The 56373-nt window shown below is 61.3% G+C and carries 48 protein-coding genes, 4 tRNA genes and 1 riboswitch (1 of these 53 only partly in view); of the genes, 25 read left to right on the forward strand and 27 right to left on the reverse strand.

Annotated elements, in window-relative coordinates:
* From AB5Y67_RS17300 to rsmC, 7 genes are all read right to left on the reverse strand, one after another.
* Positions 1–83, reverse strand: a tRNA-Leu gene (locus AB5Y67_RS17300).
* A gap of 46 nt (positions 84–129) precedes the next feature.
* A tRNA-Leu gene (locus AB5Y67_RS17305) sits at positions 130–215 on the reverse strand.
* A gap of 44 nt (positions 216–259) precedes the next feature.
* Positions 260–345 (reverse strand) — tRNA-Leu (locus AB5Y67_RS17310).
* A gap of 53 nt (positions 346–398) precedes the next feature.
* Positions 399–484, reverse strand: a tRNA-Leu gene (locus AB5Y67_RS17315).
* A gap of 128 nt (positions 485–612) precedes the next feature.
* Positions 613–2073: a glycogen synthase GlgA gene (gene glgA / locus AB5Y67_RS17320; protein WP_199428086.1), complete on the reverse strand. Its 1461-nt coding sequence runs from the start codon at positions 2071–2073 to the stop codon at positions 613–615.
* Positions 2063–3280, reverse strand: a complete 1218-nt coding sequence (glgC, locus tag AB5Y67_RS17325) for a glucose-1-phosphate adenylyltransferase (protein WP_219295510.1) — start codon at positions 3278–3280, stop codon at positions 2063–2065. Before glgC ends, glgA begins: the two co-directional genes overlap by 11 nt.
* A 151-nt stretch (positions 3281–3431) precedes the next feature.
* Positions 3432–4460 (reverse strand): 16S rRNA (guanine(1207)-N(2))-methyltransferase RsmC, encoded by a 1029-nt coding sequence (rsmC, locus tag AB5Y67_RS17330; RefSeq protein WP_199428087.1) that lies wholly within the window; start codon positions 4458–4460, stop codon positions 3432–3434.
* A gap of 280 nt (positions 4461–4740) precedes the next feature.
* On the opposite strand from rsmC, the gene dapA reads away from it, so the two are divergent.
* A complete protein-coding gene (gene dapA / locus AB5Y67_RS17335; protein ID WP_043820620.1) occupies positions 4741–5613 on the forward strand; it encodes a 4-hydroxy-tetrahydrodipicolinate synthase in 873 nt (290 codons plus the stop codon).
* Positions 5614–5691: 78 nt separating this feature from the next.
* Here the strand turns inward: dapA and AB5Y67_RS17340 are convergent, their stop codons facing one another.
* Positions 5692–6660 (reverse strand): inorganic triphosphatase, encoded by a 969-nt coding sequence (locus tag AB5Y67_RS17340; RefSeq protein WP_199428088.1) that lies wholly within the window; start codon positions 6658–6660, stop codon positions 5692–5694.
* Positions 6661–6829: 169 nt separating this feature from the next.
* Here AB5Y67_RS17340 and AB5Y67_RS17345 point away from each other — a divergent pair, with 169 nt between their 5' ends.
* Positions 6830–7510 carry a TIGR00153 family protein gene (locus AB5Y67_RS17345; protein WP_005340244.1) on the forward strand — a complete coding sequence of 227 codons (681 nt, stop codon included), beginning with the start codon at positions 6830–6832 and terminating at the stop codon, positions 7508–7510.
* A 25-nt stretch (positions 7511–7535) separates the two neighbouring features.
* Positions 7536–8801, forward strand: coding sequence for an inorganic phosphate transporter (locus AB5Y67_RS17350; protein WP_005343043.1), 1266 nt, complete (start codon positions 7536–7538; stop codon positions 8799–8801).
* 94 nt (positions 8802–8895) lie between these two features.
* Here AB5Y67_RS17350 and AB5Y67_RS17355 read toward each other — a convergent pair whose 3' ends face one another.
* Together AB5Y67_RS17355 and metB are read right to left on the reverse strand one after the other, a co-directional pair.
* Complete coding sequence (locus AB5Y67_RS17355) at positions 8896–11352, reverse strand: bifunctional aspartate kinase/homoserine dehydrogenase II (RefSeq protein ID WP_199428089.1); 2457 nt, start codon at positions 11350–11352, stop codon at positions 8896–8898.
* Entirely contained in the window at positions 11352–12524 is a 1173-nt protein-coding gene (gene metB / locus AB5Y67_RS17360; RefSeq protein ID WP_199428090.1) for a cystathionine gamma-synthase, read from the reverse strand. Before metB ends, AB5Y67_RS17355 begins: the two co-directional genes overlap by 1 nt.
* A gap of 205 nt (positions 12525–12729) precedes the next feature.
* Here metB and metJ point away from each other — a divergent pair, with 205 nt between their 5' ends.
* From metJ to AB5Y67_RS17375, 3 genes are all read left to right on the forward strand, one after another.
* Positions 12730–13053, forward strand: coding sequence for a met regulon transcriptional regulator MetJ (gene metJ, locus AB5Y67_RS17365; protein ID WP_005340251.1), 324 nt, complete (start codon positions 12730–12732; stop codon positions 13051–13053).
* Between the two features lie 41 nt (positions 13054–13094).
* Positions 13095–13829, forward strand: coding sequence for an AraC family transcriptional regulator (locus AB5Y67_RS17370; protein WP_199428091.1), 735 nt, complete (start codon positions 13095–13097; stop codon positions 13827–13829).
* 72 nt (positions 13830–13901) lie between these two features.
* Positions 13902–14240 carry a tRNA-binding protein gene (locus AB5Y67_RS17375; protein WP_199428092.1) on the forward strand — a complete coding sequence of 113 codons (339 nt, stop codon included), beginning with the start codon at positions 13902–13904 and terminating at the stop codon, positions 14238–14240.
* Positions 14241–14311: 71 nt separating this feature from the next.
* On the opposite strand, the gene AB5Y67_RS17380 is transcribed toward AB5Y67_RS17375, so the two are convergent.
* The 3 genes from AB5Y67_RS17380 to nudE all read right to left on the reverse strand — a co-directional run bounded on the left by AB5Y67_RS17380 (position 14312) and on the right by nudE (position 17480).
* Complete coding sequence (locus tag AB5Y67_RS17380; RefSeq protein ID WP_088870226.1) at positions 14312–15583, reverse strand: aromatic amino acid transport family protein; 1272 nt, start codon at positions 15581–15583, stop codon at positions 14312–14314.
* Between the two features lie 438 nt (positions 15584–16021).
* Positions 16022–16834 carry a 3'(2'),5'-bisphosphate nucleotidase CysQ gene (cysQ, locus tag AB5Y67_RS17385; protein WP_199428093.1) on the reverse strand — a complete coding sequence of 271 codons (813 nt, stop codon included), beginning with the start codon at positions 16832–16834 and terminating at the stop codon, positions 16022–16024.
* Between the two features lie 37 nt (positions 16835–16871).
* Complete coding sequence (gene nudE, locus AB5Y67_RS17390; RefSeq protein ID WP_005340262.1) at positions 16872–17480, reverse strand: ADP compounds hydrolase NudE; 609 nt, start codon at positions 17478–17480, stop codon at positions 16872–16874.
* A gap of 144 nt (positions 17481–17624) precedes the next feature.
* On the opposite strand from nudE, the gene yrfG reads away from it, so the two are divergent.
* The gene (gene yrfG / locus AB5Y67_RS17395; RefSeq protein WP_108541082.1) at positions 17625–18305 is read left to right on the forward strand and encodes a GMP/IMP nucleotidase; all 681 of its coding nucleotides are present in this window, start codon (positions 17625–17627) and stop codon (positions 18303–18305) included.
* A gap of 85 nt (positions 18306–18390) precedes the next feature.
* On the opposite strand, the gene AB5Y67_RS17400 is transcribed toward yrfG, so the two are convergent.
* The 4 genes from AB5Y67_RS17400 to AB5Y67_RS17415 all read right to left on the reverse strand — a co-directional run bounded on the left by AB5Y67_RS17400 (position 18391) and on the right by AB5Y67_RS17415 (position 20992).
* On the reverse strand, positions 18391–18603 hold the full coding sequence (locus AB5Y67_RS17400) for a hypothetical protein (RefSeq protein ID WP_005340264.1): 213 nt from the start codon (positions 18601–18603) through the stop codon (positions 18391–18393).
* A gap of 114 nt (positions 18604–18717) precedes the next feature.
* On the reverse strand, positions 18718–19056 hold the full coding sequence (locus AB5Y67_RS17405) for a DUF1294 domain-containing protein (protein WP_101530974.1): 339 nt from the start codon (positions 19054–19056) through the stop codon (positions 18718–18720).
* The gene (locus tag AB5Y67_RS17410) at positions 19053–19643 is read right to left on the reverse strand and encodes a sugar O-acetyltransferase (RefSeq protein ID WP_199428094.1); all 591 of its coding nucleotides are present in this window, start codon (positions 19641–19643) and stop codon (positions 19053–19055) included. The genes AB5Y67_RS17405 and AB5Y67_RS17410 overlap by 4 nt, the downstream gene beginning before the upstream one ends.
* Positions 19644–19729: 86 nt before the next feature.
* Complete coding sequence (locus AB5Y67_RS17415) at positions 19730–20992, reverse strand: DUF4010 domain-containing protein (protein WP_199428095.1); 1263 nt, start codon at positions 20990–20992, stop codon at positions 19730–19732.
* 217 nt (positions 20993–21209) lie between these two features.
* On the opposite strand from AB5Y67_RS17415, the gene AB5Y67_RS17420 reads away from it, so the two are divergent.
* From AB5Y67_RS17420 to cbl, 6 genes are all read left to right on the forward strand, one after another.
* The gene (locus AB5Y67_RS17420) at positions 21210–22211 is read left to right on the forward strand and encodes a sulfate ABC transporter substrate-binding protein (protein ID WP_236381235.1); all 1002 of its coding nucleotides are present in this window, start codon (positions 21210–21212) and stop codon (positions 22209–22211) included.
* Between the two features lie 56 nt (positions 22212–22267).
* Entirely contained in the window at positions 22268–22843 is a 576-nt protein-coding gene (locus AB5Y67_RS17425; protein WP_199428097.1) for an alpha/beta hydrolase, read from the forward strand.
* Positions 22844–23112: 269 nt separating this feature from the next.
* Positions 23113–23952: a sulfate ABC transporter permease subunit CysT gene (gene cysT / locus AB5Y67_RS17430; protein ID WP_199428098.1), complete on the forward strand. Its 840-nt coding sequence runs from the start codon at positions 23113–23115 to the stop codon at positions 23950–23952.
* Positions 23949–24839 carry a sulfate ABC transporter permease subunit CysW gene (cysW, locus tag AB5Y67_RS17435; protein WP_199428099.1) on the forward strand — a complete coding sequence of 297 codons (891 nt, stop codon included), beginning with the start codon at positions 23949–23951 and terminating at the stop codon, positions 24837–24839. The genes cysT and cysW overlap by 4 nt, the downstream gene beginning before the upstream one ends.
* Positions 24840–24861: 22 nt before the next feature.
* Positions 24862–25929, forward strand: a complete 1068-nt coding sequence (locus AB5Y67_RS17440) for a sulfate/molybdate ABC transporter ATP-binding protein (RefSeq protein ID WP_199428100.1) — start codon at positions 24862–24864, stop codon at positions 25927–25929.
* A 123-nt stretch (positions 25930–26052) separates the two neighbouring features.
* Positions 26053–27000: an HTH-type transcriptional regulator Cbl gene (gene cbl, locus AB5Y67_RS17445; RefSeq protein ID WP_040067353.1), complete on the forward strand. Its 948-nt coding sequence runs from the start codon at positions 26053–26055 to the stop codon at positions 26998–27000.
* 58 nt (positions 27001–27058) lie between these two features.
* Here cbl and gbpA read toward each other — a convergent pair whose 3' ends face one another.
* On the reverse strand, positions 27059–28480 hold the full coding sequence (gbpA, locus tag AB5Y67_RS17450; RefSeq protein WP_199428101.1) for an N-acetylglucosamine-binding protein GbpA: 1422 nt from the start codon (positions 28478–28480) through the stop codon (positions 27059–27061).
* A 64-nt stretch (positions 28481–28544) separates the two neighbouring features.
* Positions 28545–28630, reverse strand: a riboswitch (cyclic di-GMP riboswitch).
* 264 nt (positions 28631–28894) lie between these two features.
* Positions 28895–30577 (reverse strand): methyl-accepting chemotaxis protein, encoded by a 1683-nt coding sequence (locus AB5Y67_RS17455; protein WP_199428102.1) that lies wholly within the window; start codon positions 30575–30577, stop codon positions 28895–28897.
* A 276-nt stretch (positions 30578–30853) separates the two neighbouring features.
* On the opposite strand from AB5Y67_RS17455, the gene AB5Y67_RS17460 reads away from it, so the two are divergent.
* The gene (locus AB5Y67_RS17460; RefSeq protein WP_199428103.1) at positions 30854–32719 is read left to right on the forward strand and encodes a M3 family metallopeptidase; all 1866 of its coding nucleotides are present in this window, start codon (positions 30854–30856) and stop codon (positions 32717–32719) included.
* 79 nt (positions 32720–32798) lie between these two features.
* Here AB5Y67_RS17460 and AB5Y67_RS17465 read toward each other — a convergent pair whose 3' ends face one another.
* Positions 32799–33035, reverse strand: coding sequence for a hypothetical protein (locus AB5Y67_RS17465; protein WP_199428104.1), 237 nt, complete (start codon positions 33033–33035; stop codon positions 32799–32801).
* A 308-nt stretch (positions 33036–33343) separates the two neighbouring features.
* Here AB5Y67_RS17465 and AB5Y67_RS17470 point away from each other — a divergent pair, with 308 nt between their 5' ends.
* Positions 33344–34636 carry a ferric reductase-like transmembrane domain-containing protein gene (locus tag AB5Y67_RS17470; RefSeq protein WP_199428105.1) on the forward strand — a complete coding sequence of 431 codons (1293 nt, stop codon included), beginning with the start codon at positions 33344–33346 and terminating at the stop codon, positions 34634–34636.
* Positions 34637–34651: 15 nt separating this feature from the next.
* Here the strand turns inward: AB5Y67_RS17470 and AB5Y67_RS17475 are convergent, their stop codons facing one another.
* Entirely contained in the window at positions 34652–37819 is a 3168-nt protein-coding gene (locus AB5Y67_RS17475) for a S41 family peptidase (protein ID WP_199428106.1), read from the reverse strand.
* Positions 37820–38098: 279 nt separating this feature from the next.
* On the opposite strand from AB5Y67_RS17475, the gene AB5Y67_RS17480 reads away from it, so the two are divergent.
* The 6 genes from AB5Y67_RS17480 to AB5Y67_RS17505 all read left to right on the forward strand — a co-directional run bounded on the left by AB5Y67_RS17480 (position 38099) and on the right by AB5Y67_RS17505 (position 42754).
* On the forward strand, positions 38099–38578 hold the full coding sequence (locus AB5Y67_RS17480) for a murein L,D-transpeptidase family protein (RefSeq protein ID WP_042084254.1): 480 nt from the start codon (positions 38099–38101) through the stop codon (positions 38576–38578).
* Positions 38579–38698: 120 nt separating this feature from the next.
* Positions 38699–39406 carry an AzlC family ABC transporter permease gene (locus AB5Y67_RS17485; RefSeq protein WP_005348822.1) on the forward strand — a complete coding sequence of 236 codons (708 nt, stop codon included), beginning with the start codon at positions 38699–38701 and terminating at the stop codon, positions 39404–39406.
* Between the two features lies 1 nt (position 39407).
* Positions 39408–39743 carry an AzlD domain-containing protein gene (locus AB5Y67_RS17490; protein ID WP_005340292.1) on the forward strand — a complete coding sequence of 112 codons (336 nt, stop codon included), beginning with the start codon at positions 39408–39410 and terminating at the stop codon, positions 39741–39743.
* Positions 39744–39865: 122 nt separating this feature from the next.
* Positions 39866–41392 (forward strand): YjjI family glycine radical enzyme, encoded by a 1527-nt coding sequence (locus tag AB5Y67_RS17495; RefSeq protein WP_199428107.1) that lies wholly within the window; start codon positions 39866–39868, stop codon positions 41390–41392.
* A gap of 11 nt (positions 41393–41403) precedes the next feature.
* Positions 41404–42291 (forward strand): YjjW family glycine radical enzyme activase, encoded by an 888-nt coding sequence (locus AB5Y67_RS17500; protein WP_199428108.1) that lies wholly within the window; start codon positions 41404–41406, stop codon positions 42289–42291.
* 139 nt (positions 42292–42430) lie between these two features.
* On the forward strand, positions 42431–42754 hold the full coding sequence (locus AB5Y67_RS17505; RefSeq protein WP_005340296.1) for a DUF1820 family protein: 324 nt from the start codon (positions 42431–42433) through the stop codon (positions 42752–42754).
* A 63-nt stretch (positions 42755–42817) separates the two neighbouring features.
* Here the strand turns inward: AB5Y67_RS17505 and AB5Y67_RS17510 are convergent, their stop codons facing one another.
* The 3 genes from AB5Y67_RS17510 to AB5Y67_RS17520 all read right to left on the reverse strand — a co-directional run bounded on the left by AB5Y67_RS17510 (position 42818) and on the right by AB5Y67_RS17520 (position 45514).
* Entirely contained in the window at positions 42818–43750 is a 933-nt protein-coding gene (locus AB5Y67_RS17510) for a LysR family transcriptional regulator (protein ID WP_042053292.1), read from the reverse strand.
* Between the two features lie 163 nt (positions 43751–43913).
* Complete coding sequence (locus AB5Y67_RS17515) at positions 43914–45110, reverse strand: amino acid aminotransferase (protein WP_199428109.1); 1197 nt, start codon at positions 45108–45110, stop codon at positions 43914–43916.
* Between the two features lie 128 nt (positions 45111–45238).
* On the reverse strand, positions 45239–45514 hold the full coding sequence (locus AB5Y67_RS17520; protein WP_199428110.1) for a metal/formaldehyde-sensitive transcriptional repressor: 276 nt from the start codon (positions 45512–45514) through the stop codon (positions 45239–45241).
* A 71-nt stretch (positions 45515–45585) separates the two neighbouring features.
* Here AB5Y67_RS17520 and dmeF point away from each other — a divergent pair, with 71 nt between their 5' ends.
* The gene (gene dmeF / locus AB5Y67_RS17525) at positions 45586–46551 is read left to right on the forward strand and encodes a CDF family Co(II)/Ni(II) efflux transporter DmeF (protein ID WP_199428111.1); all 966 of its coding nucleotides are present in this window, start codon (positions 45586–45588) and stop codon (positions 46549–46551) included.
* Positions 46552–46597: 46 nt separating this feature from the next.
* On the opposite strand, the gene AB5Y67_RS17530 is transcribed toward dmeF, so the two are convergent.
* Entirely contained in the window at positions 46598–47011 is a 414-nt protein-coding gene (locus AB5Y67_RS17530) for a hypothetical protein (RefSeq protein WP_199428112.1), read from the reverse strand.
* A 262-nt stretch (positions 47012–47273) separates the two neighbouring features.
* On the opposite strand from AB5Y67_RS17530, the gene pulA reads away from it, so the two are divergent.
* Positions 47274–51338: a pullulanase-type alpha-1,6-glucosidase gene (gene pulA, locus AB5Y67_RS17535; RefSeq protein WP_199428113.1), complete on the forward strand. Its 4065-nt coding sequence runs from the start codon at positions 47274–47276 to the stop codon at positions 51336–51338.
* Positions 51339–51548: 210 nt separating this feature from the next.
* Here the strand turns inward: pulA and AB5Y67_RS17540 are convergent, their stop codons facing one another.
* Entirely contained in the window at positions 51549–53996 is a 2448-nt protein-coding gene (locus tag AB5Y67_RS17540) for a zinc/cadmium/mercury/lead-transporting ATPase (RefSeq protein WP_199428114.1), read from the reverse strand.
* Between the two features lie 184 nt (positions 53997–54180).
* On the opposite strand from AB5Y67_RS17540, the gene tpx reads away from it, so the two are divergent.
* Entirely contained in the window at positions 54181–54681 is a 501-nt protein-coding gene (gene tpx, locus AB5Y67_RS17545; RefSeq protein WP_194495277.1) for a thiol peroxidase, read from the forward strand.
* A 60-nt stretch (positions 54682–54741) separates the two neighbouring features.
* Here the strand turns inward: tpx and AB5Y67_RS17550 are convergent, their stop codons facing one another.
* Positions 54742–55569 (reverse strand): transporter substrate-binding domain-containing protein, encoded by an 828-nt coding sequence (locus AB5Y67_RS17550; RefSeq protein ID WP_325793995.1) that lies wholly within the window; start codon positions 55567–55569, stop codon positions 54742–54744.
* 144 nt (positions 55570–55713) lie between these two features.
* Here AB5Y67_RS17550 and AB5Y67_RS17555 point away from each other — a divergent pair, with 144 nt between their 5' ends.
* Positions 55714–56373, forward strand: the 5' portion of a protein-coding gene (locus AB5Y67_RS17555) for a DEAD/DEAH box helicase (RefSeq protein ID WP_325793996.1). The gene runs 561 nt beyond the window's last position; only the first 660 of its 1221 coding nucleotides appear in the window; it begins with the start codon at positions 55714–55716; its stop codon lies off the right edge, out of view.

Below are 56373 nucleotides of genomic sequence, written 5' to 3' on the forward strand. Positions count from 1 at the left end.
TGCGAAGAGAGGGACTCGAACCCTCACACCCGGGGGGCACTAACACCTGAAGCTAGCGCGTCTACCAATTCCGCCACCTTCGCACATTCGGGTTTCCAGTCTGGATTTACATGCTGTCTGGATAAAGCATGGTGCGAAGAGAGGGACTCGAACCCTCACATCCGTGGGACACTAACACCTGAAGCTAGCGCGTCTACCAATTCCGCCACCTTCGCACATTGTGTTACCAGTTTTGATTTACATGCTGTCTGGAGAAGCATGGTGCGAAGAGAGGGACTCGAACCCTCACACCCGGGGGGCACTAACACCTGAAGCTAGCGCGTCTACCAATTCCGCCACCTTCGCACATTCGGGTTTTCTAGTTGGATTTACATGCTGCTGAATCAGCATGGCAGTATTGGTGCGAAGAGAGGGACTCGAACCCTCACATCCGTGGGACACTAACACCTGAAGCTAGCGCGTCTACCAATTCCGCCACCTTCGCATCACTGCGGAGGGGGATTCTATAGAGTTTTGGGGGAGCGTCAACAGCCAAAGGGGACTTTTTTCGCTGTTGACGCTCAAAGTGAAGCCAAGGGTACAAAACTTCAGCAATTAGCTGACGTTTGGCATTCAGTAACGGCCCAATGCGCTCTGATACATCCGTTCATACTGGGTGACCGAGTCAGGCCAGTTGAAGCGGGTGCTCATGGCATTGCGCTGTACCTTGGTAAAACGCTCTTTGTCCTGCAGGAAATAGAGCAGGCTGCGGCGCATGGTATCGAGCAGGATGGCGGCAGTCGGATCGTTAAAACAGAAGCCGGTGGCATGCTCGGGATCGGCATCCCAATCCACCACGGTATCTTTCAGACCACCCACGGCGCGCACCAGTGGCAGGGTGCCATAGGCGAGACTGTACATCTGGTTGAGGCCGCAAGGCTCGAACAGAGAGGGCATCAGGAAGAAGTCGGCACCGGCTTCGACCAGATGGGCCAGCCGATCGTCATAGGTGTTGATGAAGGCGAGCTTGCCCGGATAATCCCGGGCCATGGTTTGCAGTTGCGTGGCGAGCGCAGGATCGCCAGAGCCGACGATCACCACTTGTACCTGATGGTGGAGGAATTTCTCCAGCGCAGGGAGCAGCAGGGGAACGCCCTTTTGCTCGGTCAGGCGGCAAACCATGCCGTAGATGGGCAAGTCCGCCACGGCCAGCCCCGCTTCCTGCTGCAGGCTCTGTTTGCAGATCTGTTTGCCAGCCATGTTGTCGATGCTGTAGGTCGCAGGCAGGAATTCGTCGAACTCCGGATCCCAGTCTTTGTAGTCGCAGCCGTTGAGGATGCCGCAGAGATCGGCCGCCCGTTGCTGGAAGATATGCGCCATGCCGTGGGCGCCGAGGTGAGTCAGCAGCTCCTGGGCATAGTTGGGGCTGACCGCATTGATCTTGTCGGCGTAGAGCACCCCGCATTTGAGCAGATTGACGTGGCCGTAGTCGTAGTTGATGCGGCGTTCGTAGTCGGCGATCTCGGGCATGGCCCAGAACTGCTCGCGGCCAAACACCCCCTGAAACGCCGCATTGTGAATGCTGATCACGCTGCGGGTCTGCTGGAAGAAGGGGTTGTGAGCGTGACGGGTTTTCAGCAGCAGTGGCAGCAGGCCGGTGTGCCAGTCATTGCAGTGGGCGATATCCGGGGCAAAGCCAAGCTGCTCGCAGGCATGGAGGGCCGCGGCCGAGAAGAAGGCAAAGCGCTCGCCATTATCCGGATAGGCCTGATTGTTCTCGGCGTAGAGCTGGGGACGATCGAAATATTGCGGGCAGTCGAGCAGATAGACGCAGACGCCATCCAGCTCCATCTGGTAGATGCGATAACCGATATCCGGCAGCCCGGGGTGGGTTGGCAGCCAGCGTGACGCCACCAGTCTGGCCTCATCCCGTCGCTTTATCGTCTTGTAGAAGGGCAGCATGATCCTGACATCATGTCCCTTCTGGGCCAGGTACATCGGCAGGGCTCTGGCGACATCGGCCAGGCCCCCGGTCTTGACCAGCCCCTCAACTTCCGAGGCAACAAACAGGATTTTCAGTGGGTTAATAGCCAACTCTTGCTCCCTTAGGTACCACCACGATACCGCCTTCGGATACGGTAAATCGCTCTCTATCGTGGTCCAGATTTTCACCGATAACGGTGCCGGGCGCAATTTCAACGTTTTTATCAATGATGGCGCGCCGGATGGAGCACCCTTCACCAATCTTCACATCCCCCAGCAGCACGGATTCACTGATGTGGCTGCAGGGGCCGATATTGCAGCGGAAACCGAGGATGGAGCGCTGGATCTGGCTGCCCTGAATGAAGCAACCGGCGGAGATCAGCGAGTTGGCGATCTTCACCTTGCACTCGTCGCTGTCGATGAAGGTAGCAGGCGGCAGCGCCGGATAGTGGGTGTGCAGGGGCCACTTGCGGTTATAGAGGGAGAAGGGGGGATTGTCGGCCACCAGGTCCATGTGCGCTTGCCAATACGAGTCGAGGGTGCCCACATCCCGCCAGTAGACGTGCGGTTTCTCGCCGGGGATGACGTTGGTGCTGTAGTCATAGACATAGACGGGGGCGCGCGGGTAGAGGCTCGGGATCACATCCTTGCCAAAGTCGTGGCTGGAGTTCTCCTCCGCGGCATCCCGCTTCAACTCGCGGCAGAGGGCATCGGTCTCGAAGATGTAGTTGCCCATGGAGACCAGCGCCTGGGTCGGATCGCCGGGAATGTGCTTGGGCTGCTTCGGCTTTTCCTGAAAGCCGATCATCCGCCCTTCGGTATCTACCTCTATCACCCCGAAGGCGCTCGCCTCTTCGATGGGCATGCGCAGGGCGGCGACCGTCATAGCGGCGTTCTTCTGCTTGTGGAAGGTGACCATCTGGCTCACATCCATCTTGTAGATGTGGTCGGAGCCGAAGATGCAGACATGATCCGGTTCGGCCCGCTCGATAAAGCCGAGGTTCTGGTAGATGGCATCGGCGGTGCCGTCATACCAGCGTTTGCCCATCCGCATCTGGGCCGGGATGGGATCGATAAAGCGGTCGGTGATGCCGACAATATTCCAGCCCTTCTTCATGTGCAGGTAGAGGGACTGAGATTTGAATTGGGTCAGTACATAGATGCGCAGAAAGTCGGCGTTGACGAAGTTGTTGAGGACAAAGTCGATCAGCCGGTAGCTGCCACCGAAGGGGACGGAAGGCTTGCTGCGGGTGGTGGTCAGAGGCTGCAGGCGAGTACCTTCGCCACCAGCCAGGATCATGGTCAAAATGCCTGCCATCGTATTTCTCTCCCTGAATTAACAACATGAAAAGGTTTTCAATGTTCGGTATAAAAACACCCCTAAAGGGGTGGTTTTTATCGTGTGCTTAATACCTTATCAGATGCCGGATGGCGCTCTCTAGCTGTTTTATTGTGCTGCTTACACTTATTTACATTTTGCTCAGATAGACCTTGAATTTGGCATCACTGCTGATCACTTCAGTCCGTTTGAAGTGTGTCTCCAGTATAGGCTGGTAGCGCAAGAAGGCGTTGGCAACAATGGTCAGCGAACCATTTGGCAGCAAAAATTCCGGCGCCTTGGCCAGGAACTGCTCGGTTGCCGCATAGAAGGTTTTGAGACCCGCATGGAATGGCGGGTTGGAGACGATGTGCTGGAAACGGGTGGAGACATCCGAATAGACATCGGAAGCGGTGACCTTGCCCTGCAGACCGTTGATCGCCAGGGTGCGGCGGCTTGATTCGAGTGCCAGTGCGCTGATATCCACCATGTTGACCCGCAGAGCCGGATTGCGCTTGGCCAGCACAGACCCAATCACCCCGGCGCCACAACCGAAATCGAGCAATTCGCCCGTCATCGGCGGCACGGCGGCCAGCAGCATCTGGGTGCCGAGATCCAGCTCGGCGGCGCTGAAGACGCCTGGCAGCGCCAGTACGGTCAGCTCGGTATCACCGGCCTTGCACTGATAGCGGCCAAACCAGCTATCCAGATCGAACGGGGCGACCGGTTTGCTCAGCTCACCATGATAGAGGGAGCAGCGGCGGGCCGAGTCACGTTTGACCGGCTTTTCGCCATAGGGGGCCAGCAGCTTGTCGGCGCCATTGATGCCGCCGCGGTTTTCACCGGCGAGAAACAGGTCGGCACCCGCTTCCAGCAAGGGGGTCATCATGGCCAGCAGGTATTGTGCCTCGGCCTTGGCTTTGGGCATCAGCAGCAACAGGGCATCGAAGCGGGGGGCGCCGCCGAGCTGGTGGTCGAACAGGATAGCCTCGCCGAGGGCGGCCTGCTGGCTGCGGTAGTAGCAGTAATCGGTGGTAAAGACGGTCAGGGTCTGGGCCAGGCTCGCCAGCTGGCGGGGGTAGTCATCCTCCAGCGCGCCGCAGACAAGTAGCCGCTTGCCGACAAAGAGGGCTTGGTTTCGTTCCAGCATCTGGCTGACGGCACTGATTGGGCTGCTCATCGGGTCTCTCCACGCAATTTTGGGCGGCCATTATACATAGCCCCTTTCGCCTTGACATTTATGCCGTGTTCCCGAAATATGCCCAGACACCATTTTTTGACCAGAGATGACGAAATGCGGTTCAACGGGTTGAAACGAAAGCACAAAAAAAGCCTGAAATTCGGGCCTGCCGACGTTCGCGCGTAACCTCTCATCCCTGAGAAGCTTCAAACCCCGGTTGCGCACATCGTACCGGGGTTTTTTATTGCCATATGCGCGTCATTTAGGAGAAGGAGATCCCATGTTTCAAGGTTCAATCGTTGCGTTGATCACCCCGTTTCGACAGGGAAAGCTGGATGAAGAGGCGCTGCTGCGTCTGGTGGAGTGGCATATCGAGCAGGGTACTCACGGCATTGTGCCGGTAGGTACCACGGGCGAAAGTCCGACCCTGACCCACGACGAGCACTGCCGGGTGGTGGAGCTGGTGGTCAAACAGGTCGCTGGCCGTATTCCGGTGATTGCCGGAGCGGGCTCCAACAATCCGGTCGAAGCCATCGAGTACACCCTCCATGCCGAGCGGGTGGGGGCCGATGCCACCCTGCATGTGGCCGGTTACTACAACCGTCCCAATCAGGAGGGGCTCTACCACCACTTCAAGGCGGTACACGATGCCACCGCCAAGCCGATCATCGTCTACAACATTCCGCCGCGCGCCATCGTCGACGTGCAACCCGCGACCCTGGCCCGTCTGGCCGAGCTGCCGCGCATTGCCGGGGTGAAAGATGCCACCGGCGATCTGGCGCGCCCCTGGACCGAGCGCCAGCTGATCAAAAAGCCCTTCGCCTGGCTCTCTGGTGAAGATGCCACGGCTGTGGCCTATAACATCGGCGGCGGTCAGGGCTGTATCTCTGTGACCGCCAACGTGGCCCCCAAGCTGGTAGCCGAGGTGCAGAACCTCACGCTGGCGGGCAAGTGGCAAGAAGCGCGTGAGCTGCAAGACAAGCTGATTCCGCTCCATCAGGCGATGTTTGCCGAGCCGAGCCCGGCCGGTGCCAAATATGCCGCTTCCCTGCTCGGTTTCTGCAGCGAAGAGTGTCGCCTGCCGGTGATGCCACTGTCGGAAGCGACCCGCGAGCGCATTCGCAGCGCCATGCAGCAGCTCAACCTGCTGTAGTGCAAAACGGGTGAGCCAAGGCTCACCCGTTTTGTTTTTGGCTTTTGTTTCTGGCCTTTATTTACGACATCCCCCCACTCAGGCCGCGTGATGTAGCCAGGCAGCGATGGCCAGTTGCAACTCGACATACGCCGGATAGAGGAAGAGATCGGCAAGCTCGGCAGGCCACTCGTCATGCTCGCCCGATTGGGCTTGCAGATGGGCTTGCAGGTTGGTCAGGGCGGGCAGCCAGAGCACTGGTTGTGGCAGTGCGGCCGCATTGTGGGCGACCAGATCGATCCCTTGGCACAGGGCCGCGAGTGCCTGCTGTTGAATGCCTTTATCCTGAGGATGCTCCAGCCAAAGCTGCTCGTGATGCTGCCAGTGACGCAGCCCCTCGCTGATCCCTGTCATGCTTTCAATATCTTCACTCGCGACCAGTGCCTGCAGGGCCAGCGGTTTGCCAAGACCAGCCAGTCGATAGCCACGTTGTGCCTTGGATTGGGCGCCAAGGCGCAACCCGCCGAGCTTGGCGAGGCGTTGGGCCAGTGCAAACAGCGCCGCGGTAGCGCCTGATTTGAGCTCCAGTTCCAGCTCGTTGATGGTGGTGCTGCCCTGACTGCCGACTATCTCTCCCTGATCCCAGGCCAGCTCAATCTCGGCCCCCTCGAAGGCGATCAGCCAATGGCGGCGCAGGAAGTCGGTGCGAAACTGGGCGACCAGCTGTTGCTGAATGTGGTCGCGCTCGGTCAGAGTCGGCCAAATCTCATCGGGAAAGGCCGAGAGGGTCGGCAGATCGCCGCTCACGGGGGTGTTGTACTCGGGTCTGGCGTGCAGGCCGCCCACCACCTGGCCGCGGCATTTGATGGTCTGTTCGGTGAAGGCATCGCAGCGGCGGATCCGCAGTCCCATCTCCAGCTGGCGCAGAGCCAAGGTCGGCGTATCGAAATAGACGTTGCCGAGCTGCTGTTGTGATGATTCTTTAATCTCAAGAGAATTCAGCAGGTTGGATAACTCGGGTTGAATGTCGCGGGCGACAAAAAACTTTATCTCGATCTCAGTTTGCATAGTCATTCCGGGCTGGCAGGCAACTTTGGGGGGCAGGATTCGGGTCGCGGGGATATAATGCCCGCGAGACGACTAGATTAATTCGCGGTTTAATTGAGGGCGCAGTTCGGTTACCATGCGCGCCTCATAAAATCGTATCGAGTGTTTTTTCACCGACACAGGTTTGGCCATGCCAGTAAATACTATTTTGGGGCTTTTTGCCAAGTCCCCCATCAAGCCGCTGCAGAAGCATATCGTCAAGGTTCACCAGTGCTCCCAGCAGTTGGTTCCCTTCTTTGACGCCGTTGCCGAAGACCGTTGGGAAGATGCCGAGAAGATCCGGCAGCAGATCGCCCAGCTGGAAAAAGAGGCAGATACCCTCAAGCGTGAAATCCGTCTGAAACTGCCTCGCGGCCTGTTCCTGCCGGTTGCACGTACCGACCTGCTGGAGCTGTTGACCCAGCAAGACAAGATTGCCAACCGTGCCAAGGATATTTCCGGCCGCATGCTTGGCCGTCGCATGGAGTTCCCCGCCGAAATGCGGACGGATTTCATGGCTTACCTCAAACGTTGTATTGATGCGACCGCTCAGGCCGAGAAAGCGATCGGGGAGCTCGACGAGCTGCTCGAGACCGGCTTCAAAGGACGGGAAGTGGAAATGGTTGCCGAGATGATCCACCAGCTGGATCTGATCGAGGACGATACAGACACCATGCAGATCGGACTGCGCCAACAGCTGCAAGCGGTTGAGCACAATTACAATCCGATCGATGTGATGTTCCTTTACAAGATCCTCGAATGGGTAGGTGACCTGGCAGATCAGGCCGAGCGCGTAGGCGCCCGTCTGGAACTGATGCTGGCTCGTTCGTAATCGACTGACTGGGTAAACACTACTAATGGACATTATCGCGAATTACGGCACCACTCTGGTGCTCGTGGCGGCCTTGTTCGGCTTTTTGATGGCTTGGGGCATTGGCGCGAATGACGTGGCCAACGCCATGGGAACATCGGTCGGCACCAAATCCCTGACCATCCGTCAGGCGATCATCATTGCCATGATCTTCGAATTTGCCGGTGCCTATCTGGCCGGTGGCGAAGTGACGGCCACCATCCGTAACGGCATCATCGACAGCAATGCGTTTGTCGACAGCCCGGACCTGCTGGTGCTCGGCATGATCGCCTCTCTGCTGGCGGCGGGCGCCTGGTTGATCCTCGCCTCCTACTTCGGCTGGCCCGTCTCTACCACTCACTCCATCATCGGCGCCATCGTCGGTTTCGCTGTGGTGAGCATTGGCCCGGAAGCGGTGCAGTGGAGCAAGTTTGGTGGCATCGTCGGCTCCTGGGTCATCACCCCGGCCATCTCAGGTGTCATCGCCTACTTCATGTTCATCAGCGTGCAGAAGCTTATCTTCAACACCGATGATCCCCTGAACAACGCCAAGCGCTATGTGCCGTTCTACATGTTCCTGACTGCGCTGGTGATCTGTCTGGTGACCATCAAGAAGGGGCTGACCCACGTCGGTCTGCACCTGAGCGATGGCGAGGGCATTCTGCTATCCATCGCCATCTCCATCGCAGTGGCGTTTGCCGGCTGGATCTACATTCGTGGCCAGAAGTACAACCCGCAGGATGACAGCAAGATGCACTTCGCCAACGTGGAGAAGGTGTTCGGCATCCTGATGGTGATCACCGCCTGTGCCATGGCCTTTGCCCACGGCTCCAACGATGTGGCCAACGCCATCGGCCCGCTCTCTGCGGTGGCCTCTATCGTGGCGTCCGGTGGCGAGATTTCCAGTCAGGCTGCCATTGCCTGGTGGATCCTGCCCCTTGGCGGTATCGGTATCGTAATCGGTCTGGCGACCATGGGCGAGAAGGTGATGGCGACGGTCGGTACCGGCATCACTCACCTGACCCCGAGCCGTGGTTTTGCTGCCCAGCTGGCCACTGCCGCGACCGTAGTGATTGCCTCCGGTACCGGTCTGCCCATCTCCACCACCCAGACTCTGGTCGGTGCTGTGATGGGTGTCGGTCTGGCGCGCGGCATTGCGGCGCTGAACCTGGGGGTACTGCGCAACATCGTGGTCTCCTGGATCATCACCCTGCCTGCCGGTGCTATTCTGGCTATCGCGATCTTCTACGTGCTGCAGGCCTGCTTCTCCTAATCGAAGCGGCATTCAGCAAAAAGCCCGAGTCATCGACTCGGGCTTTTTTTATTGTGCGAGGGAGCGGAGGTGCTGCCCCCTTTGCATATCAGCCTTAGAGGCTGGCGCAGATCTGCCACAGATCGTACTGGATAGCGGCGGCGGTCACTTCCCGACCCGCCCCCGGCCCCTGGATCACCAACGGGTTGGTGCGGTAGCTGTCGCTCTCGATGGCGAAGATGTTGTCGCACGGCAAGAGGTTCGCAAACGGGTGGTGGGGCTCCAGCGCCTCCAGTCCGACTCGTGCCTTGCCGTCATGCTCAAAGCGGGCGACGTAGCGCAGCACCTTGCCGAGGCGCTTGGCCCCTTCGAAGGCGGTCTGGATCGGGCCATCCAGCTCTTTCAGTCTGTCCATGAACTGATCGGCAGTCACCTTGCGCAGCGTGACGGGCACCAGATTCTCCAGTTCGATATCGGCGGAGTCGAGCTCGAAGCCCGCTTCCCGTGCCAGAATAAGCAGCTTGCGACGCACATCTTGACCGGAGAGATCTTCGCGGGGATCCGGTTCAGTCAGACCGTGCTGCCATGCTTCGTCCACCAGCTCGGAGAAGGGGCGAGTGCCGTCATACTGCTGGAACAGCCAGGAGAGGGTGCCGGAGAAGATGCCGGAGACCCCCTGAATGCGGTCGCCGCTCTGACGCAGCATCTGGATGCTGGACTGGATTGGCAGCCCGGCGCCCACGGTGGCGTTGTAGCGCCACTGCACCTGGTGGTCGCGACAGGTCTGTTTGATGCGCTGGTAGAACTCGCTGTCGGCAGCACCGGCAAACTTGTTGGCGGCGATGATATGAATGCCGAGCTGGGCAAAATCCGGATAGTAGCGGCTCACCGTTTCGCTGGCGGTCATGTCCAGCGCAACCAGCGCATCGAAGCCGTGCTGTTCAAGCTGGGAGAGCAACTCCGGCCAGATCAGCGGCTTGGGATTGAAGTTGTCCTGTACCTTGAGGGGGTTGAGCCCCTCTTCATCGAGCAGGCCCCCTTCCGAGCTGAACACCCCGTAGAGGGTGAGCGCCAGATTGAGCTCATGTTCGAGCCGTGCCTTTTCGCGGGCGTAGAGGCTCAGCCAGTGGCCGCCGATATTGCCCTTGCCGAACACCACCAGTCCGACCCGGGTCGGGCGGCTGAAGAGGGCGCTGTGCAGGGCAATGAGCAGCGGCTCCAGCACTACCTGACGCAGCACGGCCACCAGACTCAGGCCATCTCGGGCCACCTGGACGAACTCCAGCGGTTGATCTGCCAGCAGCTGATAGAAGCGGTGACACTGTTCTGCGTTGTCGGTGACCCCGGCACCGACCAGCGCAACCAGACTGTACCCCTCCTTCTGGATGAGGCCGGTGAAGCTCCCTTGCAGCTGGAAGTCGCGCAGCAGCTCGAAGGCGCCTTGTGCCACCTCGAGGGTGTAGGCGAGGCGCAGGATCCGGCGATCCGGCTGGCGCTGCAGGGTGAGCGGGTTGAGACGGTGACGGGCCAGATGGGCCTCGATGGTGGCCACCGTCTGTTCATAGTTGGTCTGCGGCAGCACCTTCAGCTCAATGAGGGCGATCTGATCCACCGAGGAGACGATGCGAGCTCCGCCGGAGCGGGGAGCGCGGCGCAGGATGTGGGTGCAGCCCTCATCCGGGTTGTAGCTGCAGCGCAGGGTGAGGCGCTGGCGGCTGTCGGCTACCGGTTGCAGGGTGCGCGAGTGCAGCACCGAGGAGCCAAGGCGGGCCAGCTCGTTCGCTTCCGCGAGGCTCAGGCGCTCCAGCAGACGCGCCTCCTTCACCCGGCGCGGGTCAGCGCTGTAGACCCCGGCCACGTCGCTCCAGATGGTGGTGGATTCGCCGTCCGCCAGTAGCGCCAGCAGGCTGGCGCTGTAGTCGGAGCCGTTGCGACCGAGCAGCAGGGAGCGCCCCTCCATGTCGGCGGCGATAAAGCCGGTTACCACGATGCGACCGGCATGCTCGGCCAGTCGCGCCTTGAGCAGTTCGCTGGAGAGCGCAGTATCCACCTTGACCAGAGCGCCATCCTCGGCGCGCAGGAAACTGCGGGCATCGAGCCAGATAGCCTTGTCGCCTCGGCTGGTGAGCAGGGCCGCCAGCAGGCGCGCCGACCACACTTCGCCAAAAGCGAGCAGGCCGTTGCGGGCGAAGCGATCAAACTGCCCCTCAAGCGTCTTGGCGATCAGTTGCATGTCGTCGGCCAGCTGCTTGCTCAGATCGAGCTGCAGTTCACCCTCCAGCAGGCCGTCGATCAGGCTCTGCTGATAGGCCTGCAGGGCGGAGATGGCTTCACCGGCGGCTTCGTCCCCCGCTTCGGCCAGCTCCACCAGCTGGATCAGCCGGTTGGTGGTCTTGCCAGCGGCGGAGACCACGATCAGTTCATCCCCGCCCACCTGCTGTTCAACGATACTGGCGACCCGGCGATAACAGACCGGATCCGCCAGACTGCTGCCACCAAACTTGTGGACGTGACGTCGCTTCAATCCTGCTTCTGCTGCCACCGCGATCTCTCCTTGTTGCTGCTGTTCCATTACTTCGCTACCTGTTCTGCCTGCTGCGCCTGTTCAAAAGCCTGAGCCAGATCGGCCACCAGGTCTTCACCGTGTTCAATACCGACCGACAACCGCAGCAGCTGGGCGCTGATGCCTGCTGCCTGCTGCGCCGCCGGGGTCATGGCCCTGTGGGTCATGCTGGCCGGATGGGCCACCAGACTCTCCACCCCGCCGAGAGATTCGGCCACCGAGAAGAGGGTGAGGGCTGCGAGGAAGGCGCGAATGCCCGCCTCGCTGCAATCGAGTTCAAAACTTAGCATGGCGCCGAAGCCGGACTGTTGACGGCGCGCAATATCGTGGCCCGGATGGCTCGGCAGGCTGGGGTGATAGATGCGTTTCACCAGCGGCTCATGTTGCAGGAAGGCGAGGATGCGATCGGTATTCTCCTGATGGGTACGCAATCTGGGGGCCAGAGTGCGCAGGCCGCGCAGGGTGAGGTAGGAGTCGAACGCCCCGGAGGTGAGCCCCAGACAGTTAGCCCACCACACCAGGGAGTCGGCCAGTGCCGCCTCCTTGGCAATCGCCACTCCGCCCACCACGTCTGAGTGACCGTTAATGTACTTGGTGGTGGAGTGCACCACCACATCGGCACCGAGTGCCAGGGGTTGTTGCAGCAGGGGGGAGAGGAAGGTGTTGTCCACCACCACCTGCGCACCTGCCTCGTGGGCGGCGCTGGCGATGGCGCTGATATCCACCACCCGCAGCAGCGGGTTGGAGGGTGTCTCGACCCATACCAGCGCTGGCTTTTGCGCCAGTGCGGCGGCCAGTGCGGCCTCGTCACCCTGATCGACAAACTGCACCCGGTAGTGGCCCTTGGCCGCCAGATACTCAAACAGACGCCAGGTGCCGCCGTAGCAGTCGTGGGGGGCGAGCAGCAGATCCCCCGCCTTGAGCAGGGCGGTGGTGACCAGATGGACGGCCCCCATGCCGGTGCCGGTGACCACGGCGCCAGCGCCCCCTTCCAGCGCCGCCAGCGCGTCTGCCAGATTGGTGCGGGTCGGATTGCCGGAGCGGGCATAATCGTATTGACGGGGCTCGCCAAAGTCGGCAAAGGTGTAGTTGCTGGAGAGGTAGATGGGGGGCACCACGGCACCGTGCTGTGTGTCTGTCTCAATCCCGGTGCGAACCGCCAGGGTGGCCTTGTGGGTCATATCACTCTCCTTGATGTCTCTTCACACGCCGGCATCTTGCTGCCACGCGCCATCCCGCCATTGCGGGCTCATGGTCAACCACACTACGTCAGCTTAAGAAAGCCGTCAACACTTCCAGACGTCTAAATGGCTTTGCTGTTGGATTGCCATTAATTTCCTTAAGGGTTAAAATCCGCGCTCACGGCTAAATGAGAACAGGTGAGTCATGGGAACAGAGTGGAACGGCGACTACGTCAGCCCCTACGCGGAACACGGTAAGAAGAGCGAACAGGTCAAGAAGATTACCGTCTCGATCCCGCTCAAGGTGTTGAAAGTGTTGACCGATGAGCGCACCCGCCGTCAGGTGAACAACCTGCGTCATGCGACCAACAGCGAGCTGCTCTGTGAAGCCTTCCTGCACGCTTTCACCGGCCAGCCGCTCCCTTGCGACGAAGATTTGCGCAAGGATCAACCGGACAGTGTCCCGGCCGAAGCGCGCGCCATCATGGAAGCGCTGGGCAAAGAGATCGAAGATTTCGACAAGGAATAACCCCCAATGACGCGGCCCTGGCCGCGTCATTGCTATCTGCCATGTCCCGCTTCAGCCTGCGCCACTATCACCACCAAGTCTGCAGCCATAGCCACGACTTTGCCCAGCTGGTGATCCCCCTCGACGGCCCCCTCGAGATCGAGGTGCAGGGCCGGGGGCTCAGGCTTGCCCCCGGTTCTGCCTGCGTCATCGCCCCCGGTGAGCGACACGACTATGCCGCCGATCCCGCGCTTTCGTTTCTGGTGCAGGAGAGCGACTGGCTACCCGGCGATCTGGCGGCTTGCCCCTTTATCGAGCTGGATGAGCCCCAGCGCCACTACCTCGCGTTTCTGCACCGCATGGTGGCCGAAGGGCGGCAGGTGGCGGGCATGGAGCAGGTGTGGCTCTCCCTGCTGGCGGAAGGGCAGGGGATGCAGAGCGCAGCCATTCCACGCCTTGCCGCCCGCATCCTCAAGGTGCAACGCCATATCGAGGCCAACCTCGCCACCCCGCTGACCAATCAGCAACTCGCCGCCATCGCCTGCCTTGGCCAGAGCCAGTTCAAGCTCGCCTTTCGCCAGCAGTTGGGGGTGAGCGTCTCCCACTACATTCGCAGTCGGCGCATGGCGCTGGCGCGCACCCTGCTTGCCGGTACGCAACTGCCCGTTGGCGAGATTGCCAGCCGCTGCGGCTACCAGAATCAGGGGGCCTTCGGCGAGCGCTTCCTGGTCGAGACCGGGCTCACTCCGTCCCTCTGGCGCCAGCAAAACGGCCACCTGCCGCAACGAAACGGCTGATCGCCGAAGACGAGATGCTCTCTTTGGGCCATGCTGCGGGTCATGCAAGGTGCACGATAAACAGGAGCCAAAATGGAGACGATTAGCTGGCAGGATTTCGAGATGGTGGAGCTCCGGGTGGGCACCCTGGTGCGGGTCGAGCCGTTCCCCGAGGCGCGCAAACCGGCCTACAAGGTGTGGGCGGATTTTGGCCCCGAACTGGGGATACGCAAGAGCAGTGCCCAGATCACCGCGCTCTACCAGCCAGAGCAGCTGGTGGGCCGCCAGATCATCGCCGTAGTCAACTTCCCGACCAAACAGATAGGGCCGTTTCAGTCTGAATTTCTGCTGACCGGTTTCTACCGGCCGGATGGCGCCGTAGTGATGGCTATCCCCGAACGTGTGGTAGAGAACGGCGCCAAGCTGGGCTGAGTTCACACCCGAACAGAGACAAGAGAGGCGACCCTAGGGTCGCCTCTCTTTTTGTTATCTGCTGCGAGTCATTACTTCAACAGGCTGAAGATCAGCGCCGATACTGCCAGCGAACCGGTCAGCAGGATAAAGCCGTTGGTCCAGCCGTGACGGAAGCGGGCCAGCGCCTCCACCTTGTAGATGGCAATCACCGGCATGATAAACAGGATCATGGCGATGACCGGGCCGGAGAGGGTCTCCATCAGCCCCAGAATGCCCGGGTTGATGACGGCGGCACCCCAGATGGCGAAGAACATCAGGGCGATACCCAGCTTGTCCGCCTTGGCCAACGGCAGGCCGGTGGGCTTGGCGATCAGGCTTTTCAGGCTTTCACGGGCACCGAGGAAGTGGCCGAGGAAGGAGGAGCTGATGGCGATAAAGGCAATGAGCGGCCCCAGAGTCACGATCACCGGGTTGTCGGTGATGTTGGCGAGATAGGAGAGCACCGAGACGTTCTGGGCCTTGGCTTCAGCCAGCTGGGCTGGCGAGAGGCTCAGCACGCAGGAGAAGACGAAGAACAGCACGAAGCCCACCAGCATTACTGTGGTGTTGCGCAGGATCAGGCCGCTCTTGGCTTCTGCCTGCTCGCCATATTCACGACGCTGCACGTTGGCAAAGCCGGAGATGGCGGCGGCGTGGCTGAAAGCGAACACGGTGACCGGCAGTGCCAGCCAGACGGTATTGAGGAAGCTGACCCCTTCAAACGCGGTCACTTCCGGCCATTGCCACTGGGGAATGAGGTAGCAGGAGAGGGCCGCCAGAATGGCCGCCAGCGGATAGACCATAAAGGCGAAGGCGCGCAGCATCGCTTTCTCACCCGCCAGCATCACGGCGATCATGGCAAATACCAGCACGCCGGAGAGCATCACCCGATCCGGGGTCGCCATGCCGAGCTGGTTGACCATGAAGCTCTCCACCGTGTTGGTCAGCCCGACCCCGTAAATGAGCAGGATCGGGAAGATGGAGAGGAAGTAGAGCGCCGAGATGAGGCGACCGGCCATCTTGCCGAAGTGCTCCTCCGCCACTTCGGTGAAGTCGGCGTGGGGGCGTGACGATGAGAGCACGAAGCGCGCCAGTCCGCGGTGGGCCAGGAAGGTCATGGGACCTGCCAGTACAGCGACGATGACGAGAGGCCAGATGCCGCCCAGACCCAGATTGATAGGCAGGAACAGGATACCGGCCCCAACGGCGGTGCCAAACAGACTGATGACCCAGTGGGTGTCGTGACGGCGCCAGCGGGTGGTGCTGGACGTGGTGGAGCAGGAACCGGATAGCTCCTTGGTAGCCTCTACAGATAAACTCATTACTAATTCACTTTTTGTTAGTGTTTTAATCTGAGTTCATTGTGGTTTATCGGGATTTAATTCTCAAAAAGCGAGACTGAAACATATCACTGCCATTGTGGGGTTTAGCCAGCGAGATTGGGAATGGAATCTGGTTCACAGAATGGAACAAAACTGATATTGGTGATTTTTGTGAAATATAAAACCAAAATTTGATCTGCTATCATTTTTTTATTTTGGCTAATCAGGTGTTTTCAGGATTACGTGAAAAAATCGCACCATTTCTCACCGACCGATTATGATGTTTCACTATCATTATGCCGCTTTGCCAGCGTATCACGCTGTTCAAGAGCGACTTGACCAGCGGATCACACCGGCCATCACCTGGGGCAACTTCCCTGAAAAAGCAGGCGGCCATCGGGCCGCCTGCTTGTCTGGTGTGATGATATCGCTATCCGTTTAGTGGGCCAGAATGCTGCCCCAGGCGAGATCCGGATCCCCCATCACGATAAAGTCAGGGTTCTCCAGCGACTCGGTTTCGTTGTAACTGAGCGGCTGCAACGCCAGGCTGAGGATACGGCCACCGGCTGCCTCGACGATGCACTGGGCGGCGGCGGTGTCCCACTCGCCGGTGGGGCCGAGCCGCACGTAGCAATCGGCCGCACCTTCCGCCACCAGACAGGATTTGAGGGAGCTGGAACCAAGCGGGATCAGCTCGTAGTTGATGGCCGGGTTGAGGCGGCTGGTGAGGTTCTCCAGCTTCTGGCGGCGGCTGATGGCGACTACCAGCGAGTCGGGCTGGTCATGCTCGTGATGCATGGCGCTGATGGGCAGTACCTCGCCATTCACCTCCTTGAAGGCGCCGTAGCCGCGCACCGCCCAGTAGAGCACGTTGGACTCGGGGGCGTAGATGACCCCGAGCACCGGCACATTGTCCCGCACCAGGGCGATCAGGGTGGCGAAGTCGCCGCTGCCCGCGATAAATTCGCCGGTGCCGTCGAGGGGATCCACTAGCCAGTACTGCCGCCAGTTGGATCGCTGGCTGAAGGGGATGTCGGCCGCCTCTTCAGTCAGCACGGGAACGTGGGGAGTGAGCGCCGAGAGCGCCTGCTTGAGGTAGGCATCGGCAGCAAGATCGGCACTGGTGACCGGGGTCGCATCCTCCTTCAGCTGACGCTCGAACTGACCGCCGTGATAGATGTCGTGAAGGATCCTTCCGGCTTCGCGGGCAATATCCTTGACCCCCGGCACCCAGGCCAACAACTCCTGCATCTCGTTATCCTCTGTCTGTTAACTGCCCGTCTGCGGGCTACTCTGCCTGCTCCGCCAGCCACTTTTGGGCCAAGAGCAGGGCACTGATGCTGCGCGACTCGGTGAAGTCGGGTCGCGCCAGCAATTCGTCGATCCGGTTGAGTGGCCAGGGGATCACTTCCAACGGTTCGGGCTCGTCGCCGATCCGCTGCTCGGGGAAGAGGTCCCGCGCCAGCAGGATATCCATCCGGCTGGAGAAGTAACCGGGCGCCAGCGACACCTGCTTGAGCAGGGTGAGGCTGTTGGCGCCAAAGCCCGCCTCCTCCATCAGCTCCCGGTTGCCCGCCTCGAAGGCATCTTCGCCCGGGTCGATCAGCCCTTTAGGGAAGCCCAGCTCGTAGGAGTGAGTGCCAGCGGCATATTCGCGCACCAGCAGCAGGGTGTGGGCATCGAACAGCGGCACCACCATGACGGCGCCACGATTGCCGCCGCGCATCCGCTCGTAGACCCGCTCTTCGCCGTTGGAGAATTTGAGGTGTAGCGATTCCACCTTGAACAGTCGGCTCTCGGCGACGATATCGGCCTTGAGGATCTCCGGCTTGCTCTTGGGGTGATCCAGTTGGTCGGCTGAGATGTGCTCGGGTTTGCTCTTGTGGGGGTCGCTCATCGGACGCTGGCTGCTCGTTAAAAAATCGTGCTTCAAGAGTAAACGACTCTCACACCGAACACCACGGGCCAGGGATGGCAAAGGGGGAGGAAAAATCCGTTATACTGCCGCCCCGTTTTCCGAGATCCGCGATCAAGAGGCCCGATGCCACACTCCCGCTCCACCACCTTGCCCTGGCACCAGATAGACACCGTCTTGCTCGATATGGATGGCACCCTGATCGATCTGCATTTTGACAACCACCTCTGGCAGCAGCTGGTGCCGGAGCGTTACGCCGAGCGGCTCGGGCTGCCGCTGGATGAAGCAAAGGCGCAGATCGATGTCCACTATCACGCCGTCAACGGCACCCTCAACTGGTACTGCGTGGATTACTGGAGCGAGACCCTGGGGCTCGATATTCGTGCCCTCAAGCAGGAGCTGCTGGCGAAGATCCAGTGGCGACCCCATGCCATCCCTTTTCTGGCCGAGTTGCGTGCCGCGGGCAAGCAGCTGGTGCTTTTCACCAACGCCCACCCCGCCAGTCTGTCGGTGAAGGATGCGCAGCTGGGACTGAGCGACCATCTGGATTTGATGGTGAGTACCCACGAGCTGGGTTGGTCGAAGGAGAGCCAGCACTGCTGGCAGGCACTGGCCGAGCGGCTGGCGTTCGATCCGGCCCGTACCCTGTTTGTGGATGATAGCGAGCGGATCCTACGGGCTGCCGCCGACTATGGCATCGGCTATCAGCTGGCGATCCAGAATCCGGATAGCTGCAAGCCGGAGCAGAGCATTACCGCTTTTCCGGCGATCCGCGACTATGCCGAGTTGCTGCCGTTGGCAATCTGAATCAGTTCAAACAAGAGAGGGCTGCATCATGCCGCCCTCTTTCTTTGATTTGAATTTTGGTTATCTGACGCCTGATGGCGAAAAATCACAGCTCCCGAAACGGGCGCCGTTTCTCCTCTTCGATGACGATCGCCTCCAGATTGGCGATCCGCTCCTGCAATTCTCTGATGATCATATCCTGCTTGCCGAGGCGGTCGGTGATGCGTGCATCCCCCATCTGGTAGCGAGCCCGCTTGCCGAGATATCCGAACAATACGCTGATAAATACGATCAGGACTATGCCTGTCCACATGGTCATGTCACGACTCCTTGTCGTCTATAAACGGCGAAAACGCTGATGAGATCTGCTCTGTTTTCTCACAGCCGTCGGGCGGCCGCAATGGGGCCTATTGTCCCTTTGTGACGCAGACAGCTATTGCTGCCAGAGTGGCCGCCCGACCCAGAGCGCCCACAGTGTGAGGTGCAGCAGCACGATAAACCAGAAGACCAGCCGGTAGCTGCGCTTCTGGGTCTTGTGACGCAGCCACTGGCGGGCCACCAGTGCCCCCGGCCAGCCGCCGCACAGCTCCAGCAGGTGCAGGCGAGATTCGGGAATGCGCCACTCGCCCCGCACCGCTTGCCGCTTGTCCCATGCGTAGGCGGCTACCGTCAGCAGGCTCATGAAGAGCAACACGGCCAGCGGCCACCACTGCTGCTCGCCGAGGCCGAGCCAGAGGGCGGCGCCCAGTGGCAGCAGCGCCAGCGCCATCACTGGGCCAGCTCCCAGCAGCGCTCCTCGTCCTGCTTGAGGGTGCGGATCACCTTGGCCGGATTTCCCACCGCCACCGAGTCGGCCGGGATGTCGCGGGTGACCACTGCGCCTGCGCCAATGATGGAGCGCGGCCCTATGGTGACGCCGGGGCAGATGATGGCGCCGCCGCCGATCCAGCAGTCATCGCCGATCTGCACCGGCTTGTTGTAGGCGGTCCAGTTGCGTCGCTCCAGATAGTTCATGGTGTGGGTGGCGGTGTAGATCTGCACGTTGGGGGCCAGCAGCACATGGCTGCCGATATGCACTTCACCCAGATCGAGAATGGTGACGTTGAAGTTGAAGAAGGTCTTCTCGCCGATATGGATGTTGCGGCCAAACTCGCAGGTGAAGGGCGTGCTGATCCAGCAGGAGTCGGGGCAGTGGCCGAACAGCTCGCGGCAAATCTGCTGGCGCAGAGGGCCATCTCCCGCCGATGAACTATTGAGCCGGGCCAGCAGCGCCTGACCGCGGATCCGGTCGTTCGCTATCTCCTCGCTCTGGCCATCCAGCGCCCCGCCTGCCAGTACCTTGTCCCAGTCGCTCGCCATTGCTACCTCCTCATGCTGCAAGAGGGGGCAGTATACGTGACTGTCTGGGGCGCCGTCAGTCTGTCACTTGTTGCAGGTGATCCCCGTCAACCTGCGGGCCAGACGAGGGGGAGGATCAGCAGGGCCGAGACGAAGTAGGGGAGTAGCACCCGCAGTCCCAGCCGGCGGCCGCCTATCCCCAGGGCCAGCAGCCCCTTCACCAGCGAGTTGACCAGCCCGGCTAGCAGGATGCCGCGGGCCGCCACCTCCAGCGCCAGCTCCTTGTGGGAGAGTTGGGAGAGCGACAGCGTGATGGCGTCCACATCTGTGATCCCCGACACCAGTGACAGCAGATAGACCCCCGAGTTGCCCACCTTGCTCTGCAACAGGGTGGCCATAAAGCCGATCAGCGCCAGCAGCAGGCCGAACTTGATGGCGGTGGCCAGATCGAGCGGGTTGCTGGTTTCCGGTTTTACCGGGCCGTCGGTCAGCTCCTCGCGCTGACGCCAGAACCAGAAGGCAAAGCCGTACACTGTGGCCGCCAGCAATACGAGCGGGGCGACGAGGCGCATCGCCAGCTCGCTGTGAATGAGCAGCACCAGCACCAGCAGCCGCAGCCACATGGTGGCCCCTGCCAGCAGGATGCCGGTAGCCAGCAGTCGCTCCAGCCCGCCTTGTTCCTTGTTGAGGCGGGCAAACTGCAGGGTGAGAGCGGTGGAGGAGGCCAACCCCGCCAGTATGCTGGTGAGTACCAGCCCGGCGCGGGTGCCGAGCAGCCGCACCGCGAAGTGGCCACAAAACGAGATGCCGGCGATCACCACCACCATCAGCCAGATCTTGAAGGGATTGAAGGCATCGAGGGGCCCCATCTCCTCGTTGGGCAGCACTGGCAGCAGCACCAGCGAGATGAGCAGAAAACGCAGGGTGGCGTGAAACTCGGTTTCGCTGAGAAACAACATCCCCTGCTGGATCTGTCCCTTCAAACCCATCAACAGGGCGGCCAGCACGGCGCAGGCCACCGCTTCGCTCGGGCTCAGCAGCACCGACATCAGCCCCAGCAGATAGGTGAGCAGCATAGCTACCGAGCTGGTGAGGCCAAACTCCCCTTGCCAGCGCTGGGCCAGCCAGACCGAGAGGCCGCAGCCGATCACCACCGCCAGCAGGCCGAGCAGCGGCAGCCAGGGGCCCAGGATCGGCAGCAGCAAGCCGCACACCCCGCCAAGCAGGCCGATGAGGCCGTAGGTACGCATCCCGGCGATGCGCTGGTTATCCCCCAGCTGGCGTACCTGCCAGCCCCGCTCCAGCCCGATGATCAGGCCGATGGCCAGCGAGACCAGGGCACCGTTGACGGGTTCTGCATTGATCCACATAACGACTTCCTTTTCGTCATCTGCCTGCCTTGTTCCCATGATGGCACAGCGCTTGAGGTCACAGAGGGGCGTGGCTCACAGAGTCTGCGTCTGGCTCCTTGTGGCGTGTGGCTGCCTGATATGAGCAAAAGAGATAAGCAAAGAGTTATTTCTTTCTTCTGGGCATAACAACTCCACGGCATGCTGTTCTCAACCCAACAAGATATGGAGAATCACCATGAAACTGCGAATGACCGCCCTGACCCTGCTCTCTCTGCTGGCATTTGGTCAGGCCAATGCCGCCGAGATCCGCCTGCTCAACGTCTCTTACGATCCGACCCGCGAGCTGTTTCAGGAGTACAACGCCGCCTTTGCCAAGGAGTGGAAGGCCAAAACCGGCGACGACGTGGTGGTGAGCCAGTCTCACGGTGGCTCCGGCAAGCAGGCCCGCGCTGTGGTGGATGGACTGGAGGCCGACGTGGTATCGCTGGCGCTGGCCTACGATGTCAACGCCATCGCCAAGGAGGGGCTGACCGCTGCCGACTGGCAGAGTCGCCTCGGCAACAACGCCTCGCCCTATACCTCCACCATTGTCTTCCTGGTGCGCAAGGGCAATCCCAAGCAGATCAAGGATTGGGATGATCTGGTGCGCAAGGATGTCGCCATCGTGACTCCCAACCCCAAGACCTCCGGCGGGGCACGCTGGAACTATCTGGCCGCCTGGGGCTATGCCCTGAAGAAGAGCGGCAGTGAAGAGGGGGCCAAGCAGTTTGTCGGCGATCTCTTCAAGAACGTGAAGGTGCTGGACTCAGGCGCCCGCGGTGCCACCACCAGCTTTACCGAGCGCGGTCTCGGTGACGTGCTGCTGGCGTGGGAGAACGAAGCCCTGCTGGTGCTTGGTCAGGCGGGGGCCAGCGACAAGTTCGAGCTGGTGGTGCCTTCGGTCTCCATTCTGGCGGAGCCGCCGGTCGCGGTGGTGGACAAGGTGGCCAGGAAGCACGGTACCGACGCGGTGGCCAAGGCCTATCTCGATTATCTCTACTCTGACGAGGGGCAGCATATCGTCGCCAAACATCACTATCGCCCCAGCAACCCGGCGATCCTGAAGGAGACGGCAGCCCAGTTCCCACAGCTTGCCTTCTTTACCGTCAAGGATCTGGAAGGGGATTGGGAGAAAGCCCAGAAGAAACACTTCGCCCAGGGCGGTCTGTTTGACCAGATCTATCAGCCGGGTCGTTGATAGCTTCGTTATCCATCACTGAACTGGCCCCTGTGCCAGCCGATAGGAGCACCAAGATGAACAAGATCCTCCTGGTTCCCGGTCTGCACAACAGTGGGCCGGATCACTGGCAGAGCCGCTGGCACGATCATTTTCCCCAATGGCAGCGGATGACCGGGCTACCGTGGGACAAGCCGGACCTCAGGGTCTGGAGTGCCAAGCTGGCGAGCAAGCTGAAACGTCGCCGCAGCCGGGTCCATCTGGTGGCTCACTCCTTCGGCGCCCTGACCGCCATCGCGGCGGCCCGCTTGCAGCCGGAGAAGGTGGCCTCGATCTTTCTGGTGGCGCCCGCCGATCCGGCCCGTTTTGGCATTGCGGATGAGGCCTTGGCCGGGCCGCTGCAGGTATCGGTCCAGCTGGTGGCCAGCCGCAATGATCCCTGGATGAGCTTTGAACGGGCTGAGTACTGGAGCCGTCAGTGGCAGGTGCCGCTGTTCGATGCCGGTGAGGCGGGCCATATCAATGCCCAGTCAGGTCATGGGGACTGGCATCAGGGGCTGCATTTGCTGGGGGCACTCTACCGCCGTGGTGAGCTGGTAGTGGCACCGGTCAAGACCGCATCGACCCGGCCGGTCGTATTGGGCTTTCGCTAGGTATCTGTGAAGTGGTTGGAGGGTTGTCGGGCGCGCTGTTCGCTGGCTACTCCATGCCCCCGTTCTTTGAATGTTCCGCTCCGTATTGCCCATTTCTTAGGTCTTTTATTTATATAAAAGACTTTTTTTATTTGGAGTGCTCCAAGAGCCTTGTGACTCTGCGGTTAGACAAAAAAGTGATTAGCAAAGTCGCAATTGATGTTTGTTGCCGATGAGGGGAGTGCGCAGAATCACCATATCGAAAATTCTTCATAACAGATGGATGTGTTATGCGATTTGGTTCTTATTCTGTCCTGCCCGGTTTTGGCCCCACTTTGGGGTTCAGCCTGCTCTATCTGGGCCTGCTGGTGCTGTTGCCGCTCTCGGCCCTGGTACTGTTTGCGATCAACAACCTGACCGCCGCCGAGTTCTGGCAGGTGATCGGTTCACCCCGGGTGCTCGCCTCTTTTCGCCTGAGCTTCGGTGCGGCCTTTGTCGCGGCGCTGCTCAACAGCCTGTTTGGCCTGATCTTGGCCTGGATCCTGGTGCGCTACCCCTTCCCCGGTCGTCGTCTGGTGGATGCGCTGATCGACCTGCCATTTGCCATGCCGACCGCTGTATCCGGCATCGCCCTGTGCGCCATCTTCGCTCCCAACGGCTGGATCGGCCAGTTGCTGGCGCCGCTCGGCATCCAGCTCGCCTACAACCCTATCGGGGTGGTCATCGCACTCACCTTTATCGGATTGCCGTTTGTGGTGCGCACCCTGCAGCCGGTGCTGCGGGAGGCTGAAACCGAACAGGAGGAGGCGGCCGCCAGCCTCGGCGCCGATCGCTGGCAGACCTTTCTGCGGGTGCTCTGGCCGACCCTGGTGCCTGCCCTGCTCACCGGCTTTGCGCTGGCGTTTGCCCGCGGGGTGGGGGAGTACGGTTCGGTCATCTTTATCGCTGGCAACCTGCCGATGGTCTCGGAAATCGCGCCGCTGATGATCATGAGCCATCTGGAAGAGTATGACTACGCAGGTGCCTCCGCCATCGCCGTGGTGATGCTGCTGATTTCGTTCATTTTGTTACTGCTAATCAACAAGTTGCAGGCCTGGAGCTGGTCTCGCATCGGAGGGAGCCGGATATGAGTTCATCTGTTATCACCATTGAGGCGGCCTCTGTGGAGGCGACCCCCGCTCGCAAGGCACCGGTCGTGATCCGTGAACCCCAGTGGGTCAAGTTGCTGCTCATCACGGTCGGTTTGGGCTGGTTTGCCGCCCTGTTGCTGCTGCCGTTGGCCACCGTCTTTATTCAGGCGCTGACGCCGGGGCTCGCCTTCTTCTGGCACGCCATCAGCGAGCCGGATGCCTTGAGCGCCCTCGGTCTCACCGCGTTGGTGACCCTCTGTGCGGTTCCACTCAATCTGCTGTTCGGGATTGCTGCGGCCTGGGCCATCGCCCGCTTCCGCTTCCCCGGTCGGCAGCTGCTCATCACCATCATCGATCTGCCCTTCTCGGTGTCGCCGGTGATCGCCGGTCTGATGCTGGTGTTGATGTTCGGCAGCCGCGGCTGGTTCGGTGACTGGCTGAGCGAGCACGACATCAAGATCATTTTCGCCACCCCGGGGATCATCCTGGCCACCACCTTCATTACCGTGCCCTTCGTGGTGCGCGAGCTGCTGCCCCAGATGGAGGCGCGTGGCCCGGAAGAGGAAGAGGCGGCCATCATGCTGGGGGCGAGCGGTCTGCAGATGTTTTGGCGCGTCACCCTGCCCGGCATTCGCTGGAGCCTGATGTACGGTCTGCTGCTCTGTACCGCCCGTGCGGTCGGGGAGTTTGGCGCGGTGTCGGTGGTTTCCGGTCATATTCGCGGCCAGACCAATACCCTGCCGCTGCATATCGAGATCCTCTACAACGAGTACCAGACCGGCGCCGCCTTTGCAGTGGCAAGCCTCTTGGCTCTGTTCGGGATCTTCACCCTGCTGGGGGAAACCCTGTTGGCCCGGCTGCGTGCCCAGCCCACCAAATCTCACTGATCACCGTTTTAAAGAGGCAGCCATGAGCATTCAGGTTCAACAACTCAACAAGCATTTCAATCAGTACGCGGCGCTGGCAGACATCAACCTCGACTTTCACGACGGTGAGCTGGTGGCCCTGCTTGGCCCCTCCGGCTGTGGCAAGACTACCCTGCTGCGGATCATCGCCGGGCTGGAGCAGGCCGACAGTGGCAGCGTCATCATCCGCGGTGAGGACGCCTCGGATCTCCATGTGCGTGAGCGCAACGTCGGCTTCGTGTTCCAGCACTACGCCCTGTTTCGCCACATGACGGTATTCGAAAACGTGGCGTTTGGCCTGCGGGTCAAACCGCGCAGCGAGCGCCCGGCCGAGACGGCGATCCGTGCCCGGGTCAAAGAGCTGCTGGATCTGGTGCAGCTCAGCCACGTGGCCGAGCGCTATCCGACCCAGCTCTCCGGCGGTCAGCGCCAGCGGGTTGCGTTGGCCCGCGCGCTGGCGGTGCAGCCCAAGGTGTTGCTCTTGGACGAGCCCTTCGGCGCCCTCGATGCGCAGGTGCGCAAGGAGCTGCGTCGCTGGCTGCGCGAGCTGCACGACGAGCTGCACGTCACCAGTCTGTTCGTGACTCACGATCAGGAAGAGGCGCTGGAGGTAGCGGATCGGGTAGTGCTGATGAACGCCGGCCGGGTCGAGCAGATCGGCACCCCGGCCGAGGTCTACGACCAACCCGCCAGCTCCTTCGTCCACAGCTTCCTCGGCAGTGTGAACCAGTTCCGCGGTCGGGTGGCGGAGCAGGGATTCGGTGTCGGCGAGCAACTGCTCGGCGGGCCGTCGGCTTCTCATCTGGCCCACGGCAGTGCCGCCATCGCCTATGTCCGCCCCCATGAACTGGAGATCTTGCCAGCCGATGCGCCGGGCGGGATCCGCGCCACCATTACCCGCCTGCTGCCCATGGGGCCGCGCATTCGGGTGGAGCTGCGTGGCGATGGCGAAACCAAAGGGGCCCACTATGAGGCGGAGCTGAGCAAGGAGGCGGCCAAACTGTTTGCACCGGGTCAGGGGGTTAAGCTGGTGGCCAGACAGGCGCAGTTCTATCCCGACTATCAGATTTGATGCTGTGTTGCGGGCGGTGTGGCCGCCCGGTTCAGGCTGTCAGCCGGGCATGATCCCGGCCAAATAACAAAAATGAGAGGGGCGAGTAGCTTGTGTCGCCCACTCTTCGCAGGAGGCGACAAGGTGAATTTTCAGCAGTTACGCATTATCCGGGAGGCAGCGCGGCGAGATTACAACCTGACCGAGGTGGCCAACGCCCTTTTTACCTCGCAATCCGGGGTGAGTCGCCATATCCGCGAGCTGGAAGAGGAGCTGGGGATAGAGCTGTTTATCCGCTACGGCAAGCGGTTGCTCGGTATGACCGAGCCGGGCAAGGAGTTGCTGGTGATTGCCGAGCGCATTCTCAATGACGCCAACAACATCCGCAAACTGGCCAGCACCTTTGCCAACCGCGACTCGGGCCGTTTGCTGGTGGCGACCACCCATACCCAGGCGCGCTATGCCTTGCCGCGGGTGGTGAAGGCGTTTCGCGAGCAGTTCCCGCTGGTACAGCTAGAGCTGCGTCAGGGCAGCCCGGAGGAGATAGTGCGGCTGGTGCAGACCGGCGAGGTGGATATCGGCATCAGCAGCGAGCAGCTCGACAAGAGCGAAGGGGTGGTGGCATTCCCCTACTACCGCTGGCACCACAATATCGTGGTGCCCGAGCAACATCCGCTGGCTGGCGAGCGGGATCTGACGCTGGCGGCGCTGGCCAACTGGCCCATCGTCACCTATCAAGCCGGGTTGACCGGGCGGGTGCGGGTGGATGAAGCCTTTGCTGCAGCTGGCATTGAACCGCAGATCCTGCTGACGGCGCAGGACTCCGATGTCATCAAGACCTATGTCGAGCTGGAGATGGGGGTCGGCATACTGGCCGACATGGCGTTCGACGCACAGCGCGATCAGGGGCTGGTACAGCTTGATGGCAGCCATCTGTTTGCCCCCCACACCGCCTGGATTGGCCTCAAGCAGGGGCAGTTCCAGCACAACTTTGCCTGGCAGTTTATCCAGCTCTGCAACCCCGAGCTGGCGCTGGCGGATATTCAGGCCCGCGCCATGGGCAGCGAACCCGCCCTCGACTTCCAGATTTGAATGAGAAGAGATAGCAAAAGGGGAGCAAATGGCCCCCCTTTTGCTATCCGGTGGCGAGTTACTTCACTTCATCCCACGCCATCTGCCAGTGGGAGCCGATGCCCGGCTCGTACTGGGTGGCGGTGGTGGTCCACTGCTGGCAGTAGCCGCTGTAGGGGAAGGGCTTGCACTGATAGACCTTGCCATTTTTCGGCTGCTGCACCTTTGTGCCGGCGGCATAGGATTTGAGCGAGTTCGGGAAGACGAAGTCGTATTCGCCGCTGCTCTGCTCCTTGAACATCAGGTCCATGGTCTGCTGGATGGTCTCGCCACCCGCTTTCTGGGTGGCCTTGATCACCAGCTGGTGGTGACCTGCCTTGAGCCCTTCCAGCGCCATGGTAAAGGAGTGGCTGCTGTCCCTGATGTCGGCACTGCTTTCACCCTTGGCGACGCCGCCGTGGTCATAGAGGGTGTTGGTGACGGCCAGATCGCCCTGTGCGGTGACGGTGAAATCGAGGGTTGCCTTGCCGTTGTCCAGCACATAGTCGCTGGCCAGACCGCTGACGCTGATGCTGTCCACTACCGGCGGCTGCAGCTGTTGCAGATCAATCTCGACTCGCTCCAGTTTGCTGTTTCGCTTCAGATAGACGGGGTTCATGCCGTAAATCGGATTGAACTGGCCATCGGCTCCTTGCTGGCCGGCGCGGATCAGGCTCTGCTCGGCGTTGATCTTGCTGGCGAGGGCATGAGCCCAGTTGTTCTTCTGGCCCTGCTCGGCAGTGGTGATGGTCAGCACGGTCTGCAGATCGGGGCGCTCGCCGTTGGCATCGAATACCCGGGTCATTGCCTTGTCACCTGCCGCGAGGTCGATGGAGGGGTAGATGGTGCCGGCCTGACTCCACTCCAGCGGCGGCTGGCTGCCATCTTTGAACTTGGCGTCGATGATGTTGTAGAAGCTGTTGCTGGTGTCGCCCACTTCCCACACGCCGAGGATCAACTGATAACCGGTGCGCTCCGGCAGGATGCAGTTGTGGGTTACCTGCTTGGGCGGCTGCACCATGTTGCCGTCGATGACGCAGAAGGGGGGCAGATCGAACGAGGCGCGGGTGAGCGGCTGGTTGGGGTTCCAGTCCTGCTTGGTGAGGTAGTAGCGCCAGTTGCGGGTGACGTGGTTTGCGGTGAAGGTCCAGCTGATGGCGAAGGGGCCGGGCTGTACTTCACGCTTGGTCCAGCGGTCGCTGGTCTGGATGTTCAGCTCGCTCCAGCGCGGGCTGCCCGCCGAGGCGATTTGACCATCCTGCGGGCCGCTCTGCGGGAAGCCGGAAGGGCCTTCCACGCTCTGGGGTTCCCACTGCACGCCACCACACTGGCTGTTGCCGCCGGTTTTGCACAGATAGTTGCGGCTCTCTGGCTGGCTGATGTAGCCATGAGCCAGGGCGCTGCCGCTGGCCAGCAGAGCCAGCACCGCTGCGATGTGATTGAGTTGGATTTTTGCTGCCATACATTCCTCTGTTCGACAGATGTGGGCAGTCAGTTGGCCGGGGATTCCCCGATACACACTTGCGTGTGGCAACCCCGCTATCCTGGACAAAACGTCTGTAGACCGGAGGCTTTGCGTCCCGACCTTTCGGTCAGTTTGCCAAATGACTAGATGATTAGTGATGGGCCAAATGTTCGGCCATCAGCATTGTGCACTGCATTGATTCGTTATTTGAAGTTGAATGTTTAAATGCATCATCCCATGGCGCGAAAATTATTCTAACTGACTGTTTTTAAATTGTTCTCTTATCTGTGAATGGCGCCGATTAACGTTGAATATGCCGATAAGATGCATGCTGATTGCGTGTTGGCGGCGTAAAAAAACCTGCCAGCTTGGCTGGCAGGTCGGGTGACAAGGCGACACGGGTTGACGCCCTCAATGACGGGGGCGCTGTTCTCCGGAGGGGGGAGACAGGGGCGCCATCATCGGCGCAGTGGAGGGCTCCTTGCCCAGTTTGAACACCGCAAGCCGCTCATCCAGGCTGCGGGAGAGACCGGCCAGCAGCTCGCTCTCCTGCGCCAGTTGCGAGGCGGACTGGGACATCTCCAGCGCCGAGTCGTTGATGCCGCTGACGTTGCGGTTCATATCCTCGGCCACCATGCTCTGCTGCTCGGCGGCGGTAGCGATCTGGGTCGCCATGTCGCTTACATGCTGGATGTGGTTGACGATCAGGGTGAGATCTTGCCCCGCCTGCTGGGATTGGTTGACGCTGCTCTCTGCCAGTTTGCGGCTGGTATCCATGGCGTTGGCGGCGGTGACGGCCCGTTGCTGCAGCTGGGCAATGGTACTCTGGATCTCTTCGGTAGACTGGCGAGTGCGGCTGGCCAGCTGGCGCACCTCGTCGGCCACCACGGCAAAACCGCGGCCCTGCTCACCGGCACGGGCTGCCTCGATGGCGGCGTTGAGGGCCAGCAGGTTGGTTTGCTCCGAAATGGCGCTGATGACGGCGGTCACTTCGCTGATCTGCATTACCCCCTCTTTGAGCTGGTTGACCTGCTGGGTGGCCTGCTCCACCTCGGTGGCCAGCGCCTTGATGCCGTGCACGCTGGCGTGAACGTCACGGTTGCCGAGACCTGCTTCACCGGTCGCTTCCTGGGTATCCCGCGCGGTATTTTCGGCGTGTCCGGCCACATCGGAGATGGTGGCGCTCATCTCGTTCATGGCGGTAGCGAGCTGGGCCAGCTGATCCCGCTGGCTGGTGACCGCCTGATTGGTCTGCTCGGCAGAGGCGGCGATGCGCAAGGCGGCATCTGCCACGTTGCGAGCCCCCTGGCTGGCCTCCAGTAGGGCGTGGCGGATGGCATCGAGACTCTGGTTGGTGCAGCGGGCGACCACTCCCAGCTCATCCTTGCCCTGTACCGGGATGCTTACCACCAGATCCCCCTTGGCGACCCGCTGCATGGCGTGGTTGATCTGGCTGAGAGGGGAGACGATAGAGTGCGTAATGCGCCAGCCCAGCAGCCCCATCAGCAGGATCACGATGGCGGTGGCGGTCCCCATCTTCATGTACTGGGCCCAGATGGTCTGCTGAATATCTTGCAGCAGCATGCCGGAACCGAGGATCCAGCCCCAGGGCTGATAGCCGGAGACCATGGAGAGCTTGTCGGCGGTCTCACCGGACGGGCCGACCCACACATATTGCAGAGTGCCCTGTTTGCCCCCTTTGGCGATATCCACCATCTGATACCAGAACTGCCCGGCGGTGGCGGCGCTTCCTTCACCCATCTTCTGGCCGACCAGTTCGGGACGGATAGGGTGAACCACCATGGTGCGGTTCTCGTCGATGACGAATAAATAGTTGTTGCCATCAAAGCGGGTGTTGGTCAGCAGCTTGCGCGCCTCCTGCTGGGCCTGCTCTGCTGGCAGGGTGCTGGCCAGAAACTGGATCTGGCTCATGGCCTGTTCCAGAACCGCATTGAGCCGCGCCTCTCGCTCGCTCATCAGATTGCGCTGGAGCGCGTTGGCCGAGATAAGTAGCAGCGAGACAAAACCGACAAACGCCAGTGCGAGCAGCAAAATCAATTTGCGGCTCACGGTAATATCACCGAGCTTGAACATGACTAAACCCTCATTTCCCTGTTGATTTTATGTGGCTCTGTACCGCGGCAGCCAGTTCGTAAGAGTTAACAACTCATTTACTTTCAGTCTCTTGCCGACCTTTCTCAAATGAGCGTTTTAACATCAGTATAGTCAGCAGACAGCAACCCCCACTTTTTGGTAGCGTGTTGATGCGCATCCCTGCGCAATTTTTGCCAAAGAGTGTGAATCATTTGGCATTTCACTAAAAAAAGGAGTGGGCCCCGCTGCGGGTGACCCCATAACAAGAGGGAATTTATGAGTTCCATTGCCAGGAATTACTTCAACCAGCTCAACGCCGACTACCTGCAGGTGCACAGGCGCAAGGAGGATCTCTTCTGGTCCACCTATATGGGCACCAGCGACGATCAGGCCGGTTTCACCGCGGCCGAGCAGGCCTACAAGGCCTTTTGTGCCAATCCGGCCCGTCTGCCCGCATTGCGGGAGATGTTGGTGCAGGCCGACGAGGATGATCTCAAGGGCGGTCTGCAAGGCTGGATCGCCTTCTTCGAGTGCAATGTAATTGAAGATCCCGCCGCTGCCGCCCTGATGGATGAGCTGGTAGCCGCCGAGGCGGAGCTGTTCGCCCGCCGCAAGGGGCTGAAACTGACCCTGCTGGATGAGCAGGGCCAGCAGGTCGCAGGCAGCCTGTCCGCCGCCAGTACCTCGCTCGCCGCCAGCCCGAACGAGGCGGTGCGCCAGAGCGCGCTCGCCATGTTCCACACCCTGGAGCAGTGGGTGGTCGGCAACGGTTTTCTCGAGGTGGTGGCAATCCGCAACCGCTTTGCCCGCGCCATGGGCTATCGCGACTACTTCGACTACAAGGTGCGCAAGAACGAGCAGATGAGCCCGGAGCAGCTGTTCGCCATCCTCGACGACTTTATTGCCCGCACCGACGCCCGGTTGCAGCAGAGTCTGGTCGAGCTGAAGGCCGCCAAGGGCGAGGCGGCCCTGCTGCCCCACAACCTGCGTTACAGCGTGAGCGGCGATGTGACCCGCCAGCTCGATCCTTACGTGCCCTTCTCGCGGGCGCTGCGGGATTGGGTCGAGAGCTTCCGCCGGCTCGGCATCCAGTATCGCGGGGCGACCCTGACGCTGGATTTGCTGACCCGGGAGGGGAAATACGAGAACGGCTTCTGCCACGGCCCGGTACCGAGCTTCTTCCAACAGGGGGAGTGGGTGCCAGCTGTGGTCAACTTCACCAGCCTGGCCGATCCGGCGCAGGTGGGCAGCGGCTGGAGTGGCCTCAACACCCTGTTCCACGAGGGAGGCCACGCCGCGCATTTTGCCAATGTCACCGGCAACGCCCCCTGCTTCTCACAGGAGTTTCCGCCCACCTCCATGGCCTATGCCGAGACCCAGTCGATGTTCTGCGACAGCCTGCTGGACGATGCCGACTGGCTGAAACGTTACGCCAGAAATGCGGTGGGAGAGTCAGTTCCCGATGCCCTCGTCAAGGAGATGATTGAAGCGCGTCAGCCGTTTCGCGCGTTTAACGAGCGCCAGATCGCGTTGGTGGCCTACTTCGAGTGGGATCTCTACGCCATGGATGAGGCCGAGCGCACCCCCGAGGCTGTGTTGGCGCTGGCCCGCCAGTGGGAGCGCAAGATCCTCGGGGTCGAGAGCCCGCGTCCGTTGCTGGCCATTCCGCACCTCCTTAATCAGGAGTCGGCCTGCGCCTATCACGGCTACCTGCTGGCGCTGATGGCGGTGGAGCAGACCCGCGCCTTTTTCCTCAAACGTGATGGCTACCTCACCGACAACCCGCGTATCGGGCCGGATCTGGCCGCCCACTACTGGGGGCCGGGCAACGGCATGACTCATGATGAGACCTTGCGCAGCCTGACTGGTGAAGGCTTCAGTGCCGTGCCGCTGGCCGAGGCATGCAACCTGAGCGCCGCCGAAGCTTGGCAACAGGCGCAAGCCTGCATGGCCGCCGCCCAGCAGCGCCCCGCGGCTGGCGAGGGAAGCCCGCTCAATGCCCATATCCGCGTGGTACACGGCGCCGAGCTTATCGCCGACAACAGCGAGTCGGAAACCCGGATGCTGGCCGATTTCGAGGCGTGGATTACCCGGTGCTACTTTGCTGGAGATGTCAGAGAGGAGCTGAGCTGCGTGCAGTAAGTGATGTGATGAAGGCAGGCTTGATATGAATAGGCAATTGGCAGGAGGGGCGACCTTCCTGCCATTCTTTTTTCATTAATCACGATTCATCAATGACTTTATTTCCGCAATTTTCACAGATGGCGTGGCGTTCAAAGCGATCCATGTTGACCAGAAAGGGGCCGGCGGCCCAGCCGGTAATGAAGTCTTTGATAAATGCAGTGCGCTTTTGCTCTGGTTTCACCTCTTTTCCATAGGATTTGTCGACCAGCACTACGACATGGTTGGTCTCGCGTTGACAACTCGGGCAGTAGCGTTGTTCGGTGGATGAAAGCAAGGGGGATCTCCTTGTCCGGAAGAGTGGGCAGCAGGTTGTTCGCCGCAGACATATACAGTCCCCATTTGATTCCTTTTTCTGGCAGGTCGTCAATCACAGCGGAGGTGGATTGTGCGCCATCTCCTGTGAAGAGGGGCGAGCCAACAAGGGTGATCACGAGGGGCCAGTCGGCCCCTCTTTTGTTTCCGTTTGTCACACATTGCCACACAAGCTTCCCCCTCTGGCAAAGTCTTGTGACCGGACGGGTGTGTAATGGTGCTATCAGCAGGGAGATGAGGCCCTGCAGCAATGGAACCAGGGAGCATGTTATGACGAACAAATGGATGTGGTGGCTGTTGCCGCTGCTGGCGGTCGGGGTCTGGTGGCTGGGTTATGCGGGGGATGCCAACGGGGTGTGGTCCTGGCGCCATGAGATGTTGCTGCTGACGGGTCTGCTGGGGATGACCTATATGGCCATTTCGCTGTTGCTGGCGTTGCGTCTGCCGCAGCTGGAGGTGTGGTGTGGCGGTCTGGACCGGATGTTGCGATGGCACCGCCAAACGGCCATCGGCGGCGCATTGGCGCTCACTGCGCATTGGCTGGTGGTGGAGGCGCCCAAGTGGGCGGTCTCGGCAGGTTTACTGAGTCGTCCCGCGCGGCGTGGGGCCAGCGGTGCTGGGGCTGGCGCAGGTAATGGCTTCTCGCTCCATGCCTTTGGCAATACCCTGGGCGAGTGGAGTTTCTATCTGCTAATCGCGCTGGTGGTGGTGAGTTTGCTGGCGCTGGTGAGTTATGGCCGTTTTCGGCTGATCCACCGGATGGCCCCGCTCATCTATCTGGCGGGGTGGGGACACGGGCTCTGCCTGCTGCCTCAGATTGGGGCCATGACCCCGGTGGGGGTATCGATCTGGTTGATCGGTGGGCTGGGAGCTATCGGGGCCCTCTACTCCCTGCTGGGACAAGTGGGAGCGCGGGATCGCCATCCGGGCCGGGTCATTGCGGTGCGGACGCTGGCGGATCAGACCTGCGAGCTGACCATGCAGCTGGAGCGGCCGCTCGCCCATTACCGCCCGGGTCAGTTTGCCTTTTTCGAATTTGACGCCAAGGAGGGGCCGCACCCCTTTACCCTGGTGCGGGTGTCAGCGGATCGGCGCCAGCTGGTGATCGCGGTGCGGGCGCTCGGGGATCATACCCGCCAGCTGGTGGCAGAGGCGCGCATCGGGGATGAGGTGGTGGTGACCGGCCCCTATGGCGCTTTTATCGCCCCGCAAGGGGGAGGGCGAGCCCTCTGGCTGGGGGCCGGGATCGGTATCACGCCGTTTGTGGCCTGGCTGGAGGGGATGGCTGCCCGTGGCGAGCGCGGCGAGGGGATCACTCTGATCCAGTGTGCACCGGATCTGGTGGGCGCCGTCTACCACCAGCGGTTAGCCGAGCTCTGTCATCGCACCGGTGTGTGCTATCAGCTGCATCTGGACAAGGCGGCCGGGCGGCTGGATCTGGCCCGCATCGCGCAGGATGCACCCGAGCAGGTATGGTTTTGCGGGCCGGAGGGGATGGCAGATGCCCTGACCCGGCTGTTGCCGGGCGGGCATCTGCATCGCGAGCTGTTTCGCTTTCGTTAAGCTCGATGGGCGCCGTTATTTGGCGCTGGCGGGCAACTGCTTGAGGGCGGCCTGTACCGCGGCTTCCAGTTGCGGATCACGCCCGGCCAGCATGTCGGCGGGGGTGAGAGGCACTTGCAGATCCGGGATCAGCTCCTGATTCTCGTAGAAGGTGCCGTCCGGTTTGCGCAGCCCCAGGGTTGGAATGCCGTAGGAGAGCCCCGGGATCAGCCTGGAGTCGTGGCTGTAGACCATGGTGCCGGTGCCGGGCACCGGATCGCCGACGATGGGGCCGACCTTGAGGGTGCGGTAGTACTCGGGGAAGGCGGAGCCTTCCGAGTAGCTGCCAGCGTTGACCAGCACCACCGAAGGCTTGGTCCACTGGCGAGTGGCGGCATCGGTTTCCCCCTTGCCCTGACGGGGCCAACTGCTGGCCATCCCCTTAGCGCTGCCGCTGCCGGTCAGAAACTCCACCAGGGTATTGGCGAGATAGCCACCGCTGTTGAAGCGGACATCGACGATCAGCGCATCGCGATTGCGCTGTCTGCCGAGGGCATCCGCCACCACCGCATCGTAGACCTCGCTATTCATTGCCGGCAGATAGACGTAGCCGACCCGTCCTCCGCTCAGCCTGGCCACCAGCTCCCGCCGTTTCTCAATCCAGCGATCCTGTTGCAGCTGGTACTCCTGCTGCTTGTCGATGGCGGTGAGCACCACCTCGTCAGTTTGCTTGTTGCCCTCCTGCTGGAAGGTGAGGGCGAGCCGGGCACCGGCCTGACGGTTGAGGGCCCGATCCAGCTCGGCCAGATTGGCAATCGGGATGCCGTTGATGGCGAGCAGGCGGGCGCCCGGGGCGATATCGCTCTCCTGATCCAGCGGGCCGCCAGAGAGCAGGGCGGTGAGCATCACCCCTTGCTCGCCATCCTGCCAGTAGCCGCCAAGGCTGGCGGTCTCGTCCGCCATGCGCGGGAAGGGGGCGGGGCCGCTGCCCCAGGTGTGGGAGACATTGAGCTCGCCAGCCAGCTCCGCCAACAGGTTGCCAAAGTCCCGCGGGTTGCCGATGCCCGGCAGCAGGCGGCGGTAAGCGGTGACATAGCTATCCCAGTTCACCCCGTTCATATCGTCCAGATAGAACTCGTCCCGGGTGAGCCGGGCGATCTGATCGAAGGCGGCGGTCATGCGTTCCTGCCAGCGGCTGGTGGGCTGCAAGGCGAAGGGGGCGCTGGTGGCCTCGCCGGAGTCGAGGTGGATCCGGGTGATCTCCCCATCTCGCACCAGGGTAGCCAGGGTGCCCTGCTGATTGAGGCTTGCCAGCGCTGGGCCGGGCTGCTCGCCAAACAGTTCGCTGGTTTTGCCTTTGCGCAGATCCTGGCTGTAGCCCTTGATCTCGCTCTCGCTGTTGACCCCCATCTCCTCCACCAGATAGATCAGCTGGTCGCCGATGATGCGGCTGGCGAGCAGGGTGCCGGTGGGTTGCAGCAGCAGCGCTTCTCGATGGTTGAGACGATCGCTCTCAAAGCCGTATCCCCCTTTCGGCGGCTCCAGTTCGGCAATCGCATCGGCTCTGGCGGCGCGGCTGCTGTAAATGCCGAGCAGGTTGGTGACGAGGGGCTCGCCATCGGGCCCCAGTGCGCCAAACCGGGTCGATTGCCAGTAGAGGATGGCGCCATCCTGACTCCAGCCCGGTTGCCCATCCTGATAGCCGTTGAGGCTGACATTGACCGGTTTGGCCTTGGGATTGGCCGTGTCGATCACCGCGATCTCCTGCTCTGCCGCATCGGGGCGGAAGGTGAGCGCCAGATGGCGGGAGTCGGGAGCAAAGGCGAGATGCACCTCGTGGCGCGAGGGGTTGAAGCTGGCAGGTACCAGCTCCCGCTGCTTGTTGCTCGCCAGATCCAGCAGGTGGATGGCCTGGCCATCCACCACGAAGACGAGCTGCTTGCCGTCGGGGGAGAGCACCGGACGGCTGATCCCCTTGTCGGGAATGGCCAGCAGCAGACTCTCGGTCAGAGTGCCGGGATCGCTGAACAGCAGATCAGGGTCCCCCTTGCGCAGGCGATAGAGGGCGGCGTGCCCCTGCTGCTCCGACAGATAGATGAGGGCGCGCCCCTGCTCGGCGAAGAGAGGGCTGGATTGCTCGCTCGGGTCGCGGGTCAGCTGGCGCACCCGCTCCCGCTCGGGGTCAACGGCAAACAGGTTGCCCTCGCTCACCAGGATCAGCTCGTCCGCCCCTTCGCTGACCAGCGCTTCGTCTGCCAGGGTCAGGGCCTCGCTCGCCTCATCCGGCGTGCTCGCCACTTGCGGTGTGAGGGTCAGCTTGCGTGGCTCGCTGCTACCGGCATCGAGGCGATAGAGTTCACCGAGCCATGACCAGACCAGATCGCCATTGCGAGAGGCGCTGAGCCCCCGTACCGGATGGCCCTGATAGTGGGTCAGCTGTTGCTCCTTGCCGCTGGCGAGATCCCGGCGCCAGACGTTGAAATCGCCGCTGCGCTCGCTCAGGTAAAAGAGGGTATCTCCCTTGTCGCTCCAGACCGGATCGGTGGCCGCGACCCGATCTTCGGTCAGCTGCTTGTGCTGCTTGCCATCAAACAGCCAGAGACGGGGCACCGCGAACGAGTGCTGATGCTTGCGAAAGGGTTGATCCGCCGCGGGCATCTGATAGGCGATCCGCTCTCCGTGGGGGCGGGCAAGGGTCGCAGGCAGCGGCAGATCTGCCTGCAAGGTGCCGCCGCTGATCGGGGTCCAGTAGAGCTCGCCCCATTGGTAGCCTTCCGCGACATAATGGTCGGCATCGGGCGCCCCCAGGCGCTGGCTGCTCAGCAGCAGCCGTTTGCCATCGGCGCTGAAGGCTTGCGGCAGATCGGTGCGCGAATCGCGGGTGAGGCGCACCATCTCGCCGCCGCTGGCGGGTACCACGAACACATCCTCGTTGCCGTAGAGATTGGCGGCAAAGGCGAGCTGTTTGCCATCCGGCGACCAGATTGGCCGCTGGCTCAGGTAGTCGCTGCCGGTGAGCGCTGTAGCGGGGCCACCCTCGGCACTGGCGACAAAAATGCGCCCCTGCCAGGTGAAAGCAAGCTGCTTGCCATCGGGGGAGAGGGCGGGCTCGCGCAGCCAGAGTGCATCGGCGGCGACACTGGCGGGCAGCCAGAGCAGAAGTGGCGAGAACAGCAGGGTGGCGAGGCGGCACGAAGAGCGCATGGCATGATCCTGTCGGGGAGTGGAGTGTTATCTTCGCCGATCATTGCCCCGGGTGCCAGCGCGATAATTTTTGGTATCTTGTTGTTTTAACTGTTAATTACCAATATCAAATGACGGCGTTCAAGGAAGATGGCCTGGCTGCGGCAAGATATGTTTTGCCGGGCATATTGAGTATTGATGGCGATCCAATATCATGGCGCTCGCTCGCCACTCGGCGGGCATCGTTCAGATGATCTGGTAACAAGAAAAGCCCGCACCAGAGGCTTGTCGAGGGATGGAATGAGAGCCGTATTACTGTGTTTGTTGGGGCTTTGGCCCGCATTGAGTTTTGCCTTTACCGAAAAAGCCGATTTGGTGGTGGTCAAGAAGTCGACCTATAGCCTGACCCTGATGAAGGATGGCAAAGAACTGAAGCGCTACTGGATTGCTCTGGGCCCGGCGCCCAAGGGGCACAAGCAGCAGGAAGGGGATCAGCGTACGCCGGAAGGGCGCTACACCCTCGACTACAAGAAGACCAATTCCGGCTACTACAAAGCCATCCATATCAACTATCCGAACCTGGATGATATCAAGCGCGCCAATGAGCTGGGTGTTCGTCCGGGTGGCATGATCATGATCCACGGCCAGCGCAACAGCATTGGCAACCGCAGGGTTCAGCCCTCCAACTGGACCAATGGCTGCATCGCCATGCTCAACCACGAGCTGGATGAGGTGTGGGACGCTATTGACCCGGGTACGCCCATCGTCATCGAGCCCTGATCCCCTTGTGCACGCCCGCGACTCCGCGGGCGTTTTATTTCCCGCCAGTGATGACGTGACAGCGCTTGTTGTCCCGTGCTAGTTTTTTCGGCTCGCTTTGGCTGTGACAAGGAAGATCACATGATGTCAGTAACGAGCGTGCCCGAGCGAACGGGGATGCTCTGGTGGCGTGCCACACTGGATATGCTCCCGCTCTCCATTTCGGTGATCCCCTGGGGGATCCTGTGTGGCGCTTTGGCGTTGCAGGCAGGGCTGAGTCCGCTTCAGGCTCAGCTGATGTCGTTGCTGGTCTACGCCGGAGCCGCCCAGCTCTCGGCCACGACCCTGTTCGGGGCGGGCACGCCCCTGCTGCCCATCATGGGCTCCACCATGGTGATCACTTCCCAGCATCTGCTTTACGGCTTCACCTTCCGCCGTGACGTATTGCCACTCTCCCTGCGCTGGCGGGCCAGCCTTGCTTTTTTCCTGACTGATGAGATGTTCGCTGTGGCGCTGAAAGACCGTGAGCGCAGCGGCCACTTTGATCCGGCCTACGCGCTTATCGCGGGATTCGTTTTCTATCTGTTCTGGAATCTGGCGACTCTGCTCGGCATCGCGGCCGGCCAGTACATCGATGGACTGGACAGCATGGGGCTGGATTTTGCCATCGCGGCCACCTTCATCGCCATGACCATTCCCGCCATGAAAAACTTGCCCATGGTGGCGGCCACTCTGGTGAGCGGCGGCACAGCGTTGCTTACCAAGCCGCTGCTGGCGGAGATCCACATCATCGTCTCGGCTCTGGCTGGCATGGTGGTGGGCTATGTGCTGCACCGGATGAGGAGGTAGCGTGAGCTGGCTGATGATTGGCCTGCTGGCCCTGATCACCTTTTTCAACCGCTTCGCCTTCTTTTCTCGGTTGACCCGATATCAGCCGGGTGCCGAGATGGGGGCGTTTCTCGGCTTCTCGGCCCAGTCGGTGCTGACTGCCATCTGGTTGCCCATCGTCTTTAGCTACGAGCCGGGGATTGGTCTTGACTGGGATCCTGACTACCTGACTGCCACCCTGTGGGTGATGCTCTTGACCCTGTTGCGGCTGCCGACTCTGGTTGTGGTGGTGGGCGGAATGGGGGGCTTCTTTCTGCTGCGCTGGCTGGGAGGCATAGCCGAGCTCTTACCTTGGTGAAGCGCGAGCCGTGATCTTGTGTAATGGATGTCATTATTAGACATCCGTCATGTCATGAATGTCACTTCAAAAAAAGCCTGCAAATGGTGAGGATATGGGGTCTATCCGTGAAGGAGTGTCCCATGTCTTTGATCGAAACCTGTCAGCGCATCGTGCGCGATCCCCATCTCTCCGCCGCCCAGAAGAGCCACGCACTGGCGCTGGCCGCCGAGAATGCGTTGCCCTACCCCGACCTGCCTGCCGCAGTCGCCGAGGCGATGGAGCAGGGATTTATCTGCGACATGTTCGAAGGGCACGCCCCCTACAAGCCACGTTATGTGCTGCCGGACTATGAAAAATTCCTGACTCAGGGCTCTGCCTGGCTGGAGCTGACGGCGCCGCAGGATTTCGACGAGGCGCTCAATGCCCTGCGCATCCTCTATCACCATGTCCCCTCCGTCACCGGCATGCCGGTCTGGCTGGGTCGGCTCGACCATCTGCTGTTGCCGTTTGTCGGCGAACTGGATGACGAGACTCTCTACCGCAAGCTGAAAGGGTTCTGGATCTATCTGGATCGGGTGCTGCCGGACGCCTTCATGCACGTCAACATCGGGCCGAATGACAACCGTATCTGCCGCCTGATCCTGCGCATCGACAACGAGCTCAAGCAGGTGGCGCCGAACCTCACCTTCTTCCACGATCCGGAGCAGACTCCGGACGATCTGCTGTTGCAGGCGGTGAAGAATATCGCCGAGTGCAGCAAGCCGCACATCGCCAACTACCCGATCCACCGCGATACCTTCGACCAGCGTGGTTTTGGCATCGTCAGCTGCTACAACGCCCTGCCGCAGGCCGGTGGTGCTAACACCCTGGTGCGCATCTCCCTCAAGCGGGTCGCCGAGCAGTGTCAGGGGATCGATGACTTCCTCGGTTGCCTGCTGCCCCATTACTGCCGCTTGGCCTCTCAGCTGATCGACGCGCGGGCCGCATTCCTCCATGATGAGTCCGGTTTCTTCGACAGCTTTCTGGTGAAAGAGGAGCTGCTGGATGAGGATCGCTTTGTCCCCATGTTCGGCATCTACGGCATGGCGGAAGCGGTCAATATCCTGATGGATAAAGAGAATCTGCCGGATCGCTACGGCCATGGCGAGGAGGCGAACCAGCTTGGCTATCGCATCTCGGCTCAGCTCTCGGAATATGTCACTGCGACGCCGCAAACCCATGCCTGGGGTGGTCGCGCGCTGCTGCACTCGCAAGGTGGCCTCAGCATCGATGTGGCAGTCACCCCCGGGGTACGCATTCCCTACGGGCATGAGCCGGATCCCGCCAGTCATGTGTTGGCGCTGGCACCGCACCACACTTATTACCATTCGGGGATCAGCGAGATCCTGACGCTGGATCCCACCATCCGCCAGAACCCGCAGGCGCTGTTGCAGCTCTGCAAAGGGGCGCTCGCTATCGGTATGCGCGAGTTCACCGCCAACGTGGCCGACAGCGATCTGGTGCGGGTGACTGGCTACATGATCCGCAAGAGCGACGTGGCCCGCTTCGCAGAGGAGGGGTCGCGCTTGCAGACCACCTGTCTCGGTGCCGAGGCGAGTGAAGTGACCGCCATTCGTCAGCGGGCACCGCGGGTGGTCGCCCACGAATCGACCATCGGCGAGTATTGAGCTCGAACCTGATGGCTGACGCCTTGCCAACACGCAGCGCCCTGGTGAGCAGGGTGCTGCCGTTCTCTTGTGTCGACGGGCCGGGCAATCGGCTGGTGCTGTTTCTGCAAGGGTGCAACTTTCGTTGCCCCGGCTGCCACAATCCGCACACCATAGGGCTGTGTGACGATTGCGGTGACTGCCTTGCGGTCTGCCCAAGCGGTGCCCTCACCTTGAGCGAAGGCAAGATACAATGGCAGGCGGCGCTCTGTACCGATTGCGACGCTTGTCTGGATGCCTGCCCCCGTAGTGCCAATCCCAAGACCGCCACCATGACGGTGGCCGAGGTGCTGGCTCTACTGCGCCGCTACGGCCCCTTGCTGACCGGCATTACCGTCTCCGGTGGTGAGGCGACCACCTGGCTCCCCTTTGTGGTTGCGCTGTTTGCTGCCATCAAGGGCACACCGGATCTGGCCCATCTCACTTGCCTGCTCGACAGCAACGGTTCTCTGGCCGAAACCGGCTGGCAGCGGCTATTGCCGGTGCTCGACGGCGCCATGCTCGATCTCAAGGGGTGGCGTGACTCGGTGCATCACTCCCTGACCGGCTATGGTCGCGAGCGGGTGCTGGCATCGCTGCAACTGCTGGCACGCCACGGCAAGCTGACCGAACTGCGGCTGCTCCATGTGCCGGGCAAGAGCGATTTTCTGGATGCAAGTGGTGAGCTTGACGCGGATCTTGCCGCCTTCTTGCAGCAGCTTGGGCCTGTGCCCATTCGCCTCAACGGCTTTCGCCACCATGGGGTACGGGGAGAGGCGGCGCAATGGCCAGAGGCTCACCAAACCGAGCTGGAACAGCTGGCCAGCCGTTTGCGTGCAGCGGGATTGGGGCCGGTCTCACTGCCTGCCTTGATGGGCTGAGTGGTTGCGTCATCCGGTGACCGTCATGGTGTGAGGTGCGGCATGGAAAGGCCGCAACTGTGATTTCTGTCTATTGGAGGGGGCGAGAACGGCGGCTAGAATAATGGCCATCTTCTTATCCCCTCAATGACAGATAATCATGAGTGAAAGCAAGGCGTTATATCGGGTTCAGTTTATTTGCCACAGCGAGCGCTACGAAGTGTATGTGCGCGAAGTCAATCAGGGCCAACTGTTTGGTTTTATCGAGATCGCCGATTTTGTCTGGGATAACCACACGGCGCTTATCGTCGATCCCAGTCACGAGAAGCTCAAGAGCGAATTTGCCGATGTGCGCCAGACTCTTATTCCCATGCATCAGGTGCTGCGCATCGATCAGGTGAAAAAGCAGGGGGCTGCCCGCATCACGGATCTGGGCAGCAACGTCGCCTCCTTCCCCAGCCCCATCTATACCAAACGTCCCTAGTCCCTACTTGCCGTTGATGTTTCGCCGCGGTGAAACATCAATCTCTTCTCCTTGTCGTCCGGCTCAGGGCTCAATCAATTCGCGACCCAGTTGCAGGATCCGCTGGCGGAACCAGTGACGGGCCGAGCCATCACCGGCCGGGCCATACCAGACCAGACTGTGACTCACCTTGCCGTAATCGAACGGTGCCGGACGCATCACCAGATCCGGCTGACTGGCCATGCAGGCCGCCCAGCCACCGATGGCAGTGAGGATCAGATCGGTCTGGGGCAGCAGGGCCGCCGCGCTGGCAAAATCGGGCAGGGTGGCGCCAATCTGGCGACGCACCTGCTGCTGGGCCAGGCTCTGCTCGAAGAAGGGGTTGGCCAGCTCCTGATCCCGGATGGCGATATGGCGCCAGCTCAGATAAGCATCGAGATCCCAGGGCTTGGCCAGCGCGGGGTGGTCTTTGCGCAGCAGGCAGACCAGTTTCTCTTCCCGCAGGGTTTCCCACACCAGCCCGGGCTGGCGCGGCAACGGCTGGCTCTGGTCATGAGGCAGGATCACGAAGTCGAGTTTGCCCGCTGCCAGCGCCTCCAGCCCCTGCTCATCTTTGTTCCAGATCTCCGGCACCATGCCCGGCACCTCCTGCATCAGCTGACCCAGAATGGGGCCCACCGGCCAGGTCATCACGCTCTCGCGCAATCCCAGCCGCAAGCTGCCCTGCCACTGCTGCGGGTTGAAGGCATTCTGGCGAGTGAGGCCGTTCAGCTCCCCCAGCAGTCGATGCAGGGTGGGAGCCAGTCGCTCGGCCATGGGGGTGAGCAACAGCTGGTTGCCCTGACGGTAGAGCAGTTGATCCCCCAGCAGATCTCGCAGTTGGTTGAGGGTCTTGCTGACGGTGGAAGGCGTGGTGCAGAGCCGCTCGGCGGTGCGGGTGACGCTCTGGTTGTCGAGCAGCAGGTGCAGGGTGACCAGATGGCGACCTCCCAGCCTAGAGAGAGCGATCAGATCCATAGTGGCTCCTGAAATTGATGAAGATAAACAGGCTTGGAATCAGGGAGATTCAGCGTGACCTGCTGGCATTCTCTCACAGCAGGGGGAGGGTGAGCAGACTCCTCAAGAGGTGACTGCGAACGCAACAGACAAAAAAGCCCCGCCAAAGCGGGGCTGATGCGGATTAGCCCTTGAGCACCGCGGCCATGGCGTCAGCCACATAGTCGACGTTGCGGCTGTTGAGGCCAGCCACGCACATGCGGCCTGAGCGCACCAGATAGACGGCGAACTCTTCGCGCAGTCTGTCAACCTGCTCCGGGGTGAAGCCGGTGTAGCTGAACATGCCGCGCTGGTTGATGAAGTAGCTGAAATCGCGGCCCGGCACCTTGGCGCTCAAGACCTCGTAGAGCTTCTGGCGCATCGCCTTGATGCGGGTGCGCATCTCGGTCACTTCATCGACCCACATGGCGTGCAGCTCGGGTTGGCTCATCACCGCCGCGGTGATCTGGCCACCGTGGGTCGGCGGGCTGGAGTAGTTGCGACGCACGGTGGCCTTCATCTGACCCAGCACCCGGCTCGCCTCTTCGGCATCCTGGCAGATCACCGACAGGCCACCACAGCGCTCGCCGTAGAAGGAGAGGTTCTTGGAAAACGAGTTGCTGACGAAGAAGCTGACACCGGCGGCCACCATGGCACGGATGGCGTAGGCATCCTCTTCCAGTCCGTCACCGAAGCCCTGATAGGCGATATCCATAAAGGGGATCAGGTTCTTCTCGACCACCAGCGTGATCACCCGGTCCCACTGGGCGCGGGAGAGATCCACCCCGGTCGGGTTGTGGCAGCAGGGGTGCAGCAGCACGATGCTCTTGGCTGGCAGGCTGCTCAGGCAGTCGATCATCGCATCAAACTGCACGCCGCCGGTGGCCGCATCGTAGTAGGGGTAGTCATGCACCTTGATGCCGGCGCCCTCGAACATCGCCTTGTGGTTATCCCAGGTCGGATTGCTAACCCACACCTCGGAGGTCGGGAAGTAGCGCTTGAGCAGATCGGCGCCAATCTTCAGCGCGCCTGAGCCGCCGATGGTCTGGATGGTGGCGATGCGACCCGCCTTGACCGCTTCATGGTCGGCACCGAACAGCAGGTGCTGCACCGCGGTGCGGTAGTTGGCGGCGCCTTCCATCGGCTGGTAGGGGCGCGGGGCCGGGGCGGCGGCACGCTGTGCTTCGGCCTGCTGTACCGACGGCAGCAGCGGAATGCGCCCCTGCTCGTCGTAGTAGAGGCCGATCCCCAGGTTCACCTTCTGCTCGCGGGTGTCTTTGTGGAAGGTCTCGACTAGCGTCAGGATGGGGTCGCCAGCATAGGCATCGACGTGTTCAAACATGGGGGGATCCTTGAAATTGACTGTCCAGTAAAACCGGCGGTCAGCCGGGCTGGACATCATGGCGCAAAGCTGGCGGTGGCTCAAGCCCGACGCTGGTCGAGCCTGAAGGGATGGCGCCGCCATCCTGCTTACTTCAAATAGGATCGCAGGACGCTGACCACCTGATCCAGATCCTCCAGCCGCTCGGCAGGGGTGGCATCGGGGGCACCGAGATGCTCGCGCATGTGTCCCTCCAGAACCTCCAGCATCAAGCCGTTGACGGCGCCGCGGATGGCTGCAATCTGCTGCAAAATGGCGCTGCAGTCGCTCTCCTGCTCCAGCACACTCTCCAGCGCTCCAGCCTGTCCCTTGATGCGGCGCACCCGTGCCAGCAGCTTCTTTTTGTCGTGAATGGTGTGGGACATGACGGATCCTCTCGATCGATAAAACTATACTGGGGTATAGTATATTGCATCATCGCTCTCAGGAGAAATCCATGTCATCCCTCGCTCAATCACACTGCCATCAACCCGTCATCCACGAGGGCAATCCGCTGGCCGAACAGAAGACCCGCTGGGCCGTATTGTTGACCGTCATCATGATGGTGGCGGAGATTGGCGGCGGCTGGTTCTACAACTCCATGGCGCTGCTGGCCGATGGCTGGCACATGAGCTCCCACGCTCTGGCGCTCGGTCTCTCGGTGCTGGCCTACCGCGCCGCCCGCCATTTTGCCCGCGACCACAGATTCAGCTTCGGCACCTGGAAGATCGAGGTGCTGGGTGGTTTCACCAGCGCCCTGTTGCTGGTGGGAGTGGCAGTGTTGATGCTGTTCGAGTCGGTGTTCCGGCTGCTGGATCCCAGCCCGATCCACTATCAACAGGCGATCGCTATCGCGCTGGTGGGGCTGCTGGTGAATCTCGCCTGTGCCTGGCTGCTCAAGGATGATCACGGCCACCATCACCATGGGCATGACCACCATCATGAGCATCACGGCCACGACCATCATCATGACCATGACGATCACCACGGCCATCAGGATCTCAACCTGCGCGCCGCCTATATCCACGTGCTGGCGGATGCGGCCACTTCCGTGCTGGCGATTCTGGCGCTGACTGGGGGTATGTTGTGGGGGGCCGACTGGCTGGATCCGCTGATGGGCATAGTGGGTGCCGGGCTGGTCGCGGTGTGGGCCTGGGGTCTGTTGCGGGACTCCGGCCGGGTGCTGCTGGATGCCGAGATGGATACCCCTCTGGTGGCGGAGATCCGCGAGGTCATCGCCGAACTGCCGGGCACTGATATTCGCGATCTGCATGTCTGGCGGGTAGGGCAGCAGCAGTATGCCTGCGTGCTCTCTTTGCTGATGGTCAATCCGCTACCGGCGCAGCAGATCCGCGAGCGGCTGGCGATTCATGAAGAGCTGGTGCATGTGACCATCGAGATCGCCAGCGAACAGGATAAATAGCGGGGGCCGTTGCCCCCCTTGGTTTCATTGCCGTTGGCACCTGATGTCAGTGCGGTTGCCCGGTGATTTCATCTTGGGGCTTGTGTTGCCACACAGCGCCGAGCAGCAGCTTGAGCAGCAGTCTGGGCGGGTTGTCCAGCAGATTGCCGGACTCCAGCAGCAGCTGGCCATCGGCGCGAAATCCGAGGCTGGCATCTATGGTGCCATCCTCCGAGACTACCTGGATCAGGCCATTGAGGGCGGAGCGCTCACCGGGCTGACAGCGCAGCCGCAGTTCGCGGGGTTCCCCCAGCAGGGTGAAGGCGCGGCTCAGCGGGGGCGAGTCTTCATAATCGGGCCAGTTGAAGAAGTAATACTGTTCGGCCAGGGCGCCAGCCTGCTGGCAGAATTGGTCGAACAGCTGCCCGATCGCCTGATACTCCTGATCGAGTCGTCTTGCCTGCTCTTCAATCCGTTTCATTGTTTACTCCTTGTCTATCCACTTGATCAGACATTGCTTTTCTGACCCCGTGACTGCCGTTTTCCAGATATGAGGCCAAATGGCCGCGAGGTCTGTGAGCCGGATCGAAGTTTCAGTCTGAAAACGTTATCTTGTTGAAACTGGATGGTTTTTTTGCCTTTCCGCTCACATTTGAATCGATTGCCGCTGATTAATATGGCACCGCCTGGCAATGACCGGGTGCTCGACTATCGAGACTAACTACAGCGGGAATTATAAAAATATGGATATGAAAAAGACCAAAGTGGCGCTGGTAACAGCCTCACTGCTCGCGCTTTTGTCTGGCTGTAATGACAACAGCTCTGATGCCTCCGGTGTGAACCCCGTCCCCCCTACACCGCCTACACCTGAAGTCACCGATGGGCCTGTCGCTCGTCTGCCCAAGATGGATCCCCCGAAAGAGTTGCTGGTTGCCGGGGAGAATCAGGTGGTCATTGCGCTGGTGGATACCCAGTCGGCAGCCAAAGGCGCCAAGGTACCGTTTGACAGCCACAGCCTGCACCTTTGGAACAACGATGCCTGTAACGCCACCGCTGATAGTGGCCTGAATACCGGGTGGGATGACAAGAGCAAGACTCCTGCCACCGTCGACAGCTTTGGTCCGGCCTGGGTCGTTCCGCTCAAAAATGTGGAAGGGTGCATCAACTTTATCGCTCGCAACGGCGATCTGGCCAACCTGACCGGCAGCGATATGAAGGTGAGCTTCAGTGAGCACCCGGATCGCACCGTGGCCATCGTCGCGGGCAAGAAAGACCTGTTTGGCAGCCGTGCCGAAGCCTTTACCGCCGCCTTTGGCGTGGCGGGGGCCAGCGCTCATCTTATCGATGGCAATACCCTGATTTGGCAAGGGGGCAAGGACAAGCCCCACGTTCGCCTCTATTACACCGACTCGGGCACCATCAAGGCCAATGCCGATGGGGTGTTCGATTTCCCCTATATTACTCTGACGGCGACCAGTCTGACTGCCGAGCAACAGGCCAAATATCCGCATCTCAAGGATGCCGCCGCCTTTGCCCTGCCGGCCGGTAAAGATCTCAAGCCCCTGCTCAAGGGGGAACTGGTGGCTATCGGCACCGATGCCGATGGTATCCTGCAGGGGGCGACCCTGGTGCAGAGCGCCGGCGCCCTCGATGCGCTCTATGCTCCCGAGGCGACCAAGCTGAGCTATGGTGCCGTGGTGGAAGGAAACCGGGTGACCTTCCGCCTCTGGGCGCCGACCGCCAAGTCGGTCAAGCTGGCCCTCTACAACGCCAGCCACCAGAAGAGTGGTGAAGTGGCCATGACCTTCGACAGCGCCAGCGGCAGCTGGAGTTACGAAGGGGGCAGCGAGCTGCTCGGCCAGTTCTACCGCTACGACATGGAGGTTTACCATCCGCTGAGCCGCAAGGTCGAGCGCTACGAGGTGACCGATCCCTACTCCCTGAGTCTGGCGATGAACTCCGAGTTCAGTCAGGTAGTGGATCTCGACGATCCGGCCCTGAAACCGGAAGGATGGGACAGCCTCAAGGCGCCCCACAGCCAGCAGAACCCCGCCGACATCACCATCTATGAGGCCCATATTCGCGACCTGACCGGGAACGATGCCTCCACCGATGAAGAGAAGCGCGGCAAATTTGTCGGTCTGACCCAGCCCGACTCTGTACCGGTCAACCATCTGAAAGCGCTGGCAAAAAGCGGCGTCAGCCACCTGCACCTGCTGCCGGTGTTCGATATCGCCACCGTCAACGAGGATCCGGCCAAGGTTGCCAATCTCGGCGATGACTTCAGCAAGCTCTGTCAGGTCAATCCGGATGTGAAAACATCCAGATTTGGCGGCTATTGCGGTGGCGGTCAGACCGTGGGGGATGTGCTGGCCGACCTGCAAGGGGGCGACAGCAAGGATAATCCGCAGGTGCAGGAGCTTTCCGGTTACCTGCGCGGCGTCGACTCCTTCAACTGGGGTTATGACCCCTACCACTACACCACGCCGGAAGGCTCCTACGCCACCAACGCCGAGGGCACCAAACGTATTCTGGAGTTCCGCGAGATGGTCAAGGCCATCAAGCAGAACATCGGCATGAACGTGGTGATGGATGTGGTCTACAACCACACCAACGAATCCGGGCTCGGTCCCAAGTCGGTGCTCGACAAGATAGTGCCCTGGTACTATCAGCGCCTCAATCCGGAGACCGGCTCGGTGGAGAATTCCACCTGCTGCTCCAACACGGCGCCGGAACACGCCATGTTCGCCAAGCTGATGGATGACTCTCTGGTCACCTGGGCGCGCGACTACAAGATCGATGCCTTCCGCTTCGACCTGATGGGCCACCATCCGAAAGATCAGATGGTGCAGGCGCTGGCCGCGGTGAAGAAGGTCAATCCCGAGATGTACTTCTACGGCGAGGGGTGGAACTTCGGCGAAGTGCAGGATGACAAGCGCTTCGTGCAGGCTACCCAGAAGCATCTGGGCGGTACCGGTATCGGATCCTTCTCGGACCGCTTGCGCGATGCGGTGCGCGGCGGCAGTCCGTTCGATGGCGGCGATACCATTCGCAAGACCCAGGGCTTTGGCAACGGTGCCTTCGTCGATCCTAACGAAATGAGCAAGGTGGATCTGGCTACGGCCTTGCACCAGTCCGATCTGGTGCGGCTCGGCATGGCGGGCAACCTCAAGGAGTTCGTGCTGACCGACAAGGATGGCATGCCGAAGAAAGGCGCCGAGATCGACTACAACGGTCAGAGCGCCGGTTATGCCCAGGATCCGGTGGAAGTGCAGAACTATGTCGACAAGCACGACAACCAGACCCTGTTCGACAACCTGATCTACAAGGCGCCTGCCGGAGCCGATCTGGTGCGGATGCAGGGGGTCTCGCTGGCGACTGCCATGCTGGGTCAGGGCATTCCCTTCACCCACGCCGGTGTCGAGCTGCTGCGTTCCAAATCCATGGAGCGGGACAGCTATGACTCGGGCGACTGGTACAACAAGGTCGACTACACCCTGGGCGACAACAACTTCGACAAGGGGTTGCCGCGCAAGGACAAGGATGGCGACAACTATCCGCTGATCGAGCAGGTGCTCGGCAAGCATGCCAAGCCGGGCTCGGCCGAGATGGCGCAGATGGTGAGCTTCTATCAGGAGCTGGCGGAACTGCGCAACTCTTCCCGCCTGCTGCGTCTGGGCAGCGGCGCCGAGGTGATCAAGCGGGTCGACTTCCGCAATACCGGCCCGGATCAGGTGCCCGGCCTTATCGTCATGACGGTGGATGATGGCGTCAGTGCCGGGGCGGATCTGGATCCGGCCATCGACGGTCTGGTGGTGATGATCAACGCCAGCAACCAGAGCCAGAGCATCGGTGACTTCCGTGACGGTAACGATCAGCCCATCGATCTGAGCGGTATGGTGCTTAGCAGCAAGCATCGCGCAGTCGACAGCATCGCCAGCGGCGCCGCCTATGATAATGGCCAGCTGACGCTGGGGGCCTGGTCTGCCGCCGTGTTCGTCAAGCCGCAGTCTGGTGCACAGGGCGCGGGCCTGCCGGTCAGCAAGAAGACCGACCTGAGCACCCTGCCACCGTTTGGCAACACCGATGTTTATCTGAAGGGGTTCCTCAATGAGTGGGGCAACACCAACCAGATGACCTTCAGCGGCAACTTTATGTACGAGTTCACTACCGAGGTGAGCACCGACAAGCTGGGTACCACCAACGTCAAGATCGCTGACGCCAGCTGGGGGCCGGTCAACTACGGCAGCTGCAACGCCGGTGACAAGCTGGTGGTCGGCACTCCGCTGACCCTTTGCAAGGGGGGAGAAACCGGCAATATCGGTGTCGATCTGGCCAAGGCAGGCAGCTACAAGTTTGTCTTCACCGCCATGAACAAGGACAAACCGACCCTGAGCGTCAGCTTCACCGAGCCGGTGCAGAGCTGCAAGGTGCTGGATACGGTGGCGGGCAATCCGCTCGGCTACAACCTGTTCGTCAAGGGTGAGCTTTCAGGCTGGAATGCCCAACCTCAGTACCAGCTGAGCTACAAGGGGATGGACGGCGATCTCGCCATCTATCAGGCGGCGTTCAACTATGCCGGCAGCACCGAGTTCAAGGTGGCCAACGAGGACTGGAGCAAGGAGTACCTGCTCAACGGTGGCGGCGTGGTGAACGCTGAAACCGGCTATTCGTTCGCCTTCTCCAAGGGGGGCAGTGCCAATAACAGCATCACCCTGCCGCAGGGGCTGTGGAGTGTGCTGGTGAAGGTTGACCCGGCTGGCGTCAAGGCAGGTACTGCCGTCATTCAGGAGTGCAGCGTCAAGTAAGCAAGCCATTGAGTCCGGGGGATGGCTCGGCGCCCCCGGGTTGAATTCCACCTCGCCAAGGGTGGGATAACTCCGAGAGAGTAAGCAAAGCGCGACTGCCGACCGGCAGGCGCGCTTTTTCTTTTACCGGGTGCCGTGAGAGGAATGAGAGGAAAAAGAAAAGCCGTCCCGGTTGGGGGACGGCTTTTGGCTGGGATGCCATTGGCTGGCTTAACGCTTGCGCAGCAGCCGCAAGGCGTTGGCGGTCACCAGCGCGGTGGCGCCGGTATCGGCCAGCACCGCAATCCACAGGCCGGTGATGCCGAGCAGGCTGGTGACCAGGAAGATGGCCTTCAGCCCCAGTGCCAGCGCGATATTCTGGTGAATATTGGCCAGTGCCGCCCGCGACAGCCGGATCATCGCGGCGATGCCACCGAGCTGGTTGTGGGTCAGCGCCGCATCGGCGGTCTCCAACGCCACATCGGTGCCGCCCCCCATGGCGATGCCGATACTGGCCCGCTTCATGGCGGGGGCATCGTTGATGCCATCGCCGATCATGGCAACCTTCCGGGTGCTGGCGAGCTTGGCGATCTCTTCTACCTTGTTCTCCGGCAGCAGACCGGCGCGCCAGCCCATGCCCAGCTCGGTGGCGATCGCCTCGGCGGCACGGGGGTTATCCCCGGTTAACATGATGCTGTTGAGCCCGAGCTGATGGAGTTCTTGCAGCGCAGCCGCCGCCTCGGGCCGGATCTGATCCCGCAGCGCCAGCAGGGCGACCGGCAGCGCCTTGTCGCCGCTGCTCTGGCAGAGCACCACGACGGTCTTGCCCTGCTGCTCCAGCGTACCAACCCGGGTCAGCTGTTCCGCATTCAGGGTCGCCACCCGGCTCGGCGCCAGCAGTTGCCACAGCTTGCCGTCGATGCGCCCCTCAACCCCCATGCCCGGCAGGGCGCGCAGGTCGCGGGCGTCCGCCAGCGTCAGCCCCTGTTCGCTCGCTTTGGCGACCACGGCGCGGGCCAGCGGGTGGTGGGAACCCTGCTCGATGGTTGCCGCCAGTGCCAGCAACTCGGCCTCCGGCTGGCCATTGAGGCTGACCAGCTCGGTCAGCTGCGGCTTGCCCAGGGTCAGGGTGCCGGTTTTGTCAAAGGCGACGGTATCGATATGGGCCAGTCGCTCCAGCGCGGCACCACCCTTGATCAGCGCTCCCTGACGGGTTGCCGCTGCCAGTGCGGAGGTGACCGCTGCCGGGGTGGAGATGACCAGCGCGCAGGGGCAGCCGATCAGCAGCAGTGCCAGTCCGCGATAGATCCACTCGTCCCAGCTCTGGCCGAAGGCGAGCGGCGGGACAATGACGACCAGCAGGGCGATCAGCATCATGGTCGGGGTGTACCAGCGGCTGAAGCGGTCGATAAAGCGCTCGATGGGGGCGCGCTGGCTCTCGGCTTCCTCGATGAGGTGCAGGATGCGGTCGATGGCGTTGTTGCCGGGTTCGGACACAACCTCAAGACGCAGCACCCGATCGGCCGCCAGACTGCCGGCAGGCACCTTGTCACCCTGACGGCGTTCCACCGGAATGGATTCGCCGGTCAGGGCGCTCTCGTCAAACGCACCGAGGGCATCGAGCAGACGAGCATCGGCGGGCAGGCGGGCACCCGGGGCGATTTCGATGATATCGCCGGGACGCAGCTCGTCGGCACCGACCTCTTCCCGCACCTCGCCCTCGGCAGTGGTACGGATCCGCAGCGCCTTGTCGGGCACCAGCGCCATCAGGGCGGTGACCCCGGCCCGGGCGCGCCCGGCGGCGTAGGCTTCCAGATGTTCCCCCAGCATAAACAGCAGCAGCACCATGGCCGCTTCGGCGGTTTCACCGAGGAACAGTGCGCCAAGCGCTGCCACCGTCATCAGGGTTTCGATGGCGAAAGGGGAACCGCTTTTGGTCAGCGCCCACGCCTTGCGGGAGATGGGCCATAGGCCCCACAGGGTCGCCAGGGTAAATAGCGGCTGACCGAGCTCGCTCGGCAGCAGGGCGGCGACCAGCATCAGACCCGCCAGTGACAGGGGCTGCCAATATTTGCCCAGAAAGTTACCGAATAGATTGCCCTGCAGGGGCTGTTGTGACGCTTGCTTGCGGCCAGCTGCCTGCTTGTCAGCGCTTTCCCCCTTGAGCTGGAAACCTGCGGCCAGCACGGCGGCGGTGACGGGATCGGGGGAGAGGCCGGGGGCCAGATCCACCACCAGCTTCTCGGTGGCAAACAGTACGCGCGCCTGCTGCACACCGTTCACCCGGCTGACGGCGGTCTCGATCTTGCGGGCACAGCTGGGGCAATCCATTCCCATCACCTGCCAGCTATGGCGGCTGTTGCCTTGCGCAGGCGTAACCAGCGTATCGGCAGGTGGCATATCGTGCTGATGTTCATGTGCATGTTTATGAGCTGGCGATATGGACGCACTGCAGCACGGCTGATCGTGACAGCTTCCTCGGGGAGGCTCTTCATCCCCGGGGGATTCATTGCCGTCACGGGATGCGTGCTCATGAGGCGTCTGGGTTGAACAGCAACTGACGGGCGTGGTGTTGTCGCAGCAGTGGCTATCGTGGTGATGCTCACTCTGGCCGGAGGCCGCCTTGCTGACGGCCTTGATGGGGGCGGCGTGCTGATGATTGCAGCAGGATTTGCTCATGATGAGTCCCTCTTGATGGATCCCGCCCCTGCGAGATCCCTGATTACCGAGAAGGAGTCTAAACCTTGGTGTTAAGTCCAAGGTCAACCCCTTTATATCCCTTGTCTTCGCGGGTGTTTGTCTGGTCCCGCCGCCCCTATACTGATCACCCGGATTTTTACTACACCAATAAAGGACATAACACATGAGCAACTCAGTCACTCTGCAAGGCAACCCGGTTTCCGTCGCTGGTCACTTCCCGGTCGTCGGTGAGCAAGCCAAGCCCTTCTCCCTGGTGGCCAAGGATCTCTCCGACGTGACCCTGGCAAGCTTTGCCGGTCAGCGCAAAATCCTGAACATCTTCCCGAGCGTCGATACCCCAACCTGCGCGACCTCTGTGCGCAAGTTCAACGAGCAGGCCAGCGCGCTGGAGAACACAGTCGTGCTGTGCATCTCCGCCGATCTGCCGTTCGCCCAGTCCCGCTTCTGCGGCGTCGAAGGTCTGGACAAGGTAGTGACTCTCTCCACCCTGCGCGGTGCGGCCTTCATGGAAGATTACGGCGTGGCCTTCTCTTCCGGTCCGCTGGTCGGTCTGACCGCTCGCGCCATCGTGGTGCTGGATGGTGACAACAAGGTGCTGCACAGCGAGCTGGTCGCCGAAGTGGCCGACGAGCCGAACTACGCTGCGGCGCTGGCCGTGCTGTAAGGCTGCAAGCCATAAAAAAATCCCGCTTAGGCGGGATTTTTTTATGCGGGAATTGTCTGTTCAGGGCGTAGCTGGCGGGGTGGTTGCCGGTTCAGCCTTGGCGGTTGGGGAGGGTTGCCACTCCACATAGGGGCGGTGGATCTTCTCGTAGATCTCGGCCAGTTTGCCGGTGGCGGCCAGCTGATCGATGGCTTGGCGGAGAAATTCGTCCATTTCATCACCAGCAGCCCCTTTCTGGATGATGAAGACATCCTCGAAATCTCCGAAAAATTCTCGCCTGATATTGGTCAGCCTCAGCTGCTTGAGCATCAGGTCGGCCTCCTCTTGCGCCCAGACAAAGGCGTCGATACGGCCGCGTGAGAGCTTGCGCAGTGACTGCTCGATACTCATCGATCGCTGCACCGGGAAGGGCATATAGTCGGGAACCGCCTCGATTAGCAGGTCCCGTTTGGTGGGCACTATGCCGTAGGCCATATCTGTGGTGACCGGATAGGCGGTATTGCTGTAAATCACATGGGCAACTTTGCCAAAACTGCGGGTGCTGAAGCGATAAGCCAGCATATCGATATCCTTTAGGTTGCGGATGGCGGGCAGCCCCAGATCAGCCTTGCCGGAGATCACCCCAGCCATGGCACGGGCGATGGGGTAGATGGTGATCTTGATGGTCACATCGGGGTAGAGATCATCGATGGCGTGCACCAGGTCGACAAAGGGGCCTGTCTTGTCGGCATTGATCAGCCCCGGAAGCTCGCCAAGGTGGGCATTGAGGATGCGCGCCGGTTTAGGCGGCTCGGGGGCAGCGTCGTTCTTCGGAGTCTGCGACAGGCCGAGGGTGGCGCTGCCGAGCAGGGTGACCACGAGCAGCAGAAGGGGGATGTGTCTGGTCATGGCGGGTCTCTTTTGGTGATGGGTCAGCTAAAGTGTAGTCAGCCGGTCGCCAGCGTCCCTCGGCCAGGCCATCATGGATAGGGTTTTACTTCTCGGCCCCCGCTCACTAGACTTCGCCTCCCACTTCTTTGTTGACGTAGCGCCATGACCTTTAGCGAACTTGCCCTTCATCCCGCTCTGCTTGCCTCGTTGCCCGTCACCTTGCAGACGCCGACCCGCATCCAGCAGCTGGCCATTCCGGCGGCGCTGGCGGGGCAGGATCTGCTGGCACTGGCCCAGACCGGCAGCGGCAAGACCCTGGCGTTTGGCTTGCCGCTGCTGCAACGGCTGGATCCTGCCTCCAGTCAGGTGCAGGGTCTGGTGCTTGTGCCGACCCGCGAGCTGGCGATTCAGGTCACTGCCGCGCTAAAAGAGGGTGCCGAGGCGTTGGGGCTGTGCATCGTTACTCTCTGTGGGGGCGTTGCGCAGGAGCGGCAACAGGCCGAGCTGGCGCTGGAGCCACCGCTGCTGGTGGCGACGCCGGGGCGGTTGCGGGATCTGCTGACCCAGCAACTGTTGGGGCTAGATGGTTTGCAACTGTTGGTGCTGGATGAAGCGGATCGCTTGCTGGAGATGGGCTTTGCTCCCGACATCAAGGCGCTGCTCGGCTTTATTCCGGCGGATCGCCAGACCCTGCTCTTCTCCGCCACCTTGCCTGCCGAGCTAGAGGCGCTGGCTAACGGCCTGCTGCGTGAGCCAACCCGCATCGAGGCCACCCCCCTCAACAGCGTGGTGAACGAGATCGAAGAGCGACTCTATCTGGTC

The organism is Aeromonas sp. s12, assembly GCF_040907925.1.
Lineage (GTDB): Bacteria > Pseudomonadota > Gammaproteobacteria > Enterobacterales > Aeromonadaceae > Aeromonas > Aeromonas veronii.

Excerpts from the sequence above, each read along its gene's own strand:
- cysW (WP_199428099.1), top strand. The coding sequence starts at position 23,949 with ATGAGTTCATCTGTTATCACCATTGAGGCGGCCTCTGTGGAGGCGACC.
- AB5Y67_RS17520 (WP_199428110.1), bottom strand. The coding sequence starts at position 45,514 with ATGTCCCACACCATTCACGACAAAAAGAAGCTGCTGGCACGGGTGCGC.
- AB5Y67_RS17460 (WP_199428103.1), top strand. The coding sequence starts at position 30,854 with ATGAGTTCCATTGCCAGGAATTACTTCAACCAGCTCAACGCCGACTAC.
- dmeF (WP_199428111.1), top strand. The coding sequence starts at position 45,586 with ATGTCATCCCTCGCTCAATCACACTGCCATCAACCCGTCATCCACGAG.
- dapA (WP_043820620.1), top strand. The coding sequence starts at position 4,741 with ATGTTTCAAGGTTCAATCGTTGCGTTGATCACCCCGTTTCGACAGGGA.
- AB5Y67_RS17550 (WP_325793995.1), bottom strand. The coding sequence starts at position 55,569 with ATGACCAGACACATCCCCCTTCTGCTGCTCGTGGTCACCCTGCTCGGC.
- AB5Y67_RS17480 (WP_042084254.1), top strand. The coding sequence starts at position 38,099 with ATGAGAGCCGTATTACTGTGTTTGTTGGGGCTTTGGCCCGCATTGAGT.
- AB5Y67_RS17440 (WP_199428100.1), top strand. The coding sequence starts at position 24,862 with ATGAGCATTCAGGTTCAACAACTCAACAAGCATTTCAATCAGTACGCG.
- AB5Y67_RS17540 (WP_199428114.1), bottom strand. The coding sequence starts at position 53,996 with ATGAGCAAATCCTGCTGCAATCATCAGCACGCCGCCCCCATCAAGGCC.
- AB5Y67_RS17505 (WP_005340296.1), top strand. The coding sequence starts at position 42,431 with ATGAGTGAAAGCAAGGCGTTATATCGGGTTCAGTTTATTTGCCACAGC.
- AB5Y67_RS17370 (WP_199428091.1), top strand. The coding sequence starts at position 13,095 with ATGTCCCGCTTCAGCCTGCGCCACTATCACCACCAAGTCTGCAGCCAT.
- AB5Y67_RS17410 (WP_199428094.1), bottom strand. The coding sequence starts at position 19,643 with ATGGCGAGCGACTGGGACAAGGTACTGGCAGGCGGGGCGCTGGATGGC.
- glgC (WP_219295510.1), bottom strand. The coding sequence starts at position 3,280 with ATGGCAGGCATTTTGACCATGATCCTGGCTGGTGGCGAAGGTACTCGC.
- AB5Y67_RS17415 (WP_199428095.1), bottom strand. The coding sequence starts at position 20,992 with ATGTGGATCAATGCAGAACCCGTCAACGGTGCCCTGGTCTCGCTGGCC.
- AB5Y67_RS17355 (WP_199428089.1), bottom strand. The coding sequence starts at position 11,352 with ATGGAACAGCAGCAACAAGGAGAGATCGCGGTGGCAGCAGAAGCAGGA.
- nudE (WP_005340262.1), bottom strand. The coding sequence starts at position 17,480 with ATGAGCGACCCCCACAAGAGCAAACCCGAGCACATCTCAGCCGACCAA.
- yrfG (WP_108541082.1), top strand. The coding sequence starts at position 17,625 with ATGCCACACTCCCGCTCCACCACCTTGCCCTGGCACCAGATAGACACC.
- AB5Y67_RS17420 (WP_236381235.1), top strand. The coding sequence starts at position 21,210 with ATGAAACTGCGAATGACCGCCCTGACCCTGCTCTCTCTGCTGGCATTT.
- AB5Y67_RS17345 (WP_005340244.1), top strand. The coding sequence starts at position 6,830 with ATGCCAGTAAATACTATTTTGGGGCTTTTTGCCAAGTCCCCCATCAAG.
- pulA (WP_199428113.1), top strand. The coding sequence starts at position 47,274 with ATGGATATGAAAAAGACCAAAGTGGCGCTGGTAACAGCCTCACTGCTC.
- cysQ (WP_199428093.1), bottom strand. The coding sequence starts at position 16,834 with ATGCAGGAGTTGTTGGCCTGGGTGCCGGGGGTCAAGGATATTGCCCGC.
- AB5Y67_RS17350 (WP_005343043.1), top strand. The coding sequence starts at position 7,536 with ATGGACATTATCGCGAATTACGGCACCACTCTGGTGCTCGTGGCGGCC.
- AB5Y67_RS17375 (WP_199428092.1), top strand. The coding sequence starts at position 13,902 with ATGGAGACGATTAGCTGGCAGGATTTCGAGATGGTGGAGCTCCGGGTG.
- tpx (WP_194495277.1), top strand. The coding sequence starts at position 54,181 with ATGAGCAACTCAGTCACTCTGCAAGGCAACCCGGTTTCCGTCGCTGGT.
- AB5Y67_RS17500 (WP_199428108.1), top strand. The coding sequence starts at position 41,404 with ATGGCTGACGCCTTGCCAACACGCAGCGCCCTGGTGAGCAGGGTGCTG.
- AB5Y67_RS17515 (WP_199428109.1), bottom strand. The coding sequence starts at position 45,110 with ATGTTTGAACACGTCGATGCCTATGCTGGCGACCCCATCCTGACGCTA.
- AB5Y67_RS17510 (WP_042053292.1), bottom strand. The coding sequence starts at position 43,750 with ATGGATCTGATCGCTCTCTCTAGGCTGGGAGGTCGCCATCTGGTCACC.
- AB5Y67_RS17530 (WP_199428112.1), bottom strand. The coding sequence starts at position 47,011 with ATGAAACGGATTGAAGAGCAGGCAAGACGACTCGATCAGGAGTATCAG.
- AB5Y67_RS17470 (WP_199428105.1), top strand. The coding sequence starts at position 33,344 with ATGACGAACAAATGGATGTGGTGGCTGTTGCCGCTGCTGGCGGTCGGG.
- AB5Y67_RS17380 (WP_088870226.1), bottom strand. The coding sequence starts at position 15,583 with ATGAGTTTATCTGTAGAGGCTACCAAGGAGCTATCCGGTTCCTGCTCC.
- metB (WP_199428090.1), bottom strand. The coding sequence starts at position 12,524 with ATGACCCACAAGGCCACCCTGGCGGTTCGCACCGGGATTGAGACAGAC.
- AB5Y67_RS17495 (WP_199428107.1), top strand. The coding sequence starts at position 39,866 with ATGTCTTTGATCGAAACCTGTCAGCGCATCGTGCGCGATCCCCATCTC.
- metJ (WP_005340251.1), top strand. The coding sequence starts at position 12,730 with ATGGGAACAGAGTGGAACGGCGACTACGTCAGCCCCTACGCGGAACAC.
- AB5Y67_RS17340 (WP_199428088.1), bottom strand. The coding sequence starts at position 6,660 with ATGCAAACTGAGATCGAGATAAAGTTTTTTGTCGCCCGCGACATTCAA.
- gbpA (WP_199428101.1), bottom strand. The coding sequence starts at position 28,480 with ATGGCAGCAAAAATCCAACTCAATCACATCGCAGCGGTGCTGGCTCTG.
- AB5Y67_RS17485 (WP_005348822.1), top strand. The coding sequence starts at position 38,699 with ATGATGTCAGTAACGAGCGTGCCCGAGCGAACGGGGATGCTCTGGTGG.
- AB5Y67_RS17475 (WP_199428106.1), bottom strand. The coding sequence starts at position 37,819 with ATGCGCTCTTCGTGCCGCCTCGCCACCCTGCTGTTCTCGCCACTTCTG.
- AB5Y67_RS17425 (WP_199428097.1), top strand. The coding sequence starts at position 22,268 with ATGAACAAGATCCTCCTGGTTCCCGGTCTGCACAACAGTGGGCCGGAT.
- AB5Y67_RS17400 (WP_005340264.1), bottom strand. The coding sequence starts at position 18,603 with ATGACCATGTGGACAGGCATAGTCCTGATCGTATTTATCAGCGTATTG.
- cysT (WP_199428098.1), top strand. The coding sequence starts at position 23,113 with ATGCGATTTGGTTCTTATTCTGTCCTGCCCGGTTTTGGCCCCACTTTG.
- rsmC (WP_199428087.1), bottom strand. The coding sequence starts at position 4,460 with ATGAGCAGCCCAATCAGTGCCGTCAGCCAGATGCTGGAACGAAACCAA.
- AB5Y67_RS17455 (WP_199428102.1), bottom strand. The coding sequence starts at position 30,577 with ATGTTCAAGCTCGGTGATATTACCGTGAGCCGCAAATTGATTTTGCTG.